Origin of the sequence: Paucibacter sp. B51, assembly GCF_027863535.1 — a bacterium.
GTDB classification, from domain to species: Bacteria; Pseudomonadota; Gammaproteobacteria; order Burkholderiales; family Burkholderiaceae_C; genus Paucibacter_A; species Paucibacter_A aquatilis.
In genome coordinates, this window is the sequence record NZ_JAPIVN010000001.1 from 798246 (window position 1) to 855916 (window position 57671).

The 57671-nt window shown below is 67.3% G+C and carries 43 protein-coding genes and 1 pseudogene (1 of these 44 only partly in view); 18 read left to right on the forward strand and 26 right to left on the reverse strand.

The genetic code is table 11. From position 1 onward, the window contains the following. From OOB33_RS03395 to OOB33_RS03415, 5 genes and pseudogenes are all read right to left on the reverse strand, one after another. Window positions 1-34, reverse strand: partial view of a S8 family peptidase gene (locus tag OOB33_RS03395; RefSeq protein WP_271007665.1) — the 5' portion only. It extends 1652 nt beyond the left edge of the window; the window shows 34 of its 1686 coding nt (coding positions 1-34); its start codon is at window positions 32-34; the stop codon falls past the left edge of the window. 1076 nt (window positions 35-1110) lie between these two features. Then, entirely contained in the window at window positions 1111-7893 is a 6783-nt protein-coding gene (locus OOB33_RS03400; protein ID WP_271007666.1) for an RHS repeat-associated core domain-containing protein, read from the reverse strand. A gap of 190 nt (window positions 7894-8083) precedes the next feature. Next, window positions 8084-9757 carry a hypothetical protein gene (locus tag OOB33_RS03405; protein ID WP_271007667.1) on the reverse strand — a complete coding sequence of 558 codons (1674 nt, stop codon included), beginning with the start codon at window positions 9755-9757 and terminating at the stop codon, window positions 8084-8086. Further along, a complete protein-coding gene (locus OOB33_RS03410) occupies window positions 9754-12627 on the reverse strand; it encodes an RHS repeat domain-containing protein (RefSeq protein WP_271007668.1) in 2874 nt (957 codons plus the stop codon). Before OOB33_RS03410 ends, OOB33_RS03405 begins: the two co-directional genes overlap by 4 nt. 1114 nt (window positions 12628-13741) lie before the next feature. Next, a pseudogene (locus OOB33_RS03415) lies at window positions 13742-16726 on the reverse strand (L-glutamate gamma-semialdehyde dehydrogenase); the annotation flags it as partial. A 103-nt stretch (window positions 16727-16829) separates the two neighbouring features. Between OOB33_RS03415 and OOB33_RS03420 the strand changes: the two are divergent. Continuing rightward, window positions 16830-17303, forward strand: a complete 474-nt coding sequence (locus tag OOB33_RS03420) for an Lrp/AsnC ligand binding domain-containing protein (RefSeq protein ID WP_102768881.1) — start codon at window positions 16830-16832, stop codon at window positions 17301-17303. A gap of 22 nt (window positions 17304-17325) precedes the next feature. On the opposite strand, the gene OOB33_RS03425 is transcribed toward OOB33_RS03420, so the two are convergent. From OOB33_RS03425 to OOB33_RS03440, 4 genes are all read right to left on the reverse strand, one after another. After that, entirely contained in the window at window positions 17326-17976 is a 651-nt protein-coding gene (locus tag OOB33_RS03425; RefSeq protein ID WP_271007669.1) for a GNAT family N-acetyltransferase, read from the reverse strand. Between the two features lie 14 nt (window positions 17977-17990). Continuing rightward, window positions 17991-19094: a GNAT family N-acetyltransferase gene (locus OOB33_RS03430; protein ID WP_271007670.1), complete on the reverse strand. Its 1104-nt coding sequence runs from the start codon at window positions 19092-19094 to the stop codon at window positions 17991-17993. A 51-nt stretch (window positions 19095-19145) separates the two neighbouring features. Continuing rightward, window positions 19146-19991 (reverse strand): GNAT family N-acetyltransferase, encoded by an 846-nt coding sequence (locus OOB33_RS03435; RefSeq protein ID WP_271007671.1) that lies wholly within the window; start codon window positions 19989-19991, stop codon window positions 19146-19148. An 89-nt stretch (window positions 19992-20080) separates the two neighbouring features. Continuing rightward, the gene (locus OOB33_RS03440; RefSeq protein WP_271007672.1) at window positions 20081-21046 is read right to left on the reverse strand and encodes a polysaccharide deacetylase family protein; all 966 of its coding nucleotides are present in this window, start codon (window positions 21044-21046) and stop codon (window positions 20081-20083) included. 330 nt (window positions 21047-21376) lie between these two features. Here OOB33_RS03440 and OOB33_RS03445 point away from each other — a divergent pair, with 330 nt between their 5' ends. Next, window positions 21377-21625, forward strand: coding sequence for a hypothetical protein (locus tag OOB33_RS03445; protein ID WP_271007673.1), 249 nt, complete (start codon window positions 21377-21379; stop codon window positions 21623-21625). An 18-nt stretch (window positions 21626-21643) separates the two neighbouring features. On the opposite strand, the gene OOB33_RS03450 is transcribed toward OOB33_RS03445, so the two are convergent. The 5 genes from OOB33_RS03450 to OOB33_RS03470 all read right to left on the reverse strand — a co-directional run bounded on the left by OOB33_RS03450 (window position 21644) and on the right by OOB33_RS03470 (window position 28964). Next, window positions 21644-22369 carry a phosphatase PAP2 family protein gene (locus OOB33_RS03450; RefSeq protein WP_271007674.1) on the reverse strand — a complete coding sequence of 242 codons (726 nt, stop codon included), beginning with the start codon at window positions 22367-22369 and terminating at the stop codon, window positions 21644-21646. Window positions 22370-22391: 22 nt separating this feature from the next. Beyond that, entirely contained in the window at window positions 22392-23279 is an 888-nt protein-coding gene (gene ppk2 / locus OOB33_RS03455; RefSeq protein ID WP_394341043.1) for a polyphosphate kinase 2, read from the reverse strand. 149 nt (window positions 23280-23428) lie between these two features. Beyond that, window positions 23429-24283, reverse strand: a complete 855-nt coding sequence (locus OOB33_RS03460; protein WP_271007675.1) for a lectin — start codon at window positions 24281-24283, stop codon at window positions 23429-23431. A gap of 113 nt (window positions 24284-24396) precedes the next feature. Next, entirely contained in the window at window positions 24397-26718 is a 2322-nt protein-coding gene (locus OOB33_RS03465; protein WP_271007676.1) for a putative bifunctional diguanylate cyclase/phosphodiesterase, read from the reverse strand. A 173-nt stretch (window positions 26719-26891) separates the two neighbouring features. Beyond that, entirely contained in the window at window positions 26892-28964 is a 2073-nt protein-coding gene (locus OOB33_RS03470) for an NADPH-dependent 2,4-dienoyl-CoA reductase (RefSeq protein WP_102768871.1), read from the reverse strand. 261 nt (window positions 28965-29225) lie between these two features. On the opposite strand from OOB33_RS03470, the gene OOB33_RS03475 reads away from it, so the two are divergent. The 3 genes from OOB33_RS03475 to OOB33_RS03485 are packed head-to-tail and all read left to right on the forward strand — an operon-like array spanning window position 29226 to window position 32092. After that, the gene (locus OOB33_RS03475) at window positions 29226-30530 is read left to right on the forward strand and encodes a DUF4397 domain-containing protein (protein ID WP_271007677.1); all 1305 of its coding nucleotides are present in this window, start codon (window positions 29226-29228) and stop codon (window positions 30528-30530) included. 39 nt (window positions 30531-30569) lie between these two features. After that, a complete protein-coding gene (locus tag OOB33_RS03480; RefSeq protein WP_243392830.1) occupies window positions 30570-31526 on the forward strand; it encodes a DMT family transporter in 957 nt (318 codons plus the stop codon). Next, window positions 31523-32092 carry a GNAT family N-acetyltransferase gene (locus OOB33_RS03485; RefSeq protein ID WP_271007678.1) on the forward strand — a complete coding sequence of 190 codons (570 nt, stop codon included), beginning with the start codon at window positions 31523-31525 and terminating at the stop codon, window positions 32090-32092. Before OOB33_RS03480 ends, OOB33_RS03485 begins: the two co-directional genes overlap by 4 nt. On the opposite strand, the gene OOB33_RS03490 is transcribed toward OOB33_RS03485, so the two are convergent. Further along, window positions 32049-33518, reverse strand: coding sequence for an N-acyl-D-amino-acid deacylase family protein (locus tag OOB33_RS03490; RefSeq protein WP_271007679.1), 1470 nt, complete (start codon window positions 33516-33518; stop codon window positions 32049-32051). The genes OOB33_RS03485 and OOB33_RS03490 overlap by 44 nt on opposite strands. A 10-nt stretch (window positions 33519-33528) precedes the next feature. Beyond that, on the reverse strand, window positions 33529-34899 hold the full coding sequence (locus tag OOB33_RS03495; RefSeq protein WP_271007680.1) for an alanine racemase: 1371 nt from the start codon (window positions 34897-34899) through the stop codon (window positions 33529-33531). Window positions 34900-35024: 125 nt separating this feature from the next. On the opposite strand from OOB33_RS03495, the gene OOB33_RS03500 reads away from it, so the two are divergent. Then, on the forward strand, window positions 35025-35468 hold the full coding sequence (locus OOB33_RS03500) for a RidA family protein (protein WP_271007681.1): 444 nt from the start codon (window positions 35025-35027) through the stop codon (window positions 35466-35468). Here the strand turns inward: OOB33_RS03500 and OOB33_RS03505 are convergent. The 3 genes from OOB33_RS03505 to OOB33_RS03515 are packed head-to-tail and all read right to left on the reverse strand — an operon-like array spanning window position 35452 to window position 37195. Continuing rightward, window positions 35452-36126 (reverse strand): DUF6928 family protein, encoded by a 675-nt coding sequence (locus OOB33_RS03505; RefSeq protein WP_271007682.1) that lies wholly within the window; start codon window positions 36124-36126, stop codon window positions 35452-35454. The two genes, OOB33_RS03500 and OOB33_RS03505, sit on opposite strands and share 17 nt — an antisense overlap. A 55-nt stretch (window positions 36127-36181) precedes the next feature. Continuing rightward, window positions 36182-36808 (reverse strand): histidine phosphatase family protein, encoded by a 627-nt coding sequence (locus OOB33_RS03510; protein ID WP_271007683.1) that lies wholly within the window; start codon window positions 36806-36808, stop codon window positions 36182-36184. A 33-nt stretch (window positions 36809-36841) separates the two neighbouring features. Beyond that, complete coding sequence (locus OOB33_RS03515) at window positions 36842-37195, reverse strand: ankyrin repeat domain-containing protein (RefSeq protein ID WP_271007684.1); 354 nt, start codon at window positions 37193-37195, stop codon at window positions 36842-36844. A 225-nt stretch (window positions 37196-37420) separates the two neighbouring features. On the opposite strand from OOB33_RS03515, the gene OOB33_RS03520 reads away from it, so the two are divergent. The 5 genes from OOB33_RS03520 to OOB33_RS03540 are packed head-to-tail and all read left to right on the forward strand — an operon-like array spanning window position 37421 to window position 43929. After that, window positions 37421-39763: a family 20 glycosylhydrolase gene (locus tag OOB33_RS03520; protein WP_271007685.1), complete on the forward strand. Its 2343-nt coding sequence runs from the start codon at window positions 37421-37423 to the stop codon at window positions 39761-39763. After that, window positions 39760-41019 (forward strand): ABC transporter substrate-binding protein, encoded by a 1260-nt coding sequence (locus OOB33_RS03525; RefSeq protein ID WP_271007686.1) that lies wholly within the window; start codon window positions 39760-39762, stop codon window positions 41017-41019. Before OOB33_RS03520 ends, OOB33_RS03525 begins: the two co-directional genes overlap by 4 nt. A gap of 17 nt (window positions 41020-41036) precedes the next feature. Then, a complete protein-coding gene (locus OOB33_RS03530) occupies window positions 41037-41942 on the forward strand; it encodes a carbohydrate ABC transporter permease (protein ID WP_102768860.1) in 906 nt (301 codons plus the stop codon). Further along, window positions 41939-42766 (forward strand): carbohydrate ABC transporter permease, encoded by an 828-nt coding sequence (locus tag OOB33_RS03535; RefSeq protein WP_271007687.1) that lies wholly within the window; start codon window positions 41939-41941, stop codon window positions 42764-42766. The genes OOB33_RS03530 and OOB33_RS03535 overlap by 4 nt, the downstream gene beginning before the upstream one ends. Window positions 42767-42801: 35 nt before the next feature. After that, window positions 42802-43929, forward strand: a complete 1128-nt coding sequence (locus tag OOB33_RS03540; protein WP_271007688.1) for an ABC transporter ATP-binding protein — start codon at window positions 42802-42804, stop codon at window positions 43927-43929. 67 nt (window positions 43930-43996) lie between these two features. On the opposite strand, the gene OOB33_RS03545 is transcribed toward OOB33_RS03540, so the two are convergent. The 7 genes from OOB33_RS03545 to OOB33_RS03575 form a co-directional block, all read right to left on the reverse strand. Continuing rightward, on the reverse strand, window positions 43997-44464 hold the full coding sequence (locus tag OOB33_RS03545; RefSeq protein ID WP_271007689.1) for a hypothetical protein: 468 nt from the start codon (window positions 44462-44464) through the stop codon (window positions 43997-43999). Between the two features lie 110 nt (window positions 44465-44574). Continuing rightward, window positions 44575-45090 (reverse strand): AAA family ATPase, encoded by a 516-nt coding sequence (locus OOB33_RS03550; RefSeq protein WP_271007690.1) that lies wholly within the window; start codon window positions 45088-45090, stop codon window positions 44575-44577. A 33-nt stretch (window positions 45091-45123) separates the two neighbouring features. Then, the gene (locus OOB33_RS03555) at window positions 45124-45435 is read right to left on the reverse strand and encodes a DUF1330 domain-containing protein (RefSeq protein WP_271007691.1); all 312 of its coding nucleotides are present in this window, start codon (window positions 45433-45435) and stop codon (window positions 45124-45126) included. Between the two features lie 133 nt (window positions 45436-45568). Then, window positions 45569-46156, reverse strand: a complete 588-nt coding sequence (locus OOB33_RS03560; protein WP_271007692.1) for a serine hydrolase — start codon at window positions 46154-46156, stop codon at window positions 45569-45571. A gap of 163 nt (window positions 46157-46319) precedes the next feature. Then, window positions 46320-47477: a lactonase family protein gene (locus OOB33_RS03565; protein ID WP_271007693.1), complete on the reverse strand. Its 1158-nt coding sequence runs from the start codon at window positions 47475-47477 to the stop codon at window positions 46320-46322. Window positions 47478-47816: 339 nt separating this feature from the next. Further along, on the reverse strand, window positions 47817-50498 hold the full coding sequence (locus OOB33_RS03570) for a TonB-dependent receptor (RefSeq protein WP_271007694.1): 2682 nt from the start codon (window positions 50496-50498) through the stop codon (window positions 47817-47819). Window positions 50499-50660: 162 nt separating this feature from the next. Further along, window positions 50661-51374, reverse strand: coding sequence for a chitinase (locus tag OOB33_RS03575; RefSeq protein ID WP_271007695.1), 714 nt, complete (start codon window positions 51372-51374; stop codon window positions 50661-50663). Window positions 51375-51590: 216 nt separating this feature from the next. Here OOB33_RS03575 and OOB33_RS03580 point away from each other — a divergent pair, with 216 nt between their 5' ends. From OOB33_RS03580 to OOB33_RS03610, 7 genes are all read left to right on the forward strand, one after another. Beyond that, the gene (locus tag OOB33_RS03580) at window positions 51591-52256 is read left to right on the forward strand and encodes a response regulator transcription factor (protein ID WP_271007696.1); all 666 of its coding nucleotides are present in this window, start codon (window positions 51591-51593) and stop codon (window positions 52254-52256) included. Next, entirely contained in the window at window positions 52253-53692 is a 1440-nt protein-coding gene (locus OOB33_RS03585; protein ID WP_271007697.1) for a sensor histidine kinase, read from the forward strand. Before OOB33_RS03580 ends, OOB33_RS03585 begins: the two co-directional genes overlap by 4 nt. A 92-nt stretch (window positions 53693-53784) precedes the next feature. Continuing rightward, on the forward strand, window positions 53785-55854 hold the full coding sequence (locus OOB33_RS03590; protein ID WP_271007698.1) for a DEAD/DEAH box helicase: 2070 nt from the start codon (window positions 53785-53787) through the stop codon (window positions 55852-55854). Between the two features lie 11 nt (window positions 55855-55865). Further along, window positions 55866-56123: a helix-turn-helix domain-containing protein gene (locus OOB33_RS03595; protein WP_271007699.1), complete on the forward strand. Its 258-nt coding sequence runs from the start codon at window positions 55866-55868 to the stop codon at window positions 56121-56123. Window positions 56124-56196: 73 nt separating this feature from the next. Further along, window positions 56197-56562: a GFA family protein gene (locus tag OOB33_RS03600; RefSeq protein ID WP_271007700.1), complete on the forward strand. Its 366-nt coding sequence runs from the start codon at window positions 56197-56199 to the stop codon at window positions 56560-56562. Between the two features lie 123 nt (window positions 56563-56685). Beyond that, complete coding sequence (locus OOB33_RS03605; RefSeq protein WP_271007701.1) at window positions 56686-57126, forward strand: DUF4265 domain-containing protein; 441 nt, start codon at window positions 56686-56688, stop codon at window positions 57124-57126. Window positions 57127-57237: 111 nt separating this feature from the next. Continuing rightward, the gene (locus tag OOB33_RS03610) at window positions 57238-57648 is read left to right on the forward strand and encodes a hypothetical protein (protein WP_271007702.1); all 411 of its coding nucleotides are present in this window, start codon (window positions 57238-57240) and stop codon (window positions 57646-57648) included. Window positions 57649-57671: the final 23 nt, after the last annotated feature.

Here is a 57671-nt window from a genome sequence, read left to right on the forward strand (position 1 = left end):
CGGCAGCCTTAAGGACGATTGATTCTTCAGCCATCCCTCTCTCCACAAAAGTAGATTTCAAATCAAACCTAAATCACTGCGCCTAATCCCGCTCAACCCAAACCAAGTAGCATCACCTCTAAATCTCCGCAAACTCAAACTACAGCTCAACTTTTCAAGCAAAGCCCTGATTGACCGTAAACATGGCCGACGCAAATTCAATTGACCCCTCGTCGAGGGCTTAACAAATCCAGCGCTTCCCCTCGATTGACTGGGACATCCCCACAAACTCACAAGTACGCCCTCCGCAAGGAAAACGCCAACCACCATAGTCGCGGGCCCTCTGAAATGGTGCGTCAGGCAAAACATGAAAGCGAATAATTGTGTCTGCCGATTGATATGTCTAGTCTTGCTCGTGCTTTTTGGGCCGGCACCGGAAACACTTAACTTTTAAGACCTGACCATGAGTTCGCTGCGCTGAATTCGCTGAGTTCGCGAGTTCGACCCCGAGTTCCGTCATGAATACTTAGACAAGAGGCTGTGCATTCCGTGCTCACCAATTGTTGCTCTCGTTTAATGGCATCCAATCTTGTGGTCGCCTTTTAAGCCGGAGTCTGAACCCGAATCTCGTGCGCCGGACGACAAGATGAACGCGCCAAAAAGGGCGGCTCCGCGATGCGCGGTAAGAATACGCAGCGCGCCCAGTCACCGGTTAAATAGAGGATGCGCCGGAATCCCGAAGCTTTAGAGGCAGGCAGTGGTTTCAAGTGGCCTTTTTTCAGACAGAGGATGTAGGACAGTCTTCCCGCCTTGCCTTCCACTTGCGCCATAGCCACGGCAGCAACACGAACCATTGAACATAGCCTGCAACGGCACAAGTGAGCGACACGAGTAGCGCATCAGCCATGCCAGCTACGTCAATTCCGACAAGACCCACAATTGCTCCAACCAAAGCACTTGCAATCCACCCACTTGGCATTGCCAAGACAAGCATCAAAAGTCCATGTCGAAGAAGTATCTCGTACTTCAGCTCAGGGACAGTCTGTGCGTTATAGCTGACCATAGTCCACACGAATACAGCTGCGAGGGCTACAAGCCACAGGATCAAAAGGATAGTTCGCCTTGTAATCATTACCGCCGAACGCAGCGTCTTTCACAAGTACTGACAACATCCTCGGTGTATTCTTGGCAGTCAGTACCAGACGGGCCAACTCCATATCTCGGGCGCGTTGGTTTCTTCAACTCATTTGCAATACAAATCTCTATGCAACTGTCGTCGCCTTGGCGCTCCTCACAAGCTTCAGGTGTGTAGTAATCGGTGGCTGATGTCGTTGGCTTGCCTGGGCTACTGCCAAAAATATTACTCACCGCACCACCGCTCGAAGCTGTCGTGCTTCCACAGGTCATGTTCGCTCCGCTTCCAACGCATACATAGGTGTGGTTCAAAAGTGGAGGTGCATATGAGCCGGGCGAGCCACCCAATGGACGCTTACAGATATAAGTTGCCAGTCCCAGAGGATCAGTTTTCCTCACTGGATCACCTTCGGCATAGGCAGAAGTATTCAGGCCTCCCTCCAAACCCAGCGGGTCCTCACTGAGGAACCTCTTGAGTTGCGGATCGTAGAACCTCGCCCGGTAGAAATACAGCTTTCCCTCGTCCTGCTCCCGCCCTGTGTACGCGGCACTGCTGCTCGGCGCATCTCCACTGCTCGCAGTTTCCCCGTAAGCGCTGTAAGCCAGGCTGGTCACACGTGAACCATCGGACTTCGTCAAAGCCAGCACCGAACCCAGCGCATCTGTCAATGTCACACGCTGCTGTCCTTGGTGGTATGTCGCAATTAATTCATCAATTGCCAAGCCCGTCAGCAGAGCGGTCTTGGCATTGTTGCGGGTCTCGGCAATCGCCTGCTCCCCGTCGTAAACAAACTGAGTTTGCTCACCGTTGATCGTGCGGCTAACACGCCGTCCCAGCACGTCGTAACTGAAGGCTGCTTCCGATCCCGGCCCGCTGATGCCGATCAGCTTATTCAGGCTATCCCAGCTGTACCGAGTCACTCCCGCTGACGAACCTCCCGTGCAGCTCTTCTCACTCAGATTTCCATTGGTGTCATAACTCAAAGAACAGACCTGCTCGTCCGGCCTACCGGGGCGGAGCTTGATGCTGCTCATGCGATTTGCGGCGTCGTACTCCGCCGTCATCGGCGTTTCGCTGCGTGTGCTCGCGTTCAGCAAGGTCTTGCTGGTGCGTTGGCCGCGAGCGTCATAGCTGTAGCTGATCTGCTCGATGCGGCTGCCGTCGGCCTTCTTGTAATCGATGCTGAGGAGCCGGTTGGCGGCGTCGTAGCTGTAGTCGGCCGTGATGCCGTTCGGCAAGGTCTTCTTGCTCAAGCGCCCTGCCGCATCCCAGTCGTAGCGCGTGCTCTGGCCGGCATAGTGAATGGCGGTCAGGCGGTTGGCCAGATCCCAGTCGTAGCGGACCTCGTCCTGCTCGTCGAGCTTGCGGCTGATGCGGCGGTCCAGGCGGTCGTAGGCATAGCTCACGGTTTGGCTGCGGCCCTGGCTGGTCTGGATCTCGCGAACCAATCGGTCGGCGGCGTCGTACTCGTAGTCGATACGGCTGGCGCCGGCCAGGCCGCTTTGCTCGACACGCGTCAAACGACCTGCGCCGTCATAGCTGTTGTCCACCGTGCGGTCGGCCGCCTCCATGCGGGTCACGCGGCCCGCTTCATCGTAGCTGTAGCGAGTGGTCTGGCCCTTGCGGTCCACCACTTCAGACACGCGATCAGCGGCGTCATAGCTGTAACGTTCCAGGGCGCCCAGGGCATCGCTGCGGCTGGCCAGGCGGCCAAACTCGTCGTAGCTGTAGCTGGCAATGTCCTTGCCCAAGGGGTTGGTCACCGTTTTGAGGCGCGCACCGGCGTCATACGTCATCCGCGTCTTGCCGCCCAGCGGATCCTCGATCTCGGTGGTCTGACCGATGCCGTTGGAGACGCTGCTGCTGGTGTAGCTGAGCGGGTCGGTGCTGCTCAGGGGCCGGCCGCTGCGGTCGGTGCTGATGCGAGTGGTGTTGCCCAGGCCGTCGACCAAGCGCACCAGGTCGCCGGCCGCGTTGTAGCCCATGCCACTGGATTGATTCAAGGCATCCGTCAGAGCCGTCAACTGGCCATTGGCGTTGTAGTCCATCTGGGTTTGGCGGCCCAGCGGATCCGTCAAGCGGTTCAAATTGCCCTTGTTGTCATAGCCCATACGCCAGGTCTGGGCCGTGCCGTCATCGGCGTAGCGGCTGACGCTGCTGGGCTTGTTCCACAGCGGGTCGTACTGGATGTCGGTGATGCGGCCTAAGGCGTCAATCTGGCGCACCACATTGCCCAGGTCGTCGTAGACCATGCGCGTGCTGCGACCGATGGCGTCCACCACCTTGGTGCGGCGGTTCTGCGCATCGCGGGTCCATTGCGTGCGGCCACCGGCGCTGTCACTCATCTCCAGCACCTGGCCCTGGCTGCCAAAGCGGGCCAGGCGGGTCGTGCCATCCGGTTCGCGCGTCGTGGTGGCCAGCACCTGGCCGCCGTGGAAGCGCCAACCGGCCTCATAGTTCTCCCAGCTGTCTTCGATCGGGCAGGCGGCACCGGAGCAGACCTGGCCCGGGCTGCCCACGCGGGTGATGCAGGCGCCCGAGACGCGGTAGCTGAAGCGGTACTCCTTGCCCTGCGCCGTGGTCTGGCGCAGCACGCGCCGGCTGCTGCCGTAGAAGTTCTCAGTGGGATTGGCGAGCCCCGGGTACTGGATGGTCTTGATGCGCTCGCCGGTTTCCGGCGGCAGCACGTGGCGGCAGGCCGCATCCACCGGCATGTCGGCATCCTTGACGTAGCTGTAGCGGGTCTCGCGTCCGTCGGCATCGGTGACCGTTGCCAGGCGCTTGCTCGGGGTGTAGCTGAATCGCTCGGTCCGGCCTTCGGGGTCGCTCAGCGACTCAATGAAACCGCTGCTGCCGTAGCTGGCCGTGATGCGTCGCAGATCGGTGCCCACAGACAGCAGCTGGCCCCGGCTGTTGCGAGCCACGGTGACCTTGGCACCACTCGGTGACAGGGTCTCGACCAGGAACTGCGGCTGCCCACGCACATTGCCGGGTGCGCCAGCAAAGGCCTGGAAGGTCCAGCGCGTGCCGTCCTTGAACAGCATGCGCCAGAGCCCATCGATTTGCACCGCGCGGGCGCCATCGAAGGCCGGCTCGGTGCGGTTGCGCAAGCTGCCGTCGGCCTCGGGCGCGAACACATGGTGTACGTTGCCAGGCAGAACCAGGCGCACCGTGCTGCCGGCCAGGAGCATGGCGTCGTGATCCAGGGCCCAGCCATAGCCGATGGAACCCTCGGTGCCGCCGATATTGCCAAAGGCGTCGATGGGGTTGTAGTTGCGGCCCGTTTCAACCGGGGTGTGGCCATTGCAGCTCATACCGCCGGTGCGTGTCAGCTCCTGCCCGGTCAAGAGGTCGACCGGATTGCCGCCACTGGGCTTGGGGCAAGCCGGCGGCGGCGGCGGCGGCTTGGGCGGCCGCTCCAGACAGGCCAGGCCGCACACGCCGCAGAAGCGCGTCAGGCCGCCGCTGATCATGCGGGCGGTCTTGCCGTCGGCGCTGACCACAGCCTGGCCGGCGATCTTCCACTCGCCCGTGCCGCCCATGGGGCTGCCGTCGAAGAACCAGACGTTCACCGTCTCGCCCGGCTCAGCCCCCGTGTCATTGGGCAGAGTGATGGGGATGGGCTTGCTCGGAATGCCGCCCATAGGTGTGCCGAAGTAGAGCTGGTAGGCGGCGCCGGTGGGCACCGGCGGCGTCACCACCGGCAGCTCGGAAATCTCACGCTTCTCCACCGCAATCCGGGTTTTCTTCACCCCATCCCAACCGATGATCTCGGCGCCGGCGGGCAAGACGATCTCCAGGCCCGGGAAGCGCTCATCGCGGATGCGCTGCTCGGTCACGGTGTTGTTGATGGTGTTGAAGTTCTCAACAACCGGTGGCGGCGAGATGACGAAGTCCTTGATCACCACCATCTGGTTGGCCTTGACCTGCACGCTGAAGGGCCAGATGGGATAGAGCGGGTTGGCCGGTGTGGCGTCAAAGCGCAGGGTCAACGGGCCTTCGCTGAGGCCGGCTAGTTCAAAGCCACCCGAGGCATCGGTGGCCGTGACGGGGGAACTCTGGGCGCCGGTGTCGGCACGCACGATCACGCCGGCAATCGGCTGACCTTCCGGGGTGACGAAGCGTCCGCGAACGCCGGTGCTGGGCGTTGCGACCGGGTCGGGCACATTGAGGGTCAGTGCCACCGTACGAGTGATAGGCCCGGCCGAGGCATTGCCGCTGCCGCGCACCTCCAGTGCATAGCTGCCCGGCTTGACGTTGGATCCGGCCTGCAGACGCAATGTGGCCGTGCGATCCGCCGGCAAGAGCTTGGGATCAAAGCTGGCGGTGACGCCCTCAGGCAGACCGCTGATGCTCAAGCTCATGGCGCCGCTGAAGCTCTGGCTGCCGGTGCTGACGATGCCGATCACCGAGGTGCTTTCGCTGCCGCGCAGCAGGCGCAGCTGATTGGGCGTGGCACTCAGACCCGCATCCTGGGCTTGATCCACCGTGAACACCGGCCCGCTGACTGTGCCCAGCGAAGTGGCCACCTTGATGGCTCCGGTGCTGGCCGTGGCCGGAATGCGAACCTTCAGCTCGGTGGGGTTGGCGGAGACGATCTCCACCAGGGCCGAACCGATCCAGACCTGGTTGTTGGCCGCGACCGGATCAAAGCCCAATCCCCGGATGGTGACCACGGTGCCCAGGCTGCCGCGCAGGGGATCCACCGAGCTGATGCTCAGCTGGCTCTGGCGCATCACCACCTGGGCCCGTGCGGATTGACGGCCGGGCGCTTCGGCCAGGACGCTGATGTTGCCTTCACTCAAGGCCTTGAGCATAAAGCTCTGGCTGCTGCTGCCCTCGGGCAGGAACACGGCATTGGGCAGCTCGGCTGAGCCTTGGCCGCTGTAGCTGAGCGCGACCCACAAGCCGCCAGCCGGAGCAGGCGCTGCACTGCTCAGCACGAAAGCCTGCGTTCCACCCACGCCAACCTCGGCCTGCGCGGGCGTGAGCTGCAAGGCCGGCCATTGCTTGACGCGGACCTTGGCGCGCACAGTGAAGGCCGCCAGTTTGAGTTCGAGCCACGCTTCGCCCACAGCCACGCCTTCGAGCTGGCCCTGGGTGTTGACCTTGAAGATGCGTTCGTCCTCGCTGCGCAGCAGGACCCCGTCGACCCGATCCACCTCGCTACCGTCGGTCATCAAGGCCTTGAGCGGGTAGGCCGTGGTGTTGCCCAAGCCCAGCTCGAACACCGCGGGCGGGCGCAGTTCCTCCACCTCCGCGGGTGTGACGCGCAGTTGAGCGCTGGCATGGCTGCCGTTGAGGCCCACAGTCAGCTGAGCCACGCCTTCGTTCAAAGCCGTCACGGGCACCTGGGCGCTGGTTTGACCGGGGGCCACCGTGACCGCATCGGGCACACCCACCACATTGAGCGCATCCACACGCACGGTGACGTCACTGGGTTGCGAGGTGCCCGGGGCGATCTTGACCTGGGCCTGGCCGATGCTGCCCTTGGGCAGGTTCTGCTGCCCGGGCAGAAGGCCGGTGATCAAGGGCAGATCATTGCGCACCTGAACATCCAGGGTCGCCACCTGCACATTGCCGTAGGCCTTGAGCGACAAGCGCGCCTGTCCGGCAGACAGGGCCTGGACCTGGAACACCGCCTGACGCTCGCCGGCAGGCACGTACAAGGTGGGCGGAATCTGAACCACCGGCGCGGAGCTGCCCGTGGCGGCACTCTGCTGGCTCAGCACGCTGAGGTTCAGCAGCAGGTCGTAGCCACGCACGGCATCCAGATTGACCACCACCTGTCCGCTGGCGCCCGGCGCCAGGATCAGGCTGGGCGGCGCCAGGGTCACGCTGGGCGCGGTGGTGGCGGGCAGGGCATCGCGGACCTGGACTTGCGCGCTCAGGCTGCGCCCACCGCCCGAGACCGTCACCGTGGCCTGACCCGACTTCAAGGCCGTGAAGGGCAGATCCACACGGTCCACACCGACAGGGACACGAATCGAGCTTGCCAGCTGCACGATGTTGGCTGGCTCGGCCTTGAGAATCAGGTCCTGCTCCTGCTGGCTGAAGCCGCTGAGGCGGACTTGCAGCTTGGCCTTCGCACCCTGCTCCACCAGGCTGCGATCAGGCAGCAGGCTCACCGGGCGCGCTGCCGCCTCGGTGCTGCGAATCCAGGCCTCCAGCACATCAGACCCCAGTTCGGCCTGCACGGGGTAGACGCCAGCTTCCAAGGTCGTCACGGGCACGATGGCACGTTGCTGCCCGGGCGCAAGGATCACTTCGCTGGGCAGTTGCACCACGCTGTCGCTGGCGCCCGGTGCCCGCAAGCTCACGCGTACGGACTCGCGCGGAACGGCATTCAGACCCACTTGCAGGCTCAGGGGCGCGCCTCGCGTGGCTCCGCCCGGCGAGGGCTCCAACAGCACCAAGCGCGGTGCTCCGTCGATCACGGTGATGCTGGCGCTCAGCACCCGCGTCGCCCCCCCCACGCGCAGAACCGTCTTGCCCACGCCCACGGCCTGAACCGGCAGCTCCACGCTGGTGGCGCCCTGGTTGAGCGTGACCCGCTGAGGCACCTGAACCACTTGGCCCACCGTGGTGCTCAGCACAAAGGTTTGGGCACGTTCAGCCGGGCCCGGCAAGACCAGCTGCAGCTTGCTGGACGCACCGTTCTCCAGACTCAACTCGGTGGCCGAGAGCAAAGGAGCCGCCCCGTTGTTGGCCTGCGCCCAAACGCGCGGCGCCAGCAGACAGGCCCACACCAGCCCCATCATCAGAATGGGCCACAGCAAACGTCTCAGGGCCAAAAACCCAAGCCCCCTGAATGCCTTTTCAGGCGCCAGGGTCGGCGTCGCGTTCACAGGTCTGCGGTGCTGCCACATAGTTCTGAACCAAGCTGCGGTGAGTCGGCCGGAGACCGATCATCTGGACAAGAAAACCAAGGGCCCGGACGGGCCGCTTTTTCATTCGGTCAGCAGGCCTTCAGCCACCCATGCTGGCCGCGCGCAGCATGGCCAAAGCTTCCGGCGTGGCTTCAAACTCGCGGCCGCTGACGGTGATCAGGGTGGTGCGCGAACGACCATCCAGACCGGCCATCAGGCTGATGCGCTCAACCCGTTCCCCCTGCGCGAACTGCGACAGTGCATTGCCCATGGCCACCACGACGGTGTAGGTGATGGTGGCCTGCAGGGTGCTGGAGCCGCCCGGCAGCGCGATCGTGGCGCTGGCCGTGGCCGCCTGCGGCGTGCCGGCCAGGGCCGTGCTGACCGTGCTGACCTCCGGCCCGTTGTTCGGCGTCACGGCCAGACGCACGGTATTGCCGACCGGCACGCCCGTGGTCGCGAATGTGACCGTCACTGGATTGGCCGTGCCCACTGGCAGCTTGACATCCGCCACGCCGGTCGGAGGCTCCGGCACATTGACGCCGGCCACGCTGGTGATCTTCAGGGTTGGGGTGCCGGCGATGAAGACGGGGCCGGGTTGTGCGGTAGAGGCCGCGGGCGTTGTGCCTGCCGTCCGAGTGACAGACTCTGCCTCCAGACGAACCCGACCGTTGCCACCCGCGCCCCCCGATGCGCCGCAACTGGCACTACCAGAGCTGCCATATCGAGCGGAGATCTCACCATTGCCCGTCAAGTTCGTCGCGATCAAGCGAATGGCACCGCCACTACCCCCTCCGCCTGCAGAAGACTGGTTGGCTGTATCGCAACCGGCGCCCGAAACCGATCCGGAATTTCCGCCGTTGGCAAGAATCTTGCCGGTAGAAGAGTTCACGGTGAGTGTCCCGGACACCGCAATCAAAAGAGCACCACCACCACCTCCACCTCCCGACCCTGAAAAGTTCGGGCCACCGATCCCGCCGCCGCCGCCAGAACCTCCGACCAAGGGGAGCAGTTCTACCGATCCGTATGCCGGGCCGGCCGTTGTCGCGCTGCAGTTGTAATAGCCACCATTCGAACCTAGTGAGCCAAATCCGCCGCCGCCGCCGCCGGAATAGCCGATGGAGTAGAGGTTCTCGTAGCTTTCGCCGTTGCAGAGTTGACGGGGACCTGCCAAGCCGCCGCCTGGGCCGAGTCCTTTGCCACCCAAACGTTCAAGAAGTGCTGCGGCACCTGGCCGACCTCCACGTCCGCCCGAATAGCCGCCTGGCCCGCCTTCACCTGGATTGCCATCATCGGCAATCACACCGTCCCCCGCGGTTCCAGAGGTTGTCGAAGACTTACCGCTCACATCGATCGTCCCCGCAATCGTGGCATTCCCCGCCACCAGCAAGACCACCGGCGTGTTGGTGGTGTTCTTCTTGAACGTGACTTTCACGCCCGCCGGAATATTGATGCTGGCGTAGTTGAGGATGCCCGAGGGTGGCAGCGTGATCACCGTATCCACAGCCGGCGCCAGGTCACCATCAGCACCGGTGCTGCCGCTGATGAAGGCCATGGCGGAAGAGGCGCCTGCCATCAGAGACAAGGCCAGCACAGCATGGGTCACGCGACTCAAGCCCGGCGTCACACGAGGGGCCAGGCGAGCCAGCGAGGGAGCCAACGGGGTTTCTGAGCGGTGATGTGCACGCATGACGCGGCCTCCTTTGCTGGAATCGGTAGAGATCGAAGGAATAGAGGAAGTGAACCGAGAAAGTGCATCAAACGAATGGCTCATGGCGAACCCTCCTTGACGTAGACAGTGAAGGTATTGGCCGGTGAAGCCAGGGAGGACGAACCCCCGAAGCGGTTGAAGACGCGGATGGTGTAGGCGCCGGTCTGGGCGTTGGCGCGCACTGCCACGGGAATCGTCAGCTCCGTGCCTTCGGCGTTGACGCTGGGCGTGTCGCCCATGATCAAAGCGCCTGCTGGTTCTGCCTCGACACGATCGACCCCCTTCAAACGAAGGCCTCGCACCCGCAGCACGATCACATCGCCCTGGCGGGCCAGGATGGGTTCGATCGAAACAATTTCTGGCAAGGCTGCCGCGACGTGGAGTTGCAAGCGGCTCTCATGGCCGAGCACTGCAATGGGCTTGCCCAACTCATCCAGGACCTGCACTTCATAAACCTGCAGGGGCGCATCGGCCTTGACGGCCACCGTCTGGCGCAGGCTGCTGCCATCCGGGCTGACTTGCGCTGTGCCTTGAAGGGTCAAGGCCCCCGACGGAAGAATCCGCAAGCTCGCTTCATTGGGCAGGCCATGGCCGCGCAGGGTCAACTCCACCGTCTGCTCACGCAGCAGGCCCGTAGGTGCCACATCGATGACCCCGGCCCCCAGCAAGACACCCGTGTTCGAGGCCTGCACCAGAAGGTCTTGCTGGCTCGGGACGGTGCTCTGTGTCAGTTCCACGCCGACCAATGCAGCCTGCAGCTGCGCAGGAACGCTGGGCTCGGGGGCCACCTGGGCCAACTGGACGCCGACCGCCGCCGCCGTCAAGCCGTTGACGGCGTACTGTGGATCACCGATCAGCAACTGATTGTTGGGGCCCGGGTTCAGATTGGTCTCACCGGCTGCAGTCTGCACGCTCACGGTTCGAGCGCCCCGACCCGCAGCGGCAGCAACGATCAGGGTCACGCGCAGCTCGGTGCCCTCAGCGTTCACGTCGGGTGCGCCAACGGACACACCTTCTGCAGGCTGAACCCGAACCGCCTGCGCATTCAGGAAGTTACGGCCGCGCAGAACCAGGGTTTGCGTGCTGCCTGGTTTGACGGTGGGCGGATCCAGCGATTCAAGGACGGGCAGCACCGGCGTCACAAGCAGCAAGGGCTGCTGCGCGGCGGCGTAGGGGATGGTCACGCCGGCCGCACTCACCACCAGGCGCCGCAGTCCCAGGGGCGCATCGGCAGCCGCGGTCACGGTCACCTCCACGGTCTGACCGTCCGGCGCAGCGGTGATGGCGTCCAGACTCAAACCGGTGGCTGGTTCTGCGCGCACGGCATCGACGCCTTGCAGTCCCCAGCCCTGGAAGCGCAGTCGTCGTGTGTCGCCCTTGGCGATGCTCTGCGGCGTCATCTCACTGATGACCGAGCCAAAGGTGACGCCCACGAGCGGCGCCACTTGCACCGAGCTCACAGCCTGAGGGTCGCCCGGGCTCTGTGCCAGTTCGACGCCGACCACATCAGCACTCAAGTTCTGAATGTTCTTCCAGCCACTGTTGTCGTCGTACACAGTCACGGTGTTGGCCGCGCTGGGCGTCTCATCGCTATTGCCGCTGGGACTGCCCAGAACGATCACCCGCGGCCCAGCCGCAGCACTCGGCAAGACTTGCAGACCCACGGTCAAGCTGCCGCCGTCAGGACTGACAGTCAGGGTCGAACCCAAGCGCAAACCAGCCGCACCGCGCACCTCCACCGAGGTCACATCCTGCAGATAGCGACCACGGATCACAAACTCACTGACCGTGCTGCCGGCCGTCAGATAGATGGGCGCCACTGATTGGATCTGCGGGCGCGGCAACACCACATCAATGTCATCCGCACCCACCTGCGCCGGGCGCAGCACCGCGCCTGCCGAGCGCAGTTCCAGATTGCGCAGGCCTGTGCTCGCACTCGCATCCACGGTGACGGAGATGCTGGCGCGTTTGCCATCGGGGGCGACGGTCACGGCGCCGACACTCAAGCCCTGATCTGGCTGCAGCGCCGCCGTTAGATCGCTTGGCAGGCCTTCACCAATCACCGTCAAGGTCTGGGTCGCACCCAGGCTCAGGTAGCGCGGCTGGGTATCCAGCCACACCGAGCCGCCCATGGTCACACCCACCAGGGGTGCAGGCAGCCATGCAGACACCTCAGGCTGGGGCTGCGCCGGGCGCGCAACCTCGACGCCCACCAGCGCGGCGCGTGCAGAGCTGATGCCCTCGGGATTGATGGTGACAAAGATGGGAACTTGCAGAACGCCCAAAGTGGGTGAGCTGAATCGCAGCTCGGTATTCCCCCCTGTCAGGCCGCGCACCGCGAAACGTGCACTCAGTTGCCCAGCCGCAATCGACAGCGTCGCAGGGCTCACCGTCGCCACGTCGGGCCGTACCACGGACAGGCTGAACTGATGACTCTCATCATCCGCGTGATCCAGAGTCAGATCGAAGCCTGCTGCACCTGCAGATGGAGAGATCGCGATAGGCAAAGGCGCGACCGAAGCCTGCGGCATAGCGGGTCGAATCTGTAAGCCGATCGTCGCTGTGCCAGCAATGGAGCTCACGCGGAAGACGCTGAGGCCCAGCGCAGCCTGGCTGGACACCTGAAGATCAAAGCTGATCGACGTTGCAGTACGGCTGACGCGAGAGATCAACAGCTCTGGATCATCCGCACTCAAGGCAGCTGTCGCGAGCTGTGTGCCCACCAGCGTGACCCGGCTGCTGCTGCCGCGCCGCAAGGCGGTCGGGCTGACGCTGCTGACCGTCGGGGGCTGGGCCGTTCCATCGGTACGCACAGCCAGGATGTTCCCGGCCGCGTCGTACTCATACTCCGTCACCTTGTTGCTGGCGTCGATCACGCGGATCAAACGCCCCAGGCCGTCGTACTCGTAGCGCTCAGCTGCCGCCTGAGCCATGTGCAAAGGCAGCAGCAAACCGCAAGCAAGAAGCCATGGCGTAGCCACCCTGCGCAAAGCACGGATCGCGAGATCAAACAGTCCGCTGCTTGGTCGCACAGTTCCCCCTTGGTGGCCACACAAAATCGGCGCGGTCACCTGGGCGGCGACAAAATTCGAAGAGATAACGAATTACACGCTAGGACAAAAGTGGAGCATGTGGATGTGACAAAAGTCAACGTTGCCCCTGGTCTTCCACCCTATGGTTTTCCCGCCACCAAGAACTTGGGATTGCCCAGTTTGAAGTAGGACAGTTTCTCCGCGGAAAGCTCGTGTTCATCGGGCAATGCCACGACAACTCTGGGGACTGCCCGCCCCCGCATCCCCCAGCGCTTGAAACATACGGATACAAAAAAGCCGCCACTGCCAGTTGCAGTGGCGGCTTCCCGGAGATGACGTGCGGCCCGAACCGCACGATTCCACCAATCAGCTGCTCAGAGCCTACGAGGGGTCAGTGCAGGCCCGCCAGCAGTGCCGCGTTGCCGCCCGCGGCTGCAGTGTTGATGGTCAGGGTCTGCTCGGCGCTGAAGCGGTATTGCTGCAGCGGGTCTTGCACCTCGGGGGCGGTGATCAGCGGGCGGATGGCGCCGCTGTCGGCGGCCAGCTGGCGGGCCAGGCTGCGCTCGGTCGCAGAATCGGGTGCGGCCAGGATGACACCGGAGACACGCTCGTCGTCGAGCAGGGCGGCCAGGGTGGCCGCACCGCCTTGCGGCAGCACCAGCAAGGCCTCGGCCGGCAGGCCGGCGGCGCGCAGGCGTTGCTGCAGGCGCTCGGCCTCGCCCGGCTTGTCGCTGAGCAGGGCCACGCTGTTGCCGGCCACCAAGGCGGCGGCCAGGGCCAGGGCCAGATCGGGCGCTGCAGCGCCTTGGGCCAGCAAGAGCAGTACGCCGCGGCCGTGCAGGCGCAGCTCGTTGCTCTCACCGGTGGGGCCGGGCAGGCGCTGGTCGGCCAGCACGCGCTCGGCCAGGCTCAGGCGGGCGTTGACCTGCAAGCCACCGGCCTGGCCCTCGAAGGCCTGGCGCAGCACGGTGGCGCGCTCACCCAGGGCGCGGGCGCTCCAGACCTCGTGGCCGGCAGCCAGGGCTGCCACCGTGGCAGCCACGCCTGCAGCGGGCGCGCTTTCGGCGGTCAGCACGGCGGGCACGGCCGGGGCCGGCACCAGGGGCAGGGCGCAGAAACGGTAGAGGTAGTTCGGGCCGCCCGCCTTGGGGCCGGTGCCGGACATGCCTTCGCCGCCAAAGGGCTGGACGCCAACGACCGCGCCGATGATGTTGCGGTTGACATAGACGTTACCGATGCGGGCCTTGTCGGCCAGGCGCAGGGCACGGCTGTCGATGCGGGTCTGGATGCCCAGGGTCAGGCCATAGCCCAGGGCATTGATCTGCTCGACCACGGCATCCACATCGCCACCCCAGCGCACCACATGCAGCACCGGGCCGAAGATTTCCTGGCGCAGGGCACTGATGGCGGGGATCTCGAAAGCCACTGGCTGGATCAGGCGCGGCAGCGCATCGTGCACCGGGGCTTCGGCGATCAGCTTGGCCTCGCGCTTGAGGCGGGCCACGTTCTTGGCGATGTTGTCGAAGGCCTCGTCGTCGATGACCGGGCCGACATCGGTGGCCAGCTCGGCCGGGCGACCGACCCACAGCTCTTGCAGCGCGCCCTTGAGCATCTCGATCACGCCATCGGCAATGCTCTCGTGCACACACAGCAGGCGCAGGGCTGAGCAGCGCTGGCCGGCCGAGCGGAAGGCCGACTGCACCACGGCATCGACCACCTGCTCGGGCAGGGCGGTCGAGTCGACCACCATGGCGTTGAGGCCACCGGTTTCGGCGATCAGGGGCACGACGGCGCCTTCCTTGGCGGCCAGGGTGCGGTTGATGATCTGGGCCACTTGCGTGGAGCCGGTGAAGCAGACGCCGGCCGTCTGCGGGGCGGCCACCAGGCCGGCGCCGACGGTTTCACCGGCACCATGCAGCAGCTGCAGCGCGCTTTGCGGCACGCCAGCGGCATAGAGCAGCTCGACGAAGCGCTTGGCGACATAAGGCGTTTGTTCAGCGGGCTTGGCGGCCACGGTGTTGCCCGTCACCAGGGCAGCGACGACCTGACCGGCAAAGATGGCCAGGGGGAAGTTCCAGGGGCTGATGCAGACGAAGACGCCGCGGCCTTGCATGCGCGGGCCGTCTTGCTCGGCCTGGTCGGCGTAGTAGCGCAGGAAATCGACGGCTTCGCGGACTTCGGCCACGCAGTCGCCCTGGGTCTTGTAGGCTTCCTTGACCAGCAGGGCGCAGAACTCGTGGATGCGTCCATCGAGCGCATCGGCGGCGCGGCGCAGGATGTCGGCGCGCTCATGCGCAGGCGTGATGTTCCAGGCGCTGAAACCGGCTTGCAGCTGGGCCATGGCGGCCGCCACGTCCTCGGCCGTGGCCTCGGGCACGGGCTGGACTTCCGTGCGAGCCAGGGCGTCGAGATAGACCTGGCGCTGGGCCAGATCGGTCAGGTCGGCGCCGGTGGAATTGGCACGGCCCTGGCCCTTGGGGTCTTGGTAAAGCGCGCGCGGCAGCGGCAGGGCGCTGTAGGGCTGCACCTGCTCCAGCGGCGAGCCGAGCAGCTCAGGCACCTGGACGTTGACGTCGGCCAGCTGATGGACGAAGGACGAGTTGGCGCCGTTCTCCAGCAGGCGGCGCACCAGATAGGCCAGCAGGTCGCGGTGCTCGCCGACCGGGGCGTAGACGCGGCAGGGGATGGTGCCGGCCTTGAGCACCTCGCGGTACACGCCCTCGCCCATGCCGTGCAGACGCTGCATCTCGAACTTGGCATTGGCCGTCTTGGCCATCTGCACGATGGCGGCGATGGTGCCGGCGTTGTGGCTGGCGAACTGCGGGTAGATCACATCGGCGTGCTGGATCAGGGCCTGGGCACAGGCCAGATAGGACACATCGGTGTGCTGCTTGTGGGTGAACACGGGGTAGGCGGCCAGACCCAGCTCCTGGGCGCGCTTGATCTCACCGTCCCAGTACGCGCCCTTGACCAGGCGCACCATGAAGCGCAGATGGTGCTTCTTGGCGATGGCGGCCACCTCGTGGATGACGGCCAGAGCTCGGGTCTGGTAGGCCTGCACGGCCAGGCCGAAGCCGCGCCACTGAGGGTAATGCGTGGCAATGCGGGCGGCCAGGGCGTCCAGCACATCGAGCGAGAGCTCAAGGCGGTCGACTTCTTCAGCGTCGATGGTCAGGTTGATATTGGCCTGCGCGGCCAGGGTGATCAGCTCCCAGACGCGCGGCAGCAGCTCGGCGAACACACGCTCCCGTTGCAGCACTTCGTAGCGCGAGAACAGGGCGCTCAACTTGATCGAGATGCCATCGGCCGACTCGGGCGATTCCGCCTTGGCGCCGGCGGCAATCGCCTTGATCGCGCCGATGTAAGCCGCGTGGTAGCGGCGCGCATCGGCCTCGGTGCGGGCGCCCTCGCCCAGCATGTCGTAGCTGAAGCGCAGCATGGGCTGGGCCTTGCGCGCCGAAGCGGCCTCGTCCATGGCCTCGCCGATATTGCGGCCCAGCACGAACTGGCGGCCCAGCAGCTGGATGGCGCGCACGGTGGCGCCCACCACGGTCTGCGCGCCCAGGCGGGTCAGCAGGCCGCCCTGGCCTTCGGCATCGGGCAGGAATTTCTTGGACAGGGAAATGGCCGAGGCCGAAAGGCTGGACCAGAGCTTGTGCGGGCCGTCCGAGCCGCCGTCAAACTGGCCGCGGCCCAGCTGGTCGGCCGTCAGGGCGATGGCGGTGGGGGCGTCGGGCACGCGCAGCAAGGCTTCGGCCAGGCGCATCAGGGCCAGGCCTTCCGAACTGGTGATGGGGTACTCGCGCAGCAGCGATTCCATGGCCCAAAAGGGCGCGGGGTTGGCGCGCACCTGCTCCACCCAGGGGCGGGCTTGTTCGATGACGGCGGGCCAGTTCAGGCCGGCGCCCAGGCTCTGGGCCAGCGCGTTGACCACGCCGATCTCGTCGCGGTAGGGGTCGGGCAGGCGGGCGGCTTCGGGCGGCAGGGCAAAAGCGGTCATGAAAAACCTCGTAATGGGCGAAACTAGCGAAGCGTCGAACTTTATGTGGGCTGGCCCTGAATTAAATTCAGAACATCAGCACACGCCTAGTCGAAAATTCAGCATGAGCAGCGACACCCCCACCCTGGACAAGACCGATGCCCGCATCCTGCGTGTGCTGCAGGCCGACGGCCGCATCTCCAATCTGAAGCTGGCCGAGGCCGTGCACCTCTCCCCCACCGCCGTGCTCGAGCGCGTCAAACGCCTGACCCGCGAGGGCTACATCCTGGGCTATGAAGCGCGGCTCAACCCTGAAAAACTGGGCGCGGCCATGCTGGTCTTCATCGAAATCCTGCTCGACCGCACGGTACAGGACGTGATGGACAACTTCAAGGCCGCCGTCCAAGCCCGCCCCGAGATCCTGGAATGCCACCTGGTGGCCGGCGGTTTCGACTACCTGCTCAAGACCCGCGTGTCCGATATGGGCGCCTACCGCGAGTTCATCGGCAGTGTCATCTGGACCCTGCCCGGCGTGCGCGAGACGCGGACCTATGCGGTGATGGAGGAGGTGAAGAACACGACGGCGTTGCCGATTTGAGCGGCAAGCGACCGCCCCAAGTTCAGCCCCCAGCGGCCGGCAAGGCACGCATGCCCAGGCGGCCCATGCCCAAGGACCCGACCAAGGCACCCGATGTCTTGCTGAACACGACTGCGCTGAAGCGGCAGCCCAGATTTTTGAACACGGCCATGGAGGGCACATTGGTAGCCCGCACATGGGTGACCAGGCGGCTCAGGCCCTGCTCCCGCATGCCCTGCTCGGTGGCGGCGATCAGCAGCTGCGCCGCGCCCCGGCGGCGGAACTCGGGCCAGGTGTAGAGGAAACCGAGGAAACCGTCGCCCGCGGACAGATGCAGGGCCAGCTTGGGATCGTCCACCGCACAGACCGGGCCGGTTTCGATATTGAGCTGGGCCACCACCGCCTCGCCACACAGCAGGACATGGATGCTGCAGCCGCGCTGCAGCAGGCGCTCGGGTTCCGGCCCCGACTGAGCGGCGATCTGCGTGGCCGTGCCGGCCGGCAGGCGAGCCAGATCAGCCAGGCTGGAGAGGCGCTGATAGGCCCAGCCCTCCGGCAACTCAGGCGCCGCCGCAGCGGGCAAGGCCTTGCTGGCGAAGCGAAACACCTCGAGCCCGCTGAGCAACTTGAAAGCGAAGAACGCCGAGGCCGTGAGACCGCCCGGGCCGAGCAGGAAAGACAGGCGTTGGTTCATGCGGCGGCAGCGGCTCAGGCCAGCGAGTCCAAGCGGACCGTCCAGGTCGGCAGGGCTTTCTTGGCCACCCAGGCCAGCACGCCGCCGATCAAGCCGGGCTTGAACATCATCACGTCATGCAGCAAGGACGCGTCTTGCGCGCCCCAGCGCTGCTTGTAGCCCGAGTCGCCCTGACCCCAGTCCAGCAAGCGCTTGCCGCGCGCCACAGCGTCCTGCAGCACGTCAAAGGTCAGGATGGAGCCGGGGCTGTGGCTCTTCCATTGTTCGTCGTAGGAGTTGGCGATGATGTAGACCGCGGTCTCGGTTTCCAGATGCGCCGAGAACGCCACCGGCTGGCCGCCGCAGCGCAACACCCAGAACACCGCCTCCGAGTGGCCATCGGCCTGCTCGCCCATCAGCGCCCAGAAACGCTGGTTGGCCGGCCCAATGAATTTCAGTTCACCGCCCTTCTTGGCCAGCCAGGATTGCGACTCGATGCCGGCCAGGGTGTCGAGGATGTCGAGCGAGCGGCCCATCACATGGCGATCCACGCTGAGCTCGCCCACCGTCTTGCCCAGGCGCCGGCGCGAATACTCGATGTTCTTGATCAGGGAGTTGCTGAACTTGGGCTTGAGCCCTTCCATGCCTTGCGACAGATCCAGCTCGAAGACCGCACCGGTTTCCCGGCACAGAGACCGCCAGCCCTGGCGGCTCAGTTCACGCAGGACGGAGTGCAAAGCGGCATCGCGGCTGGACACCGGCCCGAAGCGCAGCACGGCGCCGGGCGGATGGGCTGCCAACTCGCGCCCCAGCGCTTCGGCCGCCGCCAGGCCAGGCTCTTTCTGCGCCGCCACAAACAGGGTTCGGAACGGCCAGTAATAGCCAGCCAAAGAGTGGATGGAGAACAGCGCGATCTTCTGCTTGGCGAAAGGCACAAAGGCCTGGATGGCGCCGTGCTCACGGCTCACCACATGGCACAGCGGGCCACTCCAGCCACGCCCGGGCAAAAAGGCCTGGGCCCAAGCACGCAGACTCCTGGGGCTGCAAAAGGCCTGGTCCTCGAGCTGGTGCGTTGGCCAGGTACCGGTTTGAGACAAGGCCTCGTCACTGATGAGCGCTGGGCCCTCCGATGTTTTCATGTAGCTTCCGACTCAAGAATCAAAACCCGGCGCACCGGCGGCAGCAAAACCTCAGGCACCGAAGCGCATCCACTGGCGGATGCGTGTCTTCAAATTGTGGCGCTCGAGAAACTCGCCGAATTTCTCGACCGCGGCATTGAAATGGCGATGCCCCTGCACCAGCAACCAATGGGCCAGACTGCGGCGAATGAAAAACACATCGGCACATTGCCGATGGTCGGTGGCGAACAGCTTTTTGTGCTCGGATTCGCCCTCGGTGAAATCGAAATACTTGTGCTTGCCTTCGGCAAAAATGGTTTCCAGCGCCTGCCACTGGAGCACCGTGCCGACCGACAGTTTCATGAAACTGGGGTCATAGCCCAGATAGGAATACACCAGCACGCCCTCTTCGATCGGGCAGTACAGATAAGAAACGGGTTTGCCCTCGTGGAAGATGATGTAGGCGCGCACGAGATCCTGCGCCGCCAGTTTCATCACCTCGGCCGTGAATGCCTCTGAATTGGGAATCCCGGCGTCGAGCAGTTTCTCCTGATAGGTCAGGGCCGACACCTGGCGGGCCAGTTTCAGAAACTCACCCATCTCCTCGGGGCGTGTGTACTGGCACCAATCCAGGCTGCCACCACAATGCTCGGCAAATTTCTTGATCTTGCGATTGATGGTCGAACGCGTCTTGGCCGAAAACTTGGCCTTGTAGTCTTCAAAAGACTGGTTCAGGTCGATGAAATAGCGCGGGTAATGCTGGCGGACATACACCAGATAATCACCCTGCGTGCTCAAAGCGGGCAAGGTGGCCTGCACTGGCAGCGAGCGAATCAGGTAACCCGCACAATCAGCGGGCAAGGCGCGATCTGGCGCCACGGGCTGCAACACCGGCTCACCGGGGTCGGACAGGCGCACCTGGCTGCATTGCAGGTTCAAATTGAAGCGAAACCAAGTCCAGTCGCTGAGCTGAAACTTGAAAGGTACCTGCGCGACAAACCAGGAATTCACTGATATCTCCGGCGATACGCTTGTTCCAGCGTTCGCATCCCGGTTTTCCAGCGTGTGGAAACCAAGGGCAAGGGTTGGGTTTGCACCGTGCGGGCGTTCAAGCCATGAAAGCCTGACATATTGAAGTGGGCACGATTGTCGCTGACGAAACGGCACAGCTTTTCGAGGCGTTTGACGACCACCGCATCGGCCCGGTTCTTGGCCGGATTCAGCAACTCAAAGTTGTGCGAGAGGATGACGAACTCGGACTGGCCGCGCTCCAGCGCCTGCCAGAGCAGGGTTTCCATCTCGGCGCTGGAGGAGGCCGTCAGCTGCGCGTGGCGCAGGCGGCCAAAGCCGTCGTCATAGACGGTCATCGGATGCTCCAGCACGCCATCGAAAGCGCAGCAATCGGTCAGCAGGGTTCCAGGCGCCAGGCCGCTGTCCGGGCCAAACATGGTGGCGTTGTAGCTGGAGTCGTGGACGATGCCATGCGCCTGCAAGGCCTGCAGGGTCAGGTGATTGAAGCCAAAGCTGCCGGCGCGGAAGGCATTGGGGCGCCGGGCGCCCGCCTGGGCCAGGTAGTCCAGGCCGATGCCGATCAGCTGGGTCTGCTCGGCCAGATCGAACATGCGCAGGTACTGCCGCTTGTGCGTGCTGTTGGGCAGGATGGTGTTCGGCCGGCCCTCGTCCACCCACTCGGTGTGCAGATGCAGCTGCACCTCATGGCCGGCGGCCTCAATCATGCCGACGATCTCTCGCAGCGGCTCGATACCGAAGCGCGCAGCGAACAGGGGCTCGACAAAGAACACCCCCGTCAGGCCATGGTCACTGAGCAGTTTCAGTTGGAAGGGCAGGCCAAAGTTTCCGGCCGCCGTCGGCCCGTACACATAGCTCTGGAAGGCGGCGGGAAACTTGGAATCGATATCGTTCCAACCGTCACACCACACCTCCACATCGACTGTGTAAAAAACATTGAGCATCAGCAGATCCGTTCCGTCCTTTTCGCGCTGCGGCAGCATACGCGACTTGCTTGAACTTTCTGCTCGCGGCAGGCCCTCGCTTGCGGGTGCCTCCGCGTGAATTCGACCGCTGATCCAGCCTCATTTCTTTTCGGTGGGCACGCCGGTCAAGTCCCCCTCTTCTGGGGGGATGCCTCAGCGAACACCCCCCACCCTCCCCCATCGCACGCCCCGAAGTGTGATGGGAAGCACGGATCGCGTCGCCGAATATGAATTCCAGACGCCGGCGCAGGCTACTCAGTCTGGCAGCCGGCAGCGGCAACACAAGCAAGCCCTCTGGAGACTTTCATCATGCGCAACCATGCTGCCCTGCCCCCGGCCACACTCCAACGCAAGGCCCCGGTTCCGGGCGACGCTGCCGAGCCGATTCACAGCTGTGGCTGGTTCGAATCGTCCTACGAGCTGAGCCAGGGCCTGCAGGTCACCGAAGGCGGCGATGATGACGAAGGTCTGCTGGCCGAACTGTGCATCGCGACGCTCAGCTTCATGCCGATCTCGGCTGGGTCTCTGGGTGACGCCGCCAAGCCGACCTGCCACTGAGGCCCCTCAAGCCAACACTCAAGACGCCGGCTCTTGCAGGTGCTGCAGTTCCGGCCCAGCCTCGGGCTCCTGAAGATCCCGCCGATCGACCGGCTGCTGACGGCCCGACAACTGCAGCGCCCAATGGGTAACCCAATCATGGCTGCGTGACGGCGGCGCCATCGAGGGCATCAGCAGCAAGAGCGCCAAGGCAGCCATGGGCAGACCGCGCGGCAAACCGCGCCGCAGCGGCGGCGCCAGCCACAAGCTGGCGCCACTGGCCACGGCGCCGAGCAGAAAACCGGTCACCGACTCCGAAACAGAGTGCGCACCAACTTTCAGGCGCGAGTAAGCAATCAAAGCCGCCAGCGCGTAGGACAGGCCAATCCAAGCCCAAGTAGCGGTCGAAAACCGACCGCGGTCGGATTCACGATCCGCCCGAACCGAGACAGCCGGAGAAGCCGCCAGCGCCAGCCAGGTCAGCAGGGGCAAGACCGCTGCGGCGAACATGGAATGCCCGGAAAAACCAGTGAAATCCCAGCGCGCGATGCCCAGGCCCCAGCCCATGAAAGCCAGCTTGCTGGCCGTGGTCACGCCGATCACTGCGGCCAACAAGGCCAGAGCGCGCCAGGCCCAGGCCCTCTGGGCGGCGCGCGCTCCCGCACTGCGCCAGACCCAGGTCAGGCCCAACAGGGCCAGAGGAAGAAGAAACTGCGCTTCGCCCAGGCGGGTCAGCCAGGGCCAGGCAATAGCAGAAAGACTCATGCCACCATACTAAAGCCTGCGCTCAGTACAACTCCGGCACCACCATCTCCGGCGGCACGGGTTGGCGTTCGTAATCCTCGTGTCGCTCGCGCGAGGGCAGGATGACCGGCGGGTGCGGGATCTCGTGGTAGGGCATCTGGGCCAGCAAATGGGCCATGCAGTTCAGCCGCGCCTTCTTCTTGTCGTCGGCCTGCACCACCCACCAGGGCGCCTCGGCAATGTGGGTGCGCTCCATCATCACTTCCTTGGCCTTGGTGTAGTCCTCCCAGCGGCGGCGCGACTCCAGGTCCATGGGGCTGAGCTTCCACTGCTTGAGCGGGTCGTGGATGCGGCCCAGGAAGCGGGTGTGCTGTTCCTCGTCGGAGATCGAGAACCAGTACTTGATGACCTGGATGCCGGCGCGCACCAGCATCTTCTCGAACTCAGGCACCGAGCGGAAGAACTCTTCGTACTCGTCGTCGCTGCAAAAGCCCATGACCCGCTCGACACCGGCGCGGTTGTACCAGCTGCGGTCGAACAGCACGATCTCGCCCCCGGCCGGCAGGTGCGAGATGTAGCGCTGGAAATACCACTGCGTGCGCTCGCGGTCGTTCGGTGCCGGCAAGGCCGCAACGCGGCAGACGCGCGGGTTCAGGCGCTGGGTGATGCGCTTGATCACGCCGCCCTTGCCCGCGGCGTCGCGGCCCTCAAAGATGATGACGGCCTTGTGCTTGCTGGCCACCACCCAGTCCTGCAGCTTGACCAGCTCGCCCTGCAGGCGGAACAGCTCCTGGAAATAGGCGCGGCGCTGCAGGCGCTGCTCGGGCGTGAAGCGGCTGCGGATCGCGTCTTCATCGAAGCCGCGGTCGTCAATCTCCATCTCCAGCTCTTCGTCATAGCTGTCGATCAGGTCCGCCTGCATGCGCTGCATCAGGTCGGCGGGGTCCACATTCGAGTTCGGCGGCGTGCTCATGGTTGGGCGGGAAGAAGGGAGGGGGAACACAGAGGGCGCAAAGGAAGCGCCCACCTCGACATGGACAGCCTGCCTGCGCGGCATGACAGGCGCGTGAACTCAGGCCTTCACCAGCTCCAGCGCTGGTTGCTGCCGCCGTTGCAGCTCCACAGCAGCACCGGCTGCTTGGGCCGAGCGCGGCCTTCCTTGATATCCAGGCATTTGCCGTTCATGCGGCTGCGGATCTCACTGCCCTGACGGGTCCAGCGCTGGTTGACGCCGCCGCTGCAGGGCCAGGCGATCACGCGCGCGCCGTCCTCGCGGTTGCCTTCGGCCACATCGAGACACATGCCGCCCACGCGCAGCTCACCGCGGTTGCTCCAGGTGAAGCGCTGGTTGTTGCCGCCATGGCAGTTGAAGACGATGGCCTCGGTGCCGCGCTCGACCCGGCCCGACATGTCCAGGCACAGGCCGTCCTTGCCACGGATCTGGCCGCTGCCCCATTGCGGGCGGTCCGGGCCCTGCCAGTCACCGTCGTTGTTGTTGCTGTTGTTGTCTTTGTCCTTGCCCGATTTGGAGGCCAGCAGGGCAATGGCCGCCACGGCCGCCACACCCGCCACCACGGCACCGGTGCTGATGCCCGAGGACTCCTTGCCACCGTCTTCGCCGTTGATGGCATCGCCAAACAGCTTGAAGCGAGCCGAGCAGCCATCATTGACCCAGAGCTCGCGGTTGCTGAGGTCGAAGCCCCAGCTGCGGTTGAAGCGGCAGGCGCCGCTGATCTGATGGTCCAGCTCCACATCGCGCACGCCTTCGTCGAGGCGCAGGCTTTCATAACGGCCGCTGGAGCGCAGCTCCACGGTCTTGAGTTCCACGCCGCGATCACGCGGCTCCGCAGCCCAGGCGGGCGCGACAGGTGCCGCGAGCAGCGCGAACGCACTCAGGCTGCAAACAATGGAACGACGCGGGTGCTGGGGGCTCATGCAGGTTTCTCCTCGGGCAGAACTGGGCTGCCAGCGGCAAGCCACCCCGGGAGCGTAACGCAAGGCCGAGGCGGTCTCCGCCATCTCGCCCCGCCGGGCGTGCACCAGCCGGTTCAAGCCAGCTGCAAATGCCGCAGCGTGCGGCGCGGCCCGTCGGGCAAGGCATGTGGGGTCAGCACAAAGTCCTCGGCCGGCATGGGGCGGCCGTAGTGCCAGCCCTGGGCCCAGTCGCAGCCTTCGCGCTGCAGCCAGGCGGCCTGCTCGGCGGTTTCCACGCCCTCGGCCAGCACATCGAGGTTGAGGCTGCGCGCCAGCACGATGACGGTGCGGGCGATCGCCGCCACATGGGCGTCCTGGCCCAGCTCGGAGACGAAGCTGCGGTCGATCTTGAGCGTGCGCACCGGCATGCGGCGCAGATAGGACAGCGAGGAATAGCCGGTGCCAAAGTCGTCGATGGCCACGCGCACGCCGCGCGCGGTCAGCGCGCCCAGCAGCTCGATGGCGGCCTCGGCATCCTCCAGCAGCAGGCTTTCGGTCACCTCCAGCTCCAGGGCTTGGGGCGGGCAGCCGGTCTCGGCCAGGATGAAGTCCACGGTCTCGATGAAGTCGGGCTGGCGCAACTGGCGCGCCGACACATTGACGGCCACCTGCTGCGGCTTGCCCGGCTGGCCCTGCCAGCGCGCGGCCTGGGCGCAGGCGGTTTCCAGCACCCAGCGGCCGATCGGGATGATCAGGCCGGTGTCCTCAGCCAGGGGGATGAACTCGGCCGGCGAAATCGGCCCGCGCGTCGGGTGGCGCCAGCGCAGCAAAGCCTCGGCGCCGATCAGGGCGCCGTCGGACAGACGCACCTGGGGCTGGTATTCCAGGCGGAACTGCGCCGCCTCGTTGGCGTGGCGCAGGGCATGGGTCAGCTCAAAGCGCTGCTGCACCGCCTGGGTCAGCTCGGGCCGGTAGGCCTGCACGGTGTTGCGGGCATGGGCCTTGGCCCGGCACATGGCCGCCTCGGCATTGCGCAGCAGCTCGTCCACGCTGACGCCATCGGCCGGGAACAAGGCCAGGCCGATGCTGGCGCCCAGGGTGAAGCTCTTGTCGCCCAGCAAGATGGGCTCGCGCATGGCGTCGATCAGGCGCTCACCCAGGCGCATGGAGGTCTCTTCGTCCACCAGGCCGGACAGCACGACCACGAACTCGTCCGCGCCCACCCGGGCCACCGAGTCGCTGGCGCGCACCACATTGATGAAGCGGGCAGCGGTTTCCTTGAGCACGGCGTCGCCGGCGGCATGGCCGGCGATGTCGTTGACGTCGCGGAAGCCGTCGAGGTCGATGTAGAGCACGGCCACGCAGGTGTGGTCGCGCTGGGCCAGGCCGACCTGGCGCTCGATGCGGTCGCGCAGCAGGGCCAGATTGGGCAGGCCGGTCAGGCGGTCATGCAGCTTCTGGTGCAGCAGCTCGGCCTCGGTCTGCTTGATGCGCGAGATGTCGGTCAGCACCGAGAGGTAATGCGGCTGGCCGTGGCTCTCGGCCGGCGGCACCTTGACGATGGTGCCCCAGAGCGGCACGGTCTCGCCGTTCTTGTGGCGGTCGGTCAGCTCGCCGCTCCATTTGCCGTGGGCCTCGACCTCGGCCCAGAGGCGCTCGAGGAAGTCCGGGTCCTGCTCGTTGAGGCGCAGGTAATGCGGCATGCTGCCTTCCAGCTCCTCGCAGCTGTAGCCGGTGATGGCGCACAGGGCCGGGTTGACGTCGCGGATGCGCAGATCGGCATCCATCACCATGATGCCTTCGCCGCAGTGCTCGAAGACGGTCACCGCGCGGTGCAGCTGGCTCATGGCCTCGCGCAGGGCGGTGACATCGCGCGCCACCCCGACCTGACCCAGGCACTGGCCCTCGTCGAACACCGGCGCCTGCACCACGTCCAGGCAGGCCCGGCTGCCATCGGCCTGGGTCAGCCAGCTCAGGGTGCGCTGCGGGCCGGGCTTGCCCGGTGGCTGCGGGCCCAGGGCCTGGCTCCAGGCCGGGCGCTCGGCCAACTGCTCGTCACGGCGGCCCACCAGATCGGCTTCGCGCAGGCCCGTGCATTGTTCGAACGCCGGGTTGCAGCCCTCGTAAGCGCCATTGGCATCCTTGAAATAGACCGGGTCGGGAATGGCATTGAGCAAGGCGCTCAGCTTGGTGCGTTCGCGCCGCACCAGCAGCAACTCGGCGCGGCGCTGGCGCAGCTTGAGGCGCTGGAACTGCACCAGGCCCAGCACCAAACCCAGGCCGAGGGCGCCCAGCAGGCCAAACACGCTGAGCCAGAACATGGGGCTGCGCAGGTCCAGGGCGATCACATCGCCGCCGCTCACCTGCGCCCAAGCCGCCGGGGTGCAGCCCAGCAGCCAGATCGTGCGTGCCGCCGGTCGCAGTCGCGCCCGCCAGCGTTGAAAAAATTCGCTCATGCCTGAAACCCGTCTCGTCGGTCAGGACTCGCCTTGCGTCACCGCGGGGTCACCGCTGAGCGCTGCGTCTTGCCTGTTGTGATGTGTCGATCCGACGTCACCCCGCACCACAGGTGACCCCTCGTTCTCGCCGTTTCGGTAGTGTCCGCGGCGCGCTTGAGGGTGGCTAGGGTTTACAGGGACGCTGCGAGCCGGGTTCCCTGCAAGATTGCACGCTTTGCATCCAATTCGCCGGCCTCGAGGGCGCCGCCGATCACATGGACGCGGGCGCCTGCCGCACGCAGCGGCGCTTCCAGCTCGCGCAGCGGCTCCTGGCCGGCGCACAGGATGATGCTGTCGCAGGCGATCAGCTGGCTGTCAGCATGCTTCTCGCCGTAGCTGACCCACAGGCCCTCGGGGGTGATGGCCTCGTAGTTGACGCCGGACAGCATCTCCACCTGCTTCATCTTCAGCGCGGCGCGGTGGATCCAGCCCGTGGTCTTGCCCAGGCCGGCGCCCGGCTTGCCGGCGCGGCGCTGCAGCAAGGTGATGGCGCGGGCCGGCGCGGCCGGCTCGGGCCGCACATAGCCGGCACGCAGCTGGACCGGATCACCCACACCCCATTCGCGCTGCCAGGCGGCCAGGTCCTGCGTCAGCGAGTGGCCGTCCTCCGCGCCCGCTTCGGCCAGGTATTCGGCCACATCGAAGCCGATGCCGCCGGCGCCGACGATGGCCACGCGCGCGCCCACGGGCTTCTTGTGCCGCAGCACGTCGATGTAAGTCAAGACCTGACCCCGCGCCTGGCCTTCCGCCTGGCCCTTGATGCGCGGGTCGCGCGGCGTCACGCCGGTGGCCAGCAGCACCTCGTCAAAGCCCAGCAGCGCGTCGGCGTCGACGCGGCGGTTCAGGTGCAGCTGCACACCGGTCAGCTCGATGCGGCGCGCGAAATAACGCAGGGTCTCGCGGAACTCTTCCTTGCCCGGGATGCGGCTGGCCATGGTGAATTGGCCGCCGATCTGCGCCGCGGCGTCGAAGAGGTGAACCTCATGCCCGCGCTCGGCCAGGGTGGTGGCCGCCGCCAGACCCGAGGGGCCGGCGCCGACCACGGCGACCTTCTTGCGCGGCGCCTTCAGCGCGGCAATCGGGATGATGGGCAGCTCCTGCTCGTGGCAGGCACGCGGGTTGACCAGGCAGGAGGCGATCTTCTGCTGGAAGGCATGGTCCAGGCAGGCCTGGTTGCAGGCGATGCAGGTGTTGATCTCGTCGGCGCGGCCCTCGCGCGCCTTCTTCACAAAAGCCGGGTCGGCCAGGAAGGGCCGGGCCATGCTGACCATATCGGCCGCGCCCTCGGCCAGCAGGTTCTCGGCCACCTCCGGCATATTGATGCGGTTGCTGGTGATCACCGGCGTGGTGATGCCCTCGGCACGCAGGGCCGCGCGCAGCTGGGCGGTCACGCCGGCAAAGGCCGCGCGCGGCACCGAAGTGGCGATGGTGGGCACGCGCGCCTCATGCCAGCCGATGCCGGTGTTGATCAGGGTGGCGCCGGCCTTCACCACACCGCGCGCCAGCTGCAGCACCTCGTCCCAGCTGCTGCCGTCGGGGATCAGGTCCAGCATGGACAGGCGGTAAATGATGATGAAGTCCGGGCCCACGGCCTCGCGCATGCGGGTGAGGATCTCGAGCGCGAAGCGCATGCGATTGGCGTAGCTGCCGCCCCAGGCGTCCTGGCGGTGGTTGGTGTGGGTGACCAGGAACTGGTTGATCAGATAGCCCTCGGAGCCCATCACCTCGACGCCGTCATAGCCGGCCTCGCGGGCCAGCTTGGCGCAACGGATGAAGGCGCGGATCTGCCGCTCGATGCCGCGGGCCGAGAGCTCGCGCGGCGTGAACGGCGTGATCGGCGACTGGATGCGCGAGGGCGCCACGCACAGCGGCGAATAGCCATAGCGGCCGGTGTGCAGGATCTGCAGGGCGATCTTGCCGCCCTCGGCATGCACGGCCTCGGTGACCACCCGGTGGCGGCGCGCCGCGCCGCTGGTGGCCAGGGTGCCGGCGAAAGGCTTGGTCCAGCCCTCGATATTGGGCGCATAGCCGCCGGTCACCATCAGGCCCACCTCGCCGCGCGCGCGCTCGGCGAAATAGGCGGCCATGCGGTCAAAGTGCTTGCGGCCATCTTCCAGGCCGGTGTGCATGCTGCCCATCAGCACGCGGTTCTTCAGCGTGGTGAAGCCCAGGTCCAGCGGTTCAAGCAGGTGCGGGTAGTTCATGGCGGCGGCTCGCTGAAGGTGGCTCTTGGTGGCAGGACAAAAAGGCTGCGGGCGATGCTAGCAGCGCACCCCTGCGGTGCGCGCCGTCGGGCGGGGCTTTGGAGAGCTGCCCCCAAATGTAAAGAAGCGGCCCAGCAACACAAGTTCACTGCGGCGACACAGGGGCACATGGGCGAGCAACACGCAGCCCGCCCAATCGCGCCGGTACGCCCTGCCCCGATTCCTTTCTTCTCTCTTCTCTATTTTTCGGAGTTCTCCTCGATGCGATTCAAGCAAATCTGGGGCTCAGGCCTGAGCTGCCTGGCCCTGAGCGCGGTCACCCTTCTGAGCGCCTGCGGCGGCGGCAGTGGCAGCAGCAGCAACACCCAAGTCCGCCTGCTCAATGCCAGCGTGGGCTACAGCTCGCTGGACCTGGCCGTCAACAGCACGACGCTCAACACCGGCGTGGCCTACGGCAACGTGGGCAGCTATGCCAGCGTCGACATCAACGCCACCAGCTCGCAGATCCAGACCACCGGCGTGGGCGCCACCGTGGCCAACCTGACCCCCACCCTGGCGGCCGACAGCCACTACACCTTGATCGCCTACGGCTGGGGCGGCGCGGTGCGCAACAGTCTGCTACAAGAGGTTGAGACCGCTGCCGACGCCAACAAGAGCAAGCTGCTGGTCTTGAACCTGGCGCCCGATGGCGGTGCGCTGGACGTCTACATCACCGCCGCCAACAACAGCGACAGCCTGGAGACCGCCACCCCGGTGGCCAGCGCCATCGCCGGCGGCACCGGCAGCGGCTACAACACCCTGAACTCCGGGACCTTCCGCATCACCCTGACCGGCAGCGGCAAGCCCAGCGACATCCGCCTCGACCTGCCCAGCGTCACGCTGGAATCCACCGGCGTGGCCACCCTCGTGGCCACCGCCACCGCCGGCGGCCGCCTGGTCAATGGCATGGTGCTCAAGCAGCAGGGCGCCGTCAGCAACCTGCCCACCACCAAGGCGCGGGTGCGCGTGGCCGCCACCCTGGCCGGCTCCGCCTCGGTGAACGCCAGCATCGGCGGCCAGAGCGTGCTGCCCTCCACCCTGGCGCCGCAGATCGGTGCCTACACCACGGTGGAGGCCGGCGCCCCGGTGCTGGACCTGCGCGTCAACGGCGTCGCGCTGAACACCAGCAACCCCACGCTCAAGGCCGGCGGCGACTACACCCTGCTGGTCTGGGGCACAGCCGCCAGCCCGCAGCTCAGCGTGCTCAGCGATGACAACCGCCTGCCCACCGCCAGCGGCACCGCCAAGATCCGGCTGATCAATGGCCTCTCGGGCGCCAACACCGGCCTGGGCATGGCGCTGGACTACAGCAGCATCGCCAGCAACATCACGCCGGGCAGCGCCTCCAGCGCCGCCGTGGTCAACGCCAGCGCCACCGCCTCCCTGCTGACCGTGAACTCGCCCGCCTCCGCCACCGCCATCTACAGCAATGCCAGCTTGATCGTGCCGACCAGCGCGGTGTTCAGCCTGTTCATGATGGGCGAACCGGCGGCGCCGATCGGCCAGTTGGTGCGCGACGACCGTTGAGCACCTGAGGCAGGGTGTTTGGCTGGCAAGATGCCGGCCATGCCCTCGCCAACGCTCGCCACTTCCGTCTCCTCCGCCCCTCACCGCCTCAGCCTCTGGGCCGGCCTGGCCGTCATCCTGGCCTGGGGCCTGAACTTCCCGCTGCAGAAAACCCTGCTCACGGCCATGGGCCCGGAGGGTTTTCTGTTCCTGCGCTTTGCGCTGATGCCGGTGTTGGTGACCGGCCTGCTGCTGCAACAGCATGGCCTGCGCTGGCCGCGGGTGTCGCGCGCCGACGCCTGGGCGCTGCTGCGCCTGGGCTTTCTGGGTCAGGGCCTGCACCTGGCCCTGTCCAGCTACGGCATCCATTTCTCCACGCCCTTTTCCAGCTCGGTGCTGCTGGCCTGCGGGCCGGTGTTCACCCTGCTGATCCTGCGTGCCTGGGGCCTGGAGCGCCTGCGCCGGCCGCAGCTGCTGGGCATGGCGGTGGCCGCCGCGGGCGCCCTGCTCTTCATGTCCGACAAGCTGCTGGCCGCCAACTGGCGCGCCGGTGGCGGCGACCTGGTGCTGCTGACGGCGGCCGCCTTGTTCAGCTACTACACCGTGGCCGCCAAGCCCCTGATCGAGCGCCACGGTGCCGTGCTGGTGATGTGTTATGCCTCACTGGCCGCCACCGTGCCGGTGCTGGCCTATGCCACGCCCGCCGCCCTGCGCGTGGACTGGGCCGCGCTCAGCCCCTGGATCTGGCTGGGCGCGCTCTGGGCCATTGTCGTCATCGGTTTCCTGACCTGGCTGGCCTGGGGCTGGGTCAATGCCCAGCGCGGCGTGGCCCGCACGGCGCCACTGATTTACCTGATGCCGCCCATCGCCGGCGTGGCCGCCTGGCTCAGCACCGGCGAAACCTTCAGCGCCGTCAAGCTGGCCGGTGCCGCCCTGGCCCTGGGCGGCGTGGCCCTGGCCCAGTTCGCCGGCCAAAGCCGCCCCGCCCCTGTCGACACCAGCCCCGCCGCCACATGACCCTCGCGTACACCATCGAGGCCTTGAACGCCGCACAGTTCCCCGAGTTCCGCGCCTATCTGCACGCGCATCTGCAGGACAACGGCAACCCCGAGACCGGCTACTTCCAGCCCCAGCCGCGCGGCCAGGCCGAGTTCCCGGCCGAGCGGGCCGCGGCCTTCGAACGCGGCCTGGGCATCGCCGTGGGCCAGCCAGGCTGGCGCCGGGCCTGGCTGGCACGCCGCGTGGCCGATGGGGCCATCCTCGGCCACGTCGACCTGCGCGCCCATCCCATGCCCCATGTCGAACACCGCGCCCAGCTGGGCATGGGCGTGCATGCCAGCGCGCGCCGCCAAGGCCTGGGCCAGGCCCTGATTGCCCACGCCCGCGACTGGGCGCTGGACCAGGGCAGCCTGTACTGGATCGATCTGCAGGTGCTGAGCAGCAACCCCGGCGCCCAGCGTCTGTATCAGCGCATGGGCTTTGTGCTGTGTGGCGAGCGGGCCGATCTCTTCCGCATCGATGGCCGGTCCCTGGGCGACCTCACGATGAGCTTGCGCCTGCGGCCAGTGACGCACACGGGCTGAGCACCCGGCCGGCGCGCGCCCGCTCCACCCCGCCTTCCAGCGCCAGCCGGCCATTGACCCAGACCGCCTCGATGCCGCGGGCCGGGCGGCAGGGGTCGGCATAGTCCGCCGCGTCCTGCACGGCAGCCGGGTCGAAGAGCAGCAGGTCGGCGGCGGCGCCCGGCCGCAGCTGGCCACGCTCGTGCAGCAGGCCGAAGCGCTGAGCACTCTGCCCGCTCATCTTGTGCACCGCGCGCTCCAGGCTCAGCAGGCCGCGCTCGCGGCTGTAATGGGCCAGCACGCGCGGGAAGGCGCCCCAGAGCCGGGGGTGGGGCTGGCGGTCGTGCGGCAGGCCGTCGGAGCCGATCATGGCCAGCGGGTGGGCGAGGATGCGATCGACATCGTCCTCGCACATCTGGAAATAGCAGGCCCCGCCCGGCTGCAGGCGACGGCAGGCTTCCACCTCCGTGACGCCCCATTCAGACGCCACCTCGGCCAGCCACTGGCCGCTGCGCTCCGGGTGCGGCGCCGACCAGGTCAGGCGGATGGGCGTGTGGCCATCCACCAGATCCTCGCGCAACACGGTGGAGCCAGCCAGATAGGGGTAGACATCGAGGCCCAGGTCCTGGCGCCGGGCCAGGCGCTCGATCAAGGCCAGGGTCTCGATGGCGCGACCCCATTGCCGGTGGCCGGAGCATTTGTGGTGCGAAATTTGCAGCGGCAGGCCGGCCTGGTGGGCGGTGTCGGCCGCCTCCTCGATGGCGGCCAGCACGCCGGCCATCTCGTCGCGCAGATGGGTGGCATAGATGCGGCCGCTGTGGCGCGCGGCCACCCGGGCCAGGGCCAGCAGCTCCTCGGGCGGCGCGGCGGCAGCCGGGGCGTAAAAGGTGCCCGAGGACAAGCCGCCGGCGCCTTCAGCCAGGGCCTGATCCAGCAGCGCGCACATGGCGGCCAGCTCGGCCGGCCGGGCCGGGCGGTCCAGCTCGGGCATGCAGGCCGCGCGCAAGGCGGTGTGGCCCACCAGGGCCAGCACATTGACCGCCGGTTGCGCGGCCTCCAGCGCCGCCCGGTAGTCGGCGAAACGCGCGTAACGGTAGGCCTCAGCGGGCAGCAGGTTCAGCGGTGGCTCCGGCGCCTGCCCGGGCGCCAGGCGCAGTGGCACCAGCGAGATGCCGCAGTTGCCCACCACCACGGTGGTGACGCCCTGGCTGAGCTTGGGCCTCATGGCCGGGTCCAGCAAGAGGGCGGCATCGTCGTGGGTGTGCACATCGATGAAGCCCGGCGCCAGGGCCAGGCCCTGGCAATCGCGGACCGGCACATGGGTTCCGACCCGGCCGGACAGATCCGGGCCTATCTCGAGGATGCCGCTGGCGTCGAACAGCAGATCGCCCGTCCAGGCCGGGCTCAGAACGCCGTCCACGATCAGCGCGCCGCGCAGCAGTTCCATGGGGCCCGCCTCAGAAATGGGTCAACACCGCATCGACGATGCGGTAGTCCTCGCCCTCGACGATGGGCAGCCAGGTCCATTTGTCGAAGGTGGTGCAGGGGTGGGAAATGCCCAGACCGATGCGGTCGCCCACGGCAGGCACGGCGACGGCCGGGTCCTGCGCGTCCCAGCGCAGGTAAGCGTGCTGGTCGTTCATGGCCTCGATGCGCCAGCCGGCCGGGGCCGGGCCGGGCTGCAGCTGGCCCAGCGGTGCCCAGGCCATGGGCGTGGGCATGCCCTGGTCGTGCGAGAGATCGCGCCGGCCCGCGCCCAGCAGGGCCAGGCCCGGCTCGGGGCAGGACAAGACCTGGCACCAGACCTCCAGCGCGCCCTGCAGGCCGGGCTCGCCGGCTTCCGCCAAACCCTCGGCCGCGATGCGCGGCGCGGCCACATCGACCAGGCGCTTGTACAAACCATGGTCGTGGGTGATGTAGCAGCCCGAGCGCAGCAGGCCGCGCCAGCGGTGGCGGCTTTGCGGGCGCAGCGCGCCGCAGACCAGATCAAACAGCGCCGAGCCGCCGGCCGAGATCAAGAGCTCCTGGCCCTCGGCCAGCTCGAACAAGTCTTCTGCCTCGCAGGCGGCCAGCAGGGCATGGGCGCGCTGCGTCCAAGCGGCCATCCAGGCCCGGTCGGCCTCGTCCTCGCCGCGCGCCCCCAGGCCCTCGTAAAAGGCCAGGCCCACCAGGCGCAGGCCCGGCACGGCTCGGACCTGGCGGGCCAGGGCCAGAGCCGCGTCGTGGTCGCGCACGCCGCAGCGGCCGCCCTCGGAGCCCAGCTCCAGGAGCAGCTCCAGCGCCAGCGCCAGCGCACCAGGCCCCTGGCGCGCCTGCCAGGCCTGCAAGAGCTGGCACTGGGCGGGCGAATCGACAAAGCTGGCCACCCGCAGGCCCGGGGTCTGGCGCTGCAGTTCGGCCAGCAGGCCCAGCTCGGCCTCACCGAGCAGCTGGTTGGCGATCAAGGCGCGGCGCACGCCGCCGGCCTGCACGCCGATGCGCAGCTGCTGCACATTGGCAAAGCTCAGGCCCCAGGCGCCGGCATCGAGCTGGCGTCGGAAGAGCTGCGGGCTCATGGTGGTCTTGCCATGCGGCGCCAGGCTCAGGCCGCGCTGGCTGGCGAAGCGCTGCATCCAGGCGATGTTGTGGGCCAGGGCCTCGCGCCGCAGCAGGGCCAGAGGCATGGGCATCTCGGGGCCCAGCGCCTGCCAGCCCTGAGCGGCCAGCTCGTTCAGCGGCAGCGGCGCCTGCAAAGGCGGAAAGCCCTTGAGCCACGGGCCGAGCAGCTCGTGGCTGCGCTCGGGGTGGTGAGGTGAAACGGAAGGGGTGGGAGCGGTCTTCGTATCCATGCACCATCATCATCGCTGCACAGCAGCCGGCAGTGGCCCGGCCATCTCAAGGTCAGCTTAAGAAGCCGCAGATCGCCCTCGTTCCGGCCGCCCAAGCGCGACGGAGCGACCTAGACTGCGGCGCCATGAACAGCAGCCACTTACCCACCGAAGAACCGATCAGCCACCTCGAATACCTGGGCGTGCCGCCTTCGGCCAGCGATCAACAGCCCCGCCCGCTTTCGCCCGCCGTGCGCGCCGGCGATTTCGTCTACGTCTCGGGCCAGGTGCCCACCGATGTGCATGGCGAGGTGGTGGCGGGCGGCATCGAGGCGCAGACGCGCCAGGTCATGGCCCATCTGCAAGCCGCCCTGGCCCTGGCCGGCTGCACCCTGGACGATGTCTGCAAGACGACGGTCTGGCTGCAGGACGCGCGCGATTTCGGCGCCTTCAACCGCGTCTATCTGAGCTATTTCCCGCGCGGCAAACCGGCCCGCTCCACCACCGAGGCGCGGCTGATGATCGATGCGAAAGTGGAGATTGACGCGGTGGCCTACCGGCCCGTGGCGGCGATCACCAGAGCCGGCTGAACCAGGACGGTTTGCGCCGGGCCTTGCGCTTGAAGCGCAGCAGGGGCAGAGATTCAGGCTCCAGCAGGCGGGCATCCACCAGACCCTCCAGGTGGTAGCCAAAAAGTTCGCGCAGGGCCGCATCACCCAGCTCCAGCGGGTGGAAGGGCAGCGGATAGGGCGCTTCGCCCGCGGCCAGTTCGTCCGGGTCATCGGCCGGGTGGGCGCCGTCCCAGAACGGCAGCTCAAAGGCCCAACGCGTGCCCTGGTCCTCGATCAGCCCGTCGTCGGGCGCCACGCTGAGGGCTCGCAGCAGACGCCCATCCCGCCAATGCGCCAGAGCCAGCCAATCGGCGGCGCTGTGCATGGCGTGCAAGAACACATCGCGCCCCTGCGCGTGGGCCAGAAAGCGCGCCTCCAGCGTTGAAGGCCGATCGAGCGCAAACTCCTTGGCCGCCAGCACGGTCAAGCCGCCCGAAAAGCAGCCCACCAGCAGCTCCTCATCGGGCGGCGCCGTCCAGCCCAGGTTGCCATCGGCCAGGGGCTGCAACTCATCCGCCGCAAACAGCTGCGCGGCCACACGGGCACTCTCGGGCCGGTCCAGGGCCGGCCGCGCCGCCAGCTGGGCGCGCGCCTGCCCTGCATCCGCGTAAACCAACATCCAGGTTTTGGCACCCATGTATCCGACTCCTATCCATCTGCATCAAGCTGGCAAGGGGCAAGCAGCTGCATGCTCAAAGCGCCGCATCGATGGGCTGCCAAGTCCCATGCACACGCGGCGGGTTCAACTCGAAGCCATAGAAATTGCCGCCGCCATTGGCCGGCTGGTCCCAGCGGCGCGAGATGGGCAGGCCGGCCAGGTGGCAGTAGAGCAAGGTGCCGACGGCACCGTGCGACAGGATGGCGACGGCGCCCCCTTCATCGCCATCTCCGCCCTGGCTGGCGTGGCTGCGGGCCACTTGCTGCACGGCGCCCACGATGCGGGCCTGGGCTGCCGCTGCGGTCTCCCAGCCGCGCACCGACTGCTCGGGCCGGGCGAAAAATTCATCGGCCACCTGCTCAAACTCCGCCGGCGGCAGGAAACCGGTGGCGGAGCGGTTGTTCTCGCCCAGGGCCTCCAGCACCTGCACCGGCAGGCCCAGATGCCCGGCCAGGATCTCGGCACTGTCCAGGGCCTTGCGCTCGGCGCTGGAGAAGATCGCCCCGATGTTCCCCAGCCAGGCCTCTTGCTGCTTCAGCGCCGCATGCATGCGCCGCCGGCCCAGCTCGGACAGCGGCCACTGCGGCACCGGCACCTCGGCGCTGATCTGCACATTGGGGTGGCTGATGAAGTAATAGCGGGTGTTCTTGCCTTCGCTCATGCTGCGCCTGTCGCTTCCCCGGGCTGACTGCAATCACGCACGCCACAGCCTCGCCAGCCAGGACCGTGACGGCGCCCGCTCCGCTGGCAGCGGCGGCACGCCACGCGCCAGCAAGGCCTGCTCCACCGCAGCCAGGCCGGCCTTGCGCGCAGCAATCAGTGGCGTCGCCTGGTCAAACTCCGAGGGCAAGTCGGGGTTGGCACCGGCCTGCAGGAGATAGAGCGCCACCGCCTCCTGCCCCGCCAGAATGGCCGCCACCAAGGGGGTGCTGAGAAACTCCGGGTGGGCGTAGTTGATGTCCACACCGCGCTGGACGTGGTAATCCACCAAGGCCAGATCGCCGGTCTCGGCCGCCTCGAACATCTCTTTCCAATTGCCTCCAGACATGGCCTGCGCTCCCTTCGGGTGAACTGTGGTCTTTCCCTGGTTCGAAGCCTAACTCAGCGCTTCAACGCTGCCCAGCTGGGCAAACACGGGCAGGCGCCTGGGCTCAACGCAGACCGCACAAGCCCCCCCCCCTCCGGCACAGCCCCCCGGAACAGCCCCCGGTCTTGAGACAACCTGAAGACAAGCTTGAGACAGGCTGCACATGGCCGCAGCCATGATGGACGCATGTCGATTGCGTTCATGGATGAGGGCGAGGCCGCCGCCGCAGCGGGCCTCAAGCCACTGAAGCCACTGCAGGCCTGGGGCCACAGCCTGATGCCCTGGCCCGCACAGCTGCAGGGCCGGGCCGGTGAGTTGCCCCTGGCGGGCTGGTGCTGGCCGGAAGAGGGGCCGCCAACCCTGCGCGCGCTGGCACGGCGCCTGCTTCCCGATCTGCAAACGACGGCAGCTGCGGAGGGCAAGGTCTGGCTGCGCCTTGAGATCAGCGATACAAGCCCTGCGTTTCCGCAGCTGGGCGACGACGAGTCCTACCGGCTGGAGATCGCCCCGTCCGAGGGCGAAATCCGCCTGAGCGCCCCCCGCCTCTGGGGCGCGCAGCACGGCCTGCACACCCTCAGCCAGCTGCGGCATGGCGCCCTGCTGGCGGGCCGCGCGACCCTGCCTGGCCTGCTCATCGAAGATGCACCCCGCCACCCCTGGCGTGGCCTGCTGGTCGATGTGGCACGCCGCCCCCTGCCGTTTGACACCCTGACGCGCTTGCTCGACGGCATGGCCGCGGCCCGGCTCAATGTGTTGCACTGGCATGTCTGTGACGACCAGGCCTGGCGCCTGGCCTCGGAGCGCCACCCCGAGCTGGCGGCGCGCGCCAGCGCCGGCTTCAGCTACAGCCTGGCGCAGGCCCGCAGCCTGGTGGCCCAGGCGGCCGAGCGCGGCATCCGCGTCGTGCCCGAGCTGGACCTGCCCGGCCATTGCTGGGCCCTGGGCCTGGCGCGGCCGGATCTGCTGTGCCCGCCAGCGCCCCAGCAGGCGCAGCGCGGCTTTGGCATCTTCGGTGCGGCGGTGGACCCGCGCCAGCCGACACTCTACGACTTCATTGCCAGCCTGCTGGACGAATGGGCCGAGGTCTTCCCGGACGCCTTTGTGCACATCGGCGGCGACGAGCTGGCGCCCGAGCCCTGGCGCCGCCTGGGCCTGCCCCTGGCCGAGACGCAATCGGGCTATGTGCGGCGCATGGCCGAGCTGCTGGCCGCACGGGGCAAGCGCCTGGTGGGCTGGGACGAGCTGCGCGGCCCGGGCCTGCCCGAGGCTGCGGTGCTGCAATGCTGGCGCGGCGCGGCGGCGCTGCAGGCGGACGATGCTCCTGGGCAAGACCTGACCCTGGCCCTGCTGCGCTCGGCCGGTTTCTACCTGGACCAGTTCCACAGCGCCGCCTTCCACTGGCGCACGCCGCTGAGCCAGCCGGCCCCTCCCTCGCCTCCCCTGGCCCCGGGCGCGGCGCGCTGGCGGCTGCAAGCGGCGCTGACCCTGCACCTGCTCCAGGCCGAGCTGCGCTGCGATGCCCGCGGCCGCGCCCAGCTGCTGCTGCAAGCCCAGGGCCCGGGCAGCCTGCACAACGAAGTGCCGCTGCACACCCTGAGCATCGAGGGCACCGGCACGGCCGACCTGCCCTGGCGCCTGCGCGCGCGTGGCGATTGCGATCTGGGCGAGCTGGAGCTTTGGTGCACGGTGGTCGCCCAGGGCCCGGGGGAAGGCGTGCTGCGCCTGGGCAATCTGCGCCACCGCTGCACCCTGCAGGCGCTTGAGCCGACCGAGGATGAAGCCGCCGCGCGAGCCACCACGCACATCGCCCCGCGCCCGCGCCTGCTCGGCGGCGAAGCCGCACTCTGGAGCGAGCTGGTGGCGCCCGCGCAGCTGGACCTGCGGCTCTGGCCGCGCCTGCTGGCCGTGGCCGAGCGGCTGTGGAGCGACCCGGCCCCCGAGGCGGCGGCGCTTGAATCCACCTTGCCAACCCGGCTCGGCGCCGCCCAGGCTTGGGCCGAGCAGCATGTCGGTGTGCAGGCACGCGCCAGCATGCAGCGCGCCTGGGCCGCGCTCTGCGAGGGCGATGCCGGCGACGCGCTCAGCCTGGCCGGCCTGGCCGCCCTGCTGGAACCCGCCAGCGGCTATGCCCGCCACCACGACAAGAAGCGTGAGGGCCGCTACCACCTGGACGAGCCCCTGAACCACCTGGCCGACGCCCTTCCGGCCGAGAGCGCCTGGGCCCACAGCCTGAACCGAATCGGCTGCGCCGAGGCCTGCACGGAACTGCGGCGCTGCCGAGACGCCCTGCCCCACTGGGAGAGTCTGCTGCAGCGCCACGCCCGGCTGCGCCCGCTGCTGCCCGTGCTGCCCGCGCTCGCGGCCCTGCTCGATCTGGGCCTGCGGCTCTGGCAAGACCTGGCCCCGGGCGCGCTGCCGGCGGCGGAGCGCGCGCAGGCCCAGGCCACCCTGCATGCCGCAGCCCAGATGGTGGACGAGCTGGTGCCCGCCCTGGTGCAGGCCCTGCAGACTCGGCTGGATGCGTTGTGAGCGCCCGCACCGTGTCCATGCAACGCCGCGATCTGTTCGGCCTGGCCGGCGCCCTGGCCTGGCCGCTGGGCAACCGCGCCGAGGCGGGCCCGCCCGCCCTGGAGCTGCTGCACTGGTGGACCTCGGGCAGCGAGGCCGCCATGCTGGCCGAGCTGCGCCGCAGCGCCCAGGCGGCCGGCCTGCCCTGGAAGGACACGCCGGTGGCCGGCGCCGGCCATGCCAACACGGTGCTCAAGACCCGCTTTCTGTCCGGCCACCCGCCGGCGCTGGCGCAGATCGACAAATCCGTGCGGCTCTGGGGCGAGGCCGTGCCCCTGGCCGACCTGAGCCCGGTCAGCGCCGACTGGCCGCGCTTGCTGCCCGCCGCCATCGACCGCGAACTGCGCTGGCAGGGCCGGCCCGTGGCCGTGCCACTCAATGTGCACCGCCTCAACAGCATGTGGAGCAACCGCCGCCTGCTGCAGCGTCTGGGCCTGGCGGCGCCGCGCAGCTGGGACGAATTCTTCCGCGTGGCCGAGGCCTTGCAGCGGGCTGGCGTCATACCCCTGGCCATCGGCAGCTCGGTGGGCCAGAAACTCAGCGTCTTCGTCAATCTGGTGCTGGGCCGGGGTGGCCCCGCGTTCTTCGAGCAGGCCTTGGTGCAAGGCGATGCCCGCCTGCTGGGCAGCACGGCCATGCTGGACATGCTGCGCGAGTTCAAGCGCATCAAGCGCTACACCGATGCCGCCCAGGTCAGCCGCGACTGGGCCGGCGCCACCGGCTTGCTGCTGCAGGGCCGGGCCGCGCTGCAGTTCACCGGCGACTGGGCCAATGGCGAGTTTCAGAAAGCCGGCTGGCAGCCCGGCGAAGACTATGACTGCCACGCCGCACCGGGACACGCCGATCTGCATTACTTTGAGTTCGATCGGCTGCTGTTCTTCAAACCCCAGAGCCACGAGCAAGCGCTGCTGCAACAGCGCCTGGCCACGACTCTGATGCAGGCCGAAGATTCGGCGCGTTACGCGCGGATCAAGGGCGGCATCCCGGTGCGGCGCGATGCCAGCCTGGCCGGCTTCAACGCCTGCGCTCGGCAAAGCCATGCCGATATCCGCGCGGCCGAGGCCAGCGGCCGACTGGTGCTGGCCCTGGGCGCCCGCCTGCCCGAGGCCGGCTACGGCGCGCTGCGCGATGTGGTGGCCGCCTGCTGGGCGAGCGAGCGGCTGACGCCCGAGCTGGCGCAGAAGCGCTTGCTGCAGGCGGCCAAGGTGCGCGATTGAATCTGGAAAAACGGACGATGCATTTGCAACTCACCCGATGGCGATTCAGCGACCGTGCCACGGCCCTCTGGCTGATCACACCGGGCCTGCTACTGGGCGCCCTGTTCTTTTACGGCTTTCTCGGCTGGACGGCCTGGCTCTCACTGACCCGCTCGGGCATGCTGCCCAGCCATGAGTTCGTCGGCCTCTTGCAATACCAGCGCCTGTTCGAAGACCCTCGCTGGCTGGCCGCGCTGTGGAACCTGCTGCGCTTCGCCAGCCTCTTCGTCGCCCTGCCCCTGCTGATCGGCCTGGGCCTGGCCGTGCTGCTGGACCAGAAGCTGCGCGCCGAGGGGGTTCTGCGCTGGATCTATCTGCACCCCATGGCCTTGTCCATGATCGTCTGCGGCAGTGCCTGGCGCTGGCTGATGGACCCCGATCAAGGCCTGGCCGAGGGCCTGCGCGCGCTGGGCTGGACGAGCTTCCGCTGGGACTGGCTGGCCGATGAAGACATGGCCGTGTATGCCCTGGTGGTGGCCGCCGTCTGGCAGATCAGCGGTTTTGTGATGGCGCTCTTCCTGGCCGGCCTGCGCGGCATCGACGAGAGCCTGGTGCAAGCCGCGCGCCTGGACGGCGCCTCGGGCTGGACCCTGTACCGCCGCGTGCTGCTGCCGCAGCTGGGGCCTAGCCTGTTCTCGGCCCTGCTGATCCTGCTGCCGGCGGCCATCAAGACTTTTGATCTGGTGGTGGCGCTGACCGAGGGCGGGCCGGGCCAGAGCAGCGAGCTGCCGGCCTTCTATATGTTCCAGATGGCCTTCGAGCGCAGCCGCCTGGGCCTGGGCGCGGCCAGCAGCATGGTGATGCTGATGATGGTGCTGGCCGTGGCCCTGCCCTATGCGCTGGCGCGCTCGCGTGGCGATGCCCGCAGGAGGGCCGGCGCATGAAAAAAACCTGGCCCCTGCGCGCGCTGCTGCACGCCCTGGCCCTGGCGGCCGCCTTGCTGATGGCCGGGCCCTTGCTGCTGATGTTGATGAACAGCTTCAAAAGCGGCGCCGAGCTGAGCCAGGGCAGCTTTCTGGCCTGGCCGCAAGCCTTCAGCGGCAACGCCTGGCGCGAGGCCTGGGCCTTGCTGCGCGGCAGCTTTGCCAGCAGCCTGATGCTGGCGGTGCCGGCCGTGCTGCTGTCCAGCCTGCTGGCGGCGCTGAACGGCTTTGTGCTGTGCAAATACCGCTTCCGGGGCGAGCAGTGGGTGTCGCTGCTGCTGATCGTGGCCTTTTTTCTGCCGGTCAAGGTCTATCTGCTGCCCCTGGCCATCAGCATGGCCAAGCTGGGCCTGAGCAAGAGCCTGGGCCTCTTGATCGCCATCCATGTGATCTACAGCCTGCCCCTGGCCCTGTTCTTCCGCAACCATTTCCTGGGCTTCCCGGACGAGCTGCTGCAGGCCGCGCGGCTGGACGGCGCGGGCTTCTGGGCCTTGTTCACGCGCCTGGTGCTGCCGCTCTCGCGGCCCATCTTTGTGGTGGTGATCATTCTGCAGTTCACCACGCTGTGGAACGAGTACCTGTTCGGCCTGGTCTTCGGGCCCGACGAGGCCCGGCCCATCACCGCCGCCCTGGCCCAGCTGGCCGCCCACAGCGAAGGCGGCGTGCGCGCCTACAACCTGGAGATGGCGGCCGCCCTGCTGGCCGCCCTGCCCACCCTGGCCGTCTACCTGATCGCGGGGCGGCATTTCGCCCGCGGCCTGGTGGCCGGTGCGGTGAAGGGTTAGGCCATGTCCTCGTTTCATTCCCTGGAAGCTTTCCCATGACCGGCGGCCTCAGCCTTTCCCACATTCACAAACACATCGGCAGCCAGGCCGTGCTGCACGACATCAGCCTCGATCTCCTCGAGGGCGAGATGCTGATCCTGGTCGGCCCCTCGGGCTGCGGCAAGTCCACCTTGCTGAGCCTGATCGCCGGCCTGCAGCAGGCCGACAGCGGCGAGATCCGGCTCAAGGGCCGGCGCATCGACACCCTGGCGCCGCAGGCCCGCGACATCGCCATGGTGTTCCAGAACTACGCGCTCTACCCGAATATGAGCGTGGCCCAGAACATCGGCTTCCCGCTGGAGATGCAGGGCTGGCCGCGCGCACGCCGCGAGGCCCGGGTGCATGAGGTGGCCCAGCTGCTGCAGCTGGAGCCGCTGCTGCAGCGCCGCCCGGCCCAGCTCTCGGGCGGCCAGCGCCAGCGCGTGGCCATGGGCCGGGCCCTGGCGCGCCAGCCCCAGCTTTTTCTGTTTGACGAGCCCTTGTCCAATCTGGATGCCCAGTTGCGCGCCGAGATGCGCAGCGAGATCAAGCTGCTGCACCAGCGCCTGGGCACCAGCGCGGTCTATGTCACGCACGACCAGGTCGAGGCCATGACCCTGGGCCAGCGCATCGCCGTGCTGAAGGACGGCCGCCTGCAGCAAGTGGGCACGCCGCAAGAGGTCTACCAGCGCCCGGCCAATCTCTTCGTGGCCGGCTTTCTGGGCGCCCCGGCCATCAATCTGCTGCCCGCCCGCGCCATGCACGACGGCAGCCTGCAGCTGGACCTGGGCGACACGGCTCTGCCCATCAGCTGGACGCCCTCGGGTCCGGCCTGGCCCGCCTCACGCCTGCGCCCCCTGGCCGGCCGCAAGCTGGTGCTGGGCTGGCGCGCCGAACAGCTGCGCCTGGTACCGCCTGAATTCGAGGTCAGCGATGGCCAGGGCCTGCTGCTCTCCGCCCCCCTGCTGCTGGTCGAGCCGACCGGTGCCGACAGCATCCTGCAGCTCGAACTCGGCCCCACCCAGCGCCTCAGCCTGCGCTGCCCCGGCTGGCAGGCCGAACGGCCCGGCACCCGGCTGCAGGTCTACCTGCCGGCCGAGGCTTGCCTGGTGTTTGAGGCGGAGGGTGGGGAGCGCGTGGGGTGAGCCTGCTTCAGCTCGCTGCTGGAGCCAGCCTTCCGCCCCTTCCACCCGGGGGCAAATCAGCGCCGATTCACTTTGGTGTGCGCTTGGATCGCGTTCTGGCCGGCAGATCCGACGGGATTGCGGGGCGGGGCTGCGGCGCAGCCATCACCGTCAGACTGAAGTGCTGCGTCGCCGCGCGGCCCCCTTCCGCATCGGACAACACGGCCGCGCGGAAGCCCAAAGTGCCAGACCGCGTGGGCACGCCGCTGAGCAGGCCGCCGGGGCTGAGCGTCAGGCCCGCGTCCTCCAGATCGCCACTCAAGAGCAGAAAACGCAGCGCTTCGTCACCACCTCGCGCAGGCAGCTGCCGTGCGTAAGGTCGCCCCAGCACAGCCGCCGGCAAAACGACCGCCTGGGCACCCGGCTTCGCCTGTAGGGGCTGCTTGTGCGCGGGCTTTGCTTGCGGAACTCCGCCCGCGGCTTGCACGAGCAAGGGATTGAGACTCAGCAGCGTGAGTGAGCACAAAAGCAGAGGCAGGTTGCAGCGAAGGCGCATGGATGGAGGGAAAGAAGGATGCGAGGGATGGGTGAGTGAATGCATGTGGGCCGAGCCAGCGAGCGCGGGGCAGCTCGGCCCTGCTCCGCATTATTTGCTCTGCTTTCGCTTCACATGGCCTGCGCGCCCGGCTTGACCCATTCCACCCTGAAGTCCTCACATTCCTGCGCCTCCGGTGGCTCCCAGAGCTGGCTGGCCATGTCAAAGATGGCATCGGGGACCACCATGGAAAAGGTCGGGCCCTGCGCGGCATTGCGACGCTGCACGCGCTCGCGGCGCAGCTCGGTGGGCGCGTCCAGCACGTGGATGCACAAAGGATGCCCGGCCGCGACGACCTGTTGGCAAAACGGCAGTCGGGCCGCGCGCTGGATCAAGCCGAGTTCGAGGATCACATCGTGACCTGAGTCCAGCAGACGCTCAGCATGAGCCCAGATCAGGCGCAGCAGCCGATCCTTGCGCTCGAGGTACCAGGGCAGCCAGTGCTCGGCCGGCCGGTCCGGGCTGAACAGCGCGGCAAACCAGGCGTCCAAGGCGATGTGCACACCCTGCCCCTGCAGCTCCAGGCCGCGCGCGTAAGTCGACTTGCCCGCGCCGACCGGGCCTTCAATCAAGTGGACTTGAGCCATCGCGGTCCTTGAACGTCTCGTGAAGCTCTGCACTCAGCCCGCATCAAGAGCGGGAATGAACAGCACCTGGCCACGGGTGGTCAGCTCATCCTGGCGCAAACGCTTCAGCGGCGCGTACTCTGCCGATTCATACATGGCCTGCGCCGCCTCTCGGGACGGAAATCGCAGAATGGCCGTGAAGTTCCCGCCCAACGCCCCTTCCATCGCCTCGGCCTGCGGTGTGGCCGCCAGGAACTGACCGCCAAACTGCGCGGCAAGGGCGGCCATCTTGGAGGCGTAGTCGGCGCGGTAGCGGGCGAAATCGTTCACTTCGAACTGCACAAATACCAGCAGGGCTTGGGTCATCTTCATCTCCGATCTCGGGTGTCATGAGAACGCCGCCCTCGGCGGGCGCAGTTTGCCACCTGGAAATCTAGCATTGGATTCAAGCGGACTTGCGCCCTCCGGCCGCCAAGCGCACCGCCGTGCGCCGGCTTTTTCAATCCAGCTTCTCGAACCCCCAAACCCCACGGGCCTGCGGAAAACCCTCGCCGCCCAGAGCCGCCGCCAGGGCCAAGCGCAGCGCGCCCAGCGAAGAAGCCCAGTTGGGCAGGCCGCTGCTGTGATTGAGCAGGCAGCGCAGCGGCATGCGCACCAAGGTTGCGGCAGGAAGCTCTGCGTCGACACCAGCAGCAGGTTGCTTGCGCGAGTAACCCTGGGCCAGGTAGCGGGACAGCGGCGCGTCCAGATCGAGCAGGCCTTCGCGTACCAGCTGCAAGGCCAGGTAGGCCACGACCGGCTTGGTCAGCGAGGCCGCTAGAAACAAGGGCGGCGGCACTGCCTCACGCGATTCCCTCCCATGCGAGGTCTCGCCACAGCCAGTGCCCAGCAGACGTGGCGCCTGCGGCTGAGCGCCCTTCAGGGTGACCAGGTGAGCCAGGCAGATGCCTTGCTGGGCGGCCAGCGAGTCAAGATCCCGGCCACGGAAGCTGCGCAGATCGCGGCTGGCGCAGGCGCTGCTGCCCAGGGCCGACAGGCCAGCAAGCATCAGATGGCGGCGGCGTGGATTGAAGAATCTGGAATCCATGAGGGCAGGCCCGATCACGCGGACAGCTTGCGCCGAGCTGGCGATGCGGCGGACTCTAAACGCTGAATTCGACGCCACCCGGTTCCGGCAAGAGGGCTCGCCGCATGCGCCCCGGCGTAGCGCGCGGCGGCTCAGCTTGGCTCGGCTCGGCTCCGTCAGATCTTCAAGCCCCAGCCATCACCTCTGCACAGGCCGGGCTTGGCACCGGCACATACTGGCCGGCAAAACGGGGCAGGCCGGTGGCGGCATCGACGGCAAACACCGCCACATGGTCGCTGCGCTGGTTGCAGACGTAGAACCAGCGGCCGCAGGGCGAAAAACGGGCGCTGCGTGGGTAGGAGCCGCGGGTCCACTCGTGGGTGAGCAGGCGCGGCGTTCCGTCGGCCGCCAGGGCGAAGACGGCGATGCTGTCATGCAGGCGGTTCAGGGCGTAGAGGAAACGGCCATCGGCCGATGCGATCAGGTCGGAGGCGAAGTTGGTGCCGGCGAAGCCCTCGGGCAAGGCGCTGATCTCGAGGCACTGGCTCAGGCGGCCGCTCTGCGGCTCCAGCTGCAGCCAGGCCAGGGTGGACGCTTCTTCGTTGAGCAGATAGAGCTGAGCCGCATCGCGCGGGTGGAACACGAAATGCCGCGGGCCGGCGCCGGGGCTCAAGGCCAGGTCTTGCCGGGCCCCGAGGGCGCCGGTCTCAGGATTGAAGGGCCAAACCGCCAGCCGGTCGCGGCCCAGATCGCTGGCCAGCACCCAGCGGCCATCGGGGCTGCTCAAGGCCATGTGCATGTGCGGCGCCTCGTGGCCGCTGATGGCATAGCTGCCCGGTGGTGCCTTGGCGGCACGGTCGGGGCCGGGTCGGCAGTCTTCGGCCTGGCTGCGATTGCAGCTGGGGTGCAGGCCCACGGCGCTGAGCCGGCCATCGGCGGCGCGGCGCAGCACGGCCAGATCGGCACTGCCGTAATGCGGCACGAAAGCAAAGGCGGCACTCGGATGCAGGCTCAGGTGCACGGGGCCCTGGCCGCCGCTGGGCAGGCTTTGCAGCAGCTGCAGCGTGCCATCGGCCTGCTGGCGGTAGACATGGACGCTGCCGCCGCCTTCGTTGGCGGTGTAGAGCAGGCCGGGCTGCCTGGGGTCGGCCTGCAGCCAGCTGGGGCTGTGGGGATTGGGCGTCAGGCCCGCGGGGCGCAGATGGCCCGTGGCCGGGTCGGCCACGAAACCGTAGAGGCCTTCACAGTGCGGGGCATAGCCGCCGACATAGACCTTGAAGCCGGCGCGGGCCGCAGCGCCAACCGGAGCAGCGGCCCCCGCCAGCGGGGACAGGGCGGCCATCAGCAGCAAAGCCCGGCGCTGCCGAGCGTGAAGGAAAGCAGGGGTGCAGGCGTCATCGGTCACGGGGATGGGAGATTGGCGGGCCACGGGTCAATCCAGGATGCCGTCATCCAGGCGCGCGCAGTATCGATCAATCCGCGGGCGGGCCGCTTGCTCCAGCCCATGGGCTCAGCCACGGCCGTGGCAGCGCCGGCAGAAAAATGCGGGCGCTGCCGGGGCCTCCCAGCCCGGCAGCGCCCGCTCAAAGCCTCCGGCTGCAGGCGACCGGAGGGAGGAGACACACAGACATGACAGGTCATCCCTGGAGCGGCCCTCAAGCCGCCCGGGGCCTGCGAGCGATCAGTAGTTGACGGTCGCACGCACGCCGAACATGCGCGGCGGGTTGTAGCTGTTGAAGGTGTAGCCGCCCGCCATGCCCTGACCCATCCAGTTCTTGACGATGTTGTTGCTCAGGTTGGTGCCCCAGAGCTCGACATTCCACTTGTCGCTGGTGGGCGCGAAGCGGACCGAGGCATTCCAGTTGGTGTAGGCCTTCTGGAAGTCACCGATCTTGTCGTTGTCCAGATTGCGCACGGTGAAGTACATGCGGCTCTGGTAACGCATGCCGATGGTCGGCGTGATGCTGTACTCACCCACATGCATGTCGTGCGAGTAGTTCAGGGCGAAGGAGGTCTTGGGCGCGTAGGGCAGCTGGTGGCCGGTCACGTCCAGGATGCGGCGGCCGCGCTTGCTGGGATCGGTGCCCAGGTAGACCGGCGCGCATTCGGGCGCGCCGAACTCCTTGCGGTAGCCGCACATCCAGCTGTCGTCGTAGGTCGGGTAGGACTTGACCTTGGCGTCCAGCCAGGCGAAGTAGCCCGAGAGGTTGCCACCGGTCCAGGGCAGCAGCTTGAACTCCAGCTCCAGGCCCTGGATCTTGGCGTCGCCGATGTTCTCGGTCTTCCAGGCGTTCACCACATCGCAGGCCGGTTCCCAGTCCGCGCAGGTGCGGGTCAGCTTTTTCTGGCCCACGGCGGTGGAGCCGGTCACATGCATGCCCTTGTACTGGGTGTTGAAGTAGGTGGCGCTCAGCTCCAGCTTGTTGGCGAAGTGGCGGCCCTTGTAGCCCAGCTCGAAGTTCTTGGTGGTCTCGGGGCCGTAGTCCAGGAAGCTGTATTTCTTGCTGCCGCCGTCCACGCATTCGCCGCCGCCGCAGGTGTCGAACTTGTCGCCAAAGCCGCCCGGGCGATAGCCGGTGGCGATGGAGGCGAAGACCATATCGGTCTTGCTCAGGTCGTACTGCATGCCGAAGCGGTAGGTGGTCTTCTTCCAGCTCTTGCTGTAGCTGTTGACGACCGGCTCGGGGTAGACACCCAGGCCGGCGAAGGGGCCCATGCCCAGGGTCAGGTCCGTGCCGTTGTGCGGGGTGCACAGGCCGGGCTCGCAGCCGGGCTTGTACTTGCCGTTGTAGTACCAGGGCGTGCTGGCATCCCAGAGGCCGGCGGAGATGCCGCCGTTGTCGCTGCGCTTGTCGCGGCTGAAACGCACACCGGCCGTGGCCGTCAGGCGGTCTGTCAGGGCCAGGTCGCCCTGGGCGAACAGACCCTTGGATTCGATCTGGCGATCGGGCTGGGCATAGAACTGGCCTTGCGGCATGGCATAGGGCGCGGCGACCAGATTGTCCTGGGCGAAGTTGATCGCGTTCTTCTCGTTCAGGAAGAAGGCGCCGGCCACATAACGCCAGTTCTTGGTCTGCTGCTTGAGCTGGAACTCATGAACCCAGGACTTGTAGTTGGAGTCCAGGGTGTAGCTGGCCTGATCGATGGCGTGCTGGCGGCCCCAGTTGCCCCAGGGCTGCATGATGTCGACCTCGCTGTCCAGCCAAGCTTGGCCACCGTCGTCGTCGTGGTGCTGGGCGCGCTTCTGCACCGCGTAGGCGACCTTGTAGCCCAGCTCCGTCTGCTCATCGAGCTTCCAGACCAGGTTGCTGCGCACGGTGTCGATGGTCATGTCGATCTTGCCGGGCACATTGATGATGGCGCTCCACTGGCCCTTGGGACCGCAGGCCCATTTGGTGCCTTCGGCCATTTCGCAATCCTTCAGGCCCACTTCGCCGGCGCCGCTGTTCTGGTAATGCTCAAAGCCACCGGTCCATTCCAGCGCCTTGCTGATGGCCCAGCGCGCCGTCAGGCGGGCGGCCCATTGGTCGGAGTTGCCGTAGGCATCCGAGGCATCGACCTTGCGGTTCAGGCGCTGGTCGGTGTCGGGCTTGCCATCGGGCGTGAACTTGCCCTTGCCATCGGGTGTGGGCAGCTTGACGCCGCGGTCGCGCAGGTCCTGCTCCTGGTCGATGTAGCTGTTGCGCTTGTCCACCATGAAGGCGGCGCGCAGGGCGAAGTTGTCACCAAAGCTCTGGTTGTGGACAGCGCGCAGCTGCTTGGCGTTGTAGTTGCCCAGTTGCACCGAGGCCCAGCCGTAGTTGCTCTTGAAGTCGGGCTTGGCCGGGATGATGTTGACCACGCCGGCGGTGGAGTTGCGGCCGAACAGCGTGCCCTGGGCACCGCGCAGCACTTCAACCTGGTCCAGGTCGAACATCAGTGCCAGCGAGCCCTGGGGCCGCGGCGAATAGATGCCGTCGATATGGATGCCCACGGCCGGGTCACCGATCTCGGTGAAATTGGTCGAGGTCACGCCGCGGATGGAGGCCAGCACGCCCGAGTCGCCGCTGGACAGGCCCAGCTGGAGATTGGGCACATAGCCGCTCAGATTGAGCAGTTCCTTGACGTTCTCGCGCACCAGATCGTCGGCCTGCAGGGCCGTCACCGACACGGGCGTCTTGAGCGCGTCGGTGCTGACGCGGGTGGCGGTCACGGTGACCTGGGGCAGCTCGGTCTTCTCGACCTTTTTGGCGTCCTTCTTGTCGTCCTTGCCGGCGTCGGCGGTCTGGGCCAGGGCCGGCAGGCTCAGCAGGCTCACCAAGGCGGCGGCCGCCAGGGCGGTGGGTTTCATCAGGCGTTGTGCGCGGGGTTCAGCGGGGCTCATGCTTGTTGTCTCCATGCGTTTGTGCGAAAGATCGTTTGTCTCGGTTCCATCACGTCAAGGGTCGGCCAACTGCTCCAACACTGACTCATCCACTTCTTGCTTTTGTGTCCCTTGTCTTCACTCGTTCATGCCATCGGTCCTTCCGTGATTCGTTCCTGGCGCTCAGCAGCCCAGGGGCTCGCTCAGCGGCACCGCCAGCAGCGTGCTGGCTCGGCGGTAGAAATCGATGCGGCGGTTCAGCTTGCGCAAGGTGTCGGGGTCGGCACCTTTGTCGCACTCGATCACGCCGTTGATGGCGCGGGTGGTGGCGCCAAAACCCTTGCCGGCCCACATGGCCTCGTGGGCCGACTGCGGCGCCACGCCGGGCTGGGTCATCCAGTACCAGAGCGCCGTCTGCCAGGCCACCTTGGAATCGCGCGCCACGCGGTCGGGGTCGGCCCAGAGGTCCAGGCCCAGGTGATCACCGGCGGCCTTGTACTGGTAGTTCCAGCTCAGCTGGATGGGACCGCGACCGTAGTACTGCTGGCCCGGGGCGCAGCCGATGCCATCGTCGCGGCGGCAGTAGTGGTCCCAGTTTTCGCGGCGGTATTCGCGCTGGGCCTTGAGCTGGTCGGACTCATGGGCGATCTGGCCCAGAAAGGCCGCCATCTCCTGGCGCTTTTGCTGCTCGCTGCCGCGAGCAGCAAAGCCCGGGGTCTGGCGTACAGCCTCGGCAAAGCCTTCGTAGCTGTAGAAAGCAATGCGCTCGGGGAAGAGCTGATCGAACTGCGCCGGGCTGGGCAGAAACTGAGCCTGAGCTTGGCCCTGTGCCAGCGCCGCCGCCGGGGCCGCCAGCGCCAGCAGGCTTGTCACGAGCAATTGCAGCGAAGTCGTCATGCCGAACACAATGAGATGAAGGTGGAAGAATGGGCTGTGGAATGCAGCACCGCCCTGCACAGGCACACAGCCTGGCTCAGCGTCTGCGTTGCACTATCCGCCCACCCGCCTACACAGCGCGCAAAGAGACTGTTAAGACCTCCTTAAGACCAGATCGAGACCCCCGAGGCACCGGCTGCCGCAGAGCGGCCAAGCATTGCTAGAGTCCGCACCATCATGAAAATCTGTTTGGTCGAAGACGATCTGGAACTGGGCCGGGCGGTGCAAGCCCTGCTGCAGGACGCCCAGCACGAGGTGATCTGGCTGCGCCGCGTGGCCGATGCACGCTTCTGGACGGCCGAGCAGGCCTTCGACGCCGTGGTGCTGGACCTGGGCCTGCCCGACGGCAACGGCATGGACCTGCTGCGCAGCCTGCGCCAGGCGGACAAGAAGCTGCCCCTGATCGTCATCACCGCGCGCGACAGCATCGAAGACCGGCTCAGCGGCCTGGACAGCGGCGCCGACGACTACCTCGTCAAGCCCTTTGCCGGCCCCGAGCTGCTGGCCCGGCTGCGCGCCGTGGCGCGCCGTGCCGGCATCGAGGAAGGCGATGACTCGCCCCACCAGTGGCAGATCAAGGACCTGGTGCTGGACGAGCACCGCATGGTGCTGAGCCGCGGCGGCGAGCGCATCAACCTCTCGCGCACCGAGTTCGCCATCCTGCTGACCCTGCTCAAGCTGCCCGATCGCGTGGTCACGCGCCGCCAGCTGGAGAGCAAGACCCTGAACCAGACCGACGGCCGCAGCCTCGATGTGCACATCTCCAATCTGCGCCGCAAGATCGGCGAGGGCTATATCCGCACCGTGCGCGGCATTGGCTACCTGATCGAGCAGAACGCGTGAGCCTGCTCGCTGCCGCGCCGGCCACCCGCCGCCCCGCCCACCGCTCGCTGTTCCGGCGCAGCCTGGGCGCGGTGTTTGCGGTCATCTTCCTGACCTGGGCGGCCCTGATCGCCCGCGAGCTGATCGACATCGGCCTGCTGCAGAGCCGCAACGGCCAGGCCGAGAACCAGCTCTGGGCCGAGCTGGCCAAGCTGCAAGCCCTGCCCCGGCTGGACCAGCCCCAGGCGCTGGAGGCGCGCATGGCCGAGCTGGACGGCCTGCTGCGCGACGAATGGCGCCACAAAGGCCACCGCCCGCCCTTCTACCTGCTGCAGGTCTGGCACGAAGGCCGCCTGCTGCTGCGCCGCGACCCCGACCTCAGCGGCCGCGACCGCAGCCCGCCGCAAGAGGGCGTCTACGCCAGCGATTCGCGCTGGCTCTACGCCGAGGCCAGCGAGCCCGAGCAGGGCCTGATCGTGCGCCGCTGGCAGGAGAAGCCGGGCGACTGGCATTTCTCCGTGGCCGGCTTCAGCTACTACGCCCGCCCCCTGCTCTACGGCCTGCCCCTGCTGATCCTGCCGGTCTGGCTGCTGTTCCGCCTCGGCTTTGCGCCGCTGCAGCGCATCGGCCAGCAGATCTCGCAGCGCTCGGCCAAGGACCTCTCACCCCTGCCCGACTCGCCCTATGTGGAGCTGGCGCCCCTGGTCAATGCCGTCAATTCGCTGATGGCGCGGCTGCAGCTGCGCCTGGAGCGCGAGCGCGAGTTCCTGCTCGACGCGGCGCATGAGCTCAAGACACCGCTGGCCGTGGTCAAGCTCAGCGCCGAGGCCCTGGACGGCGGCCAGGACACCGAGCGCCGCGCCGAATCGGCCCAGCGCCTGCGCCAGGGCGTAGACCGCGCCACCCACACCGTGCACCAGCTGTTGGCCCTGGCCCGCTCGGGCGCCGATGCGCTGGACATGGCCCAGCGCGAGCATGAGCTGGTGGCCCTGGTCAGCGACCGCGTGGTGCTGGCCAGCCCCATGGCCCTGAGCCGCCAGATTGAGCTGGAGCTGCAGGCGCCCGAGGAATGCTGGCTGCGCGTCAACCGCGAATCGGTCGGCGCCCTGATCGACAACCTGGTGGACAACGCGATCAAGTACTCGCCCGCCGGCGGCCATGTGCTGGTGCGCATCAGCGACACGCCCGAGGCCGTGCAGCTGGAGGTGCTGGACCAGGGCCCGGGCATCCCGGCCGAGCTGCAGGCCAAGGTGTTTGAGCGCTTCTACCGCATCCCAGGCCAGGAGCAGCATGGCAGCGGTCTGGGCCTGGCCATCGTCGAGCGCGCCGCCGCCCAGCATGGCGCACGGGTGCAGCTGGGCACCGGCCTGGAGGGCCGCGGCCTGGGCGTGGCCGTGCGCTTCCCGCGCGCGGCGGGCGCGTCGAGCAGCCCGCCCGCGCCTTCGGGCGAGGCCTGAGCCCGGTAGGACAGCACGGCAGCGGCAGCAGCGACCTCGCGCCGCTATAGTGCCGCCCTCCCCCGCCCCGCCTTCTTCGCCCTCCCCAGCCCATGAGCCTGGCCGACCTCCGCGCGGCGCTGCACGCCGAACTGGCGGCCACGCCCGAGTACTACGACTTCAAGGTCCTGCGCAGCGAGCGCGAGGGCACGCTCTGGCGCGTCAGCCTGGAGCCGGGCTACGTCTTTGCCGAGGGCCAGCGGCCCGGCACCGCCTCGGCCCAGAGCTTGCTGGACGACAGCCTCGACGGCGCCGCCGCCTGGTGGGGCGCGCCGGTCAAAGGCGGCGCCAGCGTGCTGGCCGTGCTGCCCGAAGACGACCAGCTGCTGCTGCAAAACGCCAGCAGCCCGCCGCCCGGGCCGGACGCCCTGATCCGCCTCTACCCCAGCCGCTTTCTCAAAGCCGTGAGCGATGCCTGGTGGGACACGCCCTGGGCCGAGCGCGCCCTGGCCTGCCTGCCGGCGCTGCAGCGGCCCGCCGCCTGGCCCGAGGGCCCGCTGCTGACGGGCGCACCGTTTCGCTGGCTGCGCCCGGGCCAGCGCCAGGCCCTGGGCTTGCTGCAGCAGCAAGCCGCCTTCCTCTGGGGCCCGCCCGGCACCGGCAAGACCACCACCCTGGGCGTGATGCTGGCCGAATACCTGGAGCTGCGCCCGCAGGCCCGCGTGCTGCTGCTCTCCAGCACCAACCAGGCCGTGGACCTGGCCACCCTGGCGGTGGACAAGGCGCTGGAGAAAGGCCGGCGCGAGCCCCTGCGCGCCAGCGTGCAGCGCCTGGGCACCCGCTTCGACGCGGCGGCCTTTGAGGGCCGCGAGCACCTGATCCCGGCCCAGGACCGCGAGCTGATCCAGCGCCTGGCGCGCGCCGAGGCCGCCCGGCCCAGCGGCCGTGCCAGCGCGGGCGAGGCCAGCGCGCTGAAAGCCTGGCATGACCGCGTGCAAGACCTGCGCGAGCAGCTGCGCGCCTCCTCGCTGCAGGTGCTGCAGCGCTGCCGCCTGGCGGCCATGACCACCACCCGCACCGCCTTCACGCTCAAGACCCTGCGCGCCCTGGCGCCGGAAGGCCAGGACGACAGCACCCCGCCCTTCGACCTGTTGGTCTTCGACGAAGCCAGCCAGGTCAGCCTGGCCCATGCCCTGGTGTTGATGCCGCTGGGCCGGCAGTGGCTGTTCGCGGGCGACCCGCAGCAGCTCTCGCCCGTGCTGCGCAGCCGCGAGCGCGAGGCGCGCCGCTGGCTGGGCCGCTCCGCATTCGCCGAGATGCCGCGCCAGGGCCCGGCCCTGGCCCTGCTGGACGAGCAATCGCGCATGGCCGCGCCCATCAGCGATCTGGTCAGCCAGCTGTTTTACGAGGGCGCGCTGCGCGTGGCTGCGGACGCCAGCGCCTCGCCCGCCTGGCTGCAGGCGCGCCAGCGCCGCTTCGCCGAAGTGCCGGCCGAGACCCACATCCATGTGCAGACCATGCGCGCCTCGGGCGCCTGGTCGGCCGCCGACCGCGGGCCGCTGCGGCGCGAATCGGCCGAGGCGATGGCCGACATGATCGAAACCGCCCTGGCCGAAGGCCCCGGCGGCGGCTGGCAGCCGCAGGAGCTGGTGGTGCTGACGCCCTTCCGCGCCCAGCGCGCCCTGATCCGCCAGCGCCTGCGCGCCCGCGGCCTGCCCGAGGCGCTGATCAAGGTCAGCACCGTGCACCGTGCCCAGGGCAGCGAGGCGCCGGTGCTGCTCTTCGACCCGGTGGACGGCAGCCAGCCTTTTTTGCAGACCGAGGAAGCGCAGCGCCTGTTCAATGTGGCCTGGAGCCGCGCGCAGGCGAAGTTGATCGTCTTTCTGGCCCCCGGCGACAGCGCCCACAACCCGTTTTTGGCCCCCATCGTCCAGCGCCTGCGCCTGGCCGGCGACACCCGGCCCGTGCACGCCCTGCTGGAGCTGGCCGCCCAGCCCGGCTTCCCCGCCAATGCGCTCGGTTTGCGCGTCAGCGCCGGCCGCTTGCACGGCGAGATCAGCCAGCTCAGCCCCGACGGCCGCCAGCTCGTTTTGATCAACGAGCGCAGCGGCGCGGCCGTGCCCATCGATGTGGCCTTCTGGCGTGCCAAAGCGCTCGCCCAAGCGCAGGCCTCAGCCGGGTGACAATGCCCGCCATGGCACAAGGCAAACGCATCTCCGTGGACATCGACGAACAAGCGCTGTCCTCCATCCGCGCCCTCGGCGCGGCCGCCAAGCAGGCCCGGCTCGCCGCCGGCGAAGGCCAGGCCACCGCAGCCACCCGCCTCGGCGTGCATGTGCAGACCATCGCCCGGATCGAGTCCGGCGAGCCTGGGGTGTCGGTGGGACATATGTTGGGCTTGTTGGCGCTGTATGGCTTGGCGGTGACGCTTCAGCCGCCGAGCGACCACTGAGCCGCAAGCCAAGCGCCGCACAGTGCCTTTCCTGCCCGCTGAACTCCCGAACTTCACCCGAGGACTCGCCCGCATGCAGCACACCGGCTCCTGTCACTGCGGCGCCGTCCGCCTCACCCTGCCCGCCACACCCGAGACGGCCACCTCCTGCAACTGCTCGCTGTGTCGACGAGTCGGCGGGCCCTGGGTGTATTACGAGTGGGGCACGGTGACGATTGATGCGGCGCCTGATGCCATGCAGGCTTACGTCCAGGGTGACAAGACCCTGCGCACCATGCGCTGCCGGCACTGTGGCTGCGTGACGCACTGGGAGCCCGTTTCCGCAGAGCCGGGTGGCAAGCACGGTGTTCACCTGGGCAACTTCGACCCAGCCTTGATCGCGTCCGTGCGAATTCGCAGGTTCGACGGGGCGGAGACGTGGAAGTTCCTGGAGGACTGAACTGCTTTCCTGAAAGACTCGTCTCTCGGCGTTTCGATGTGTGAGTAGCGGGGGGTTGGCATACTCAGATGCTTTTCAAAACTTCGTTAGACATCTGCAGAAAGCAAGGTAGGGTCCGGCCCCGTGGAAAAGCTCAGATTTGCACTCGATATTGAGGACGAATGGCCACCCGTAGCCACAGAGAGCGTTTGGTGCGAACGCTCAGGCAATCTATACGTACTGAAGAACGCCCCGTTCTTCATAAAGGGTCTAGCCTTTGGAGACGGGTTCACTGCTGAACCTGACCCGGTCAATGGGTGCATCTTCGAGTTCGAGGTTATTGAGACATCCGGAAACTCCCTGGTTTGGGTGCTGAACACAGACAACCTGGACTTCAGCGGTACGAAGGATGAGCTTTCAGCACTTGGATGTCAGGTGGAAGGGTTTCCACAGTTCAACCTGTTCTCTGTTGATGTTCCTGCCTCGGCTGATGCAGATGCAGTCAATGCTCTAGTAGACAGAATCGAAGAACGTGGCTATGCCCTCGCATTTCCTGTCTGGCGGCATGAGGCCTCCGGTGCCTAACCCCTCAATCAGGAGGACTGTCTTTCGGACAGCCCCATAGATCCGACGTTCTGTGTCATGAATACATCCGTGGGCGATTCGCGTCTCCACTTTCGGCAAGAGGATGCAGCCATGCATCAGCTTGCTAGAGCGATTCGGCTGTTCCTAGACGAGCGTGACTACCTCTGCGCAATAACTCTTGCCGGTGCTGCCGACGGAATACTTGGCGAAACCCTCCAAGCAAGGGCTGTAGCGCCAGCGCTAGAGGCGCATGTAGTTCAGGTCACAGCAGCAGGCAGCGTCGCCAAGGACCTGAAACGAACTCGGGACAACTTCAACCTTGCTCGCAACTTGCTAAAGCACAAGAAAGTACATGTACAGCAAGAGGTGTCCCTTGCGGTTGAAACAGAGGCGATCTACCTGATTGTTCGCGCGATTGACAACGCAGTACGGCTGGGCCACGAAATGAGGGCGCCTCTTCCTGCATTTATCGAATGGGTGTATTCGAATCGACCTGATCTCGTGAGTAGCGGGGCTTCATAGCTAGTCACTCAAACGACCCTGTA

Bases quoted from the DNA above. Each gene is read 5' to 3' on its own strand.
- OOB33_RS03495 (WP_271007680.1), bottom strand. From the start codon at position 34,899: ATGGATACGAAGACCGCTCCCACCCCTTCCGTTTCACCTCACCACCCC.
- OOB33_RS03550 (WP_271007690.1), bottom strand. From the start codon at position 45,090: ATGGCTCAAGTCCACTTGATTGAAGGCCCGGTCGGCGCGGGCAAGTCG.
- OOB33_RS03595 (WP_271007699.1), top strand. From the start codon at position 55,866: ATGGCACAAGGCAAACGCATCTCCGTGGACATCGACGAACAAGCGCTG.
- OOB33_RS03500 (WP_271007681.1), top strand. From the start codon at position 35,025: ATGAACAGCAGCCACTTACCCACCGAAGAACCGATCAGCCACCTCGAA.
- OOB33_RS03545 (WP_271007689.1), bottom strand. From the start codon at position 44,464: ATGCGCCTTCGCTGCAACCTGCCTCTGCTTTTGTGCTCACTCACGCTG.
- OOB33_RS03475 (WP_271007677.1), top strand. From the start codon at position 29,226: ATGCGATTCAAGCAAATCTGGGGCTCAGGCCTGAGCTGCCTGGCCCTG.
- OOB33_RS03450 (WP_271007674.1), bottom strand. From the start codon at position 22,369: ATGAGTCTTTCTGCTATTGCCTGGCCCTGGCTGACCCGCCTGGGCGAA.
- OOB33_RS03510 (WP_271007683.1), bottom strand. From the start codon at position 36,808: ATGAGCGAAGGCAAGAACACCCGCTATTACTTCATCAGCCACCCCAAT.
- OOB33_RS03445 (WP_271007673.1), top strand. From the start codon at position 21,377: ATGCGCAACCATGCTGCCCTGCCCCCGGCCACACTCCAACGCAAGGCC.
- OOB33_RS03405 (WP_271007667.1), bottom strand. From the start codon at position 9,757: ATGAGCCATTCGTTTGATGCACTTTCTCGGTTCACTTCCTCTATTCCT.
- OOB33_RS03470 (WP_102768871.1), bottom strand. From the start codon at position 28,964: ATGAACTACCCGCACCTGCTTGAACCGCTGGACCTGGGCTTCACCACG.
- OOB33_RS03520 (WP_271007685.1), top strand. From the start codon at position 37,421: ATGTCGATTGCGTTCATGGATGAGGGCGAGGCCGCCGCCGCAGCGGGC.
- OOB33_RS03490 (WP_271007679.1), bottom strand. From the start codon at position 33,518: ATGGAACTGCTGCGCGGCGCGCTGATCGTGGACGGCGTTCTGAGCCCG.
- OOB33_RS03575 (WP_271007695.1), bottom strand. From the start codon at position 51,374: ATGACGACTTCGCTGCAATTGCTCGTGACAAGCCTGCTGGCGCTGGCG.
- OOB33_RS03465 (WP_271007676.1), bottom strand. From the start codon at position 26,718: ATGAGCGAATTTTTTCAACGCTGGCGGGCGCGACTGCGACCGGCGGCA.
- OOB33_RS03430 (WP_271007670.1), bottom strand. From the start codon at position 19,094: ATGAAAACATCGGAGGGCCCAGCGCTCATCAGTGACGAGGCCTTGTCT.
- OOB33_RS03480 (WP_243392830.1), top strand. From the start codon at position 30,570: ATGCCCTCGCCAACGCTCGCCACTTCCGTCTCCTCCGCCCCTCACCGC.
- OOB33_RS03555 (WP_271007691.1), bottom strand. From the start codon at position 45,435: ATGACCCAAGCCCTGCTGGTATTTGTGCAGTTCGAAGTGAACGATTTC.
- ppk2 (WP_394341043.1), bottom strand. From the start codon at position 23,279: ATGCAGCGCATGCAGGCGGACCTGATCGACAGCTATGACGAAGAGCTG.
- OOB33_RS03440 (WP_271007672.1), bottom strand. From the start codon at position 21,046: ATGCTCAATGTTTTTTACACAGTCGATGTGGAGGTGTGGTGTGACGGT.
- OOB33_RS03560 (WP_271007692.1), bottom strand. From the start codon at position 46,156: ATGGATTCCAGATTCTTCAATCCACGCCGCCGCCATCTGATGCTTGCT.
- OOB33_RS03425 (WP_271007669.1), bottom strand. From the start codon at position 17,976: ATGAACCAACGCCTGTCTTTCCTGCTCGGCCCGGGCGGTCTCACGGCC.
- OOB33_RS03565 (WP_271007693.1), bottom strand. From the start codon at position 47,477: ATGGCCGCCCTGTCCCCGCTGGCGGGGGCCGCTGCTCCGGTTGGCGCT.
- OOB33_RS03515 (WP_271007684.1), bottom strand. From the start codon at position 37,195: ATGTCTGGAGGCAATTGGAAAGAGATGTTCGAGGCGGCCGAGACCGGC.
- OOB33_RS03600 (WP_271007700.1), top strand. From the start codon at position 56,197: ATGCAGCACACCGGCTCCTGTCACTGCGGCGCCGTCCGCCTCACCCTG.
- OOB33_RS03535 (WP_271007687.1), top strand. From the start codon at position 41,939: ATGAAAAAAACCTGGCCCCTGCGCGCGCTGCTGCACGCCCTGGCCCTG.
- OOB33_RS03420 (WP_102768881.1), top strand. From the start codon at position 16,830: ATGAGCAGCGACACCCCCACCCTGGACAAGACCGATGCCCGCATCCTG.
- OOB33_RS03540 (WP_271007688.1), top strand. From the start codon at position 42,802: ATGACCGGCGGCCTCAGCCTTTCCCACATTCACAAACACATCGGCAGC.
- OOB33_RS03485 (WP_271007678.1), top strand. From the start codon at position 31,523: ATGACCCTCGCGTACACCATCGAGGCCTTGAACGCCGCACAGTTCCCC.
- OOB33_RS03410 (WP_271007668.1), bottom strand. From the start codon at position 12,627: ATGGCTCAGGCGGCAGCTGAGCGCTACGAGTACGACGGCCTGGGGCGT.
- OOB33_RS03460 (WP_271007675.1), bottom strand. From the start codon at position 24,283: ATGAGCCCCCAGCACCCGCGTCGTTCCATTGTTTGCAGCCTGAGTGCG.
- OOB33_RS03590 (WP_271007698.1), top strand. From the start codon at position 53,785: ATGAGCCTGGCCGACCTCCGCGCGGCGCTGCACGCCGAACTGGCGGCC.
- OOB33_RS03610 (WP_271007702.1), top strand. From the start codon at position 57,238: ATGCATCAGCTTGCTAGAGCGATTCGGCTGTTCCTAGACGAGCGTGAC.
- OOB33_RS03505 (WP_271007682.1), bottom strand. From the start codon at position 36,126: ATGGGTGCCAAAACCTGGATGTTGGTTTACGCGGATGCAGGGCAGGCG.
- OOB33_RS03530 (WP_102768860.1), top strand. From the start codon at position 41,037: ATGCATTTGCAACTCACCCGATGGCGATTCAGCGACCGTGCCACGGCC.
- OOB33_RS03570 (WP_271007694.1), bottom strand. From the start codon at position 50,498: ATGAGCCCCGCTGAACCCCGCGCACAACGCCTGATGAAACCCACCGCC.
- OOB33_RS03580 (WP_271007696.1), top strand. From the start codon at position 51,591: ATGAAAATCTGTTTGGTCGAAGACGATCTGGAACTGGGCCGGGCGGTG.